Annotated in this window: 51 protein-coding genes and 1 riboswitch; of the genes, 22 read left to right on the plus strand and 29 right to left on the minus strand. The window is 43.1% G+C overall.

Annotated elements, in window-relative coordinates:
* Positions 1–86 precede the first annotated feature (86 nt).
* Positions 87–620: an HD domain-containing protein gene (locus EV213_RS01895; RefSeq protein ID WP_133578777.1), complete on the minus strand. Its 534-nt coding sequence runs from the start codon at positions 618–620 to the stop codon at positions 87–89.
* A 114-nt stretch (positions 621–734) separates the two neighbouring features.
* On the minus strand, positions 735–1,199 hold the full coding sequence (locus EV213_RS01900) for a metal-dependent hydrolase (RefSeq protein WP_166639122.1): 465 nt from the start codon (positions 1,197–1,199) through the stop codon (positions 735–737).
* 168 nt (positions 1,200–1,367) lie between these two features.
* Here EV213_RS01900 and EV213_RS01905 point away from each other — a divergent pair, with 168 nt between their 5' ends.
* Positions 1,368–2,171, plus strand: coding sequence for an alpha/beta fold hydrolase (locus EV213_RS01905; protein ID WP_133578779.1), 804 nt, complete (start codon positions 1,368–1,370; stop codon positions 2,169–2,171).
* Positions 2,172–2,895: 724 nt separating this feature from the next.
* Here EV213_RS01905 and EV213_RS01910 read toward each other — a convergent pair.
* The 4 genes from EV213_RS01910 to EV213_RS01925 all read right to left on the minus strand — a co-directional run bounded on the left by EV213_RS01910 (position 2,896) and on the right by EV213_RS01925 (position 5,239).
* Entirely contained in the window at positions 2,896–3,735 is an 840-nt protein-coding gene (locus EV213_RS01910; RefSeq protein WP_243739948.1) for an apurinic/apyrimidinic endonuclease family protein, read from the minus strand.
* On the minus strand, positions 3,719–4,516 hold the full coding sequence (locus EV213_RS01915) for a phytanoyl-CoA dioxygenase family protein (protein WP_133578780.1): 798 nt from the start codon (positions 4,514–4,516) through the stop codon (positions 3,719–3,721). Before EV213_RS01915 ends, EV213_RS01910 begins: the two co-directional genes overlap by 17 nt.
* A 134-nt stretch (positions 4,517–4,650) precedes the next feature.
* Positions 4,651–4,860 (minus strand): hypothetical protein, encoded by a 210-nt coding sequence (locus tag EV213_RS01920; RefSeq protein ID WP_133578781.1) that lies wholly within the window; start codon positions 4,858–4,860, stop codon positions 4,651–4,653.
* A 19-nt stretch (positions 4,861–4,879) separates the two neighbouring features.
* Complete coding sequence (locus EV213_RS01925) at positions 4,880–5,239, minus strand: glyoxalase superfamily protein (protein ID WP_133578782.1); 360 nt, start codon at positions 5,237–5,239, stop codon at positions 4,880–4,882.
* Between the two features lie 318 nt (positions 5,240–5,557).
* Positions 5,558–5,689, plus strand: a riboswitch (FMN riboswitch).
* Between the two features lie 126 nt (positions 5,690–5,815).
* Here EV213_RS01925 and EV213_RS01930 point away from each other — a divergent pair.
* The gene (locus EV213_RS01930) at positions 5,816–6,772 is read left to right on the plus strand and encodes a DMT family transporter (protein WP_133578783.1); all 957 of its coding nucleotides are present in this window, start codon (positions 5,816–5,818) and stop codon (positions 6,770–6,772) included.
* Between the two features lie 111 nt (positions 6,773–6,883).
* Here the strand turns inward: EV213_RS01930 and EV213_RS01935 are convergent, their stop codons facing one another.
* The 9 genes from EV213_RS01935 to EV213_RS01975 all read right to left on the minus strand — a co-directional run bounded on the left by EV213_RS01935 (position 6,884) and on the right by EV213_RS01975 (position 19,884).
* Complete coding sequence (locus EV213_RS01935) at positions 6,884–9,097, minus strand: helix-turn-helix domain-containing protein (RefSeq protein WP_133578784.1); 2,214 nt, start codon at positions 9,095–9,097, stop codon at positions 6,884–6,886.
* A 248-nt stretch (positions 9,098–9,345) separates the two neighbouring features.
* Positions 9,346–11,112, minus strand: a complete 1,767-nt coding sequence (locus EV213_RS01940) for an ABC transporter ATP-binding protein (RefSeq protein ID WP_133578785.1) — start codon at positions 11,110–11,112, stop codon at positions 9,346–9,348.
* On the minus strand, positions 11,109–12,848 hold the full coding sequence (locus EV213_RS01945; protein WP_133578786.1) for an ABC transporter ATP-binding protein: 1,740 nt from the start codon (positions 12,846–12,848) through the stop codon (positions 11,109–11,111). The genes EV213_RS01940 and EV213_RS01945 overlap by 4 nt, the downstream gene beginning before the upstream one ends.
* 548 nt (positions 12,849–13,396) lie before the next feature.
* Positions 13,397–15,016 (minus strand): type 2 periplasmic-binding domain-containing protein, encoded by a 1,620-nt coding sequence (locus tag EV213_RS01950; RefSeq protein WP_133578787.1) that lies wholly within the window; start codon positions 15,014–15,016, stop codon positions 13,397–13,399.
* 12 nt (positions 15,017–15,028) lie between these two features.
* Positions 15,029–15,928 (minus strand): carbohydrate ABC transporter permease, encoded by a 900-nt coding sequence (locus EV213_RS01955; protein ID WP_133578788.1) that lies wholly within the window; start codon positions 15,926–15,928, stop codon positions 15,029–15,031.
* Positions 15,929–15,940: 12 nt separating this feature from the next.
* Positions 15,941–16,858 (minus strand): ABC transporter permease, encoded by a 918-nt coding sequence (locus EV213_RS01960; RefSeq protein ID WP_133578873.1) that lies wholly within the window; start codon positions 16,856–16,858, stop codon positions 15,941–15,943.
* Between the two features lie 462 nt (positions 16,859–17,320).
* On the minus strand, positions 17,321–18,292 hold the full coding sequence (locus tag EV213_RS01965; RefSeq protein ID WP_243739949.1) for a sialidase family protein: 972 nt from the start codon (positions 18,290–18,292) through the stop codon (positions 17,321–17,323).
* A gap of 131 nt (positions 18,293–18,423) precedes the next feature.
* On the minus strand, positions 18,424–19,287 hold the full coding sequence (locus EV213_RS01970) for an alpha/beta fold hydrolase (RefSeq protein WP_243739950.1): 864 nt from the start codon (positions 19,285–19,287) through the stop codon (positions 18,424–18,426).
* A 39-nt stretch (positions 19,288–19,326) separates the two neighbouring features.
* Positions 19,327–19,884 carry a hypothetical protein gene (locus EV213_RS01975; RefSeq protein ID WP_133578789.1) on the minus strand — a complete coding sequence of 186 codons (558 nt, stop codon included), beginning with the start codon at positions 19,882–19,884 and terminating at the stop codon, positions 19,327–19,329.
* Positions 19,885–20,639: 755 nt separating this feature from the next.
* Between EV213_RS01975 and EV213_RS21015 the strand changes: the two genes are divergently transcribed.
* Both EV213_RS21015 and EV213_RS21020 read left to right on the plus strand, forming a co-directional pair.
* Positions 20,640–20,816 carry a nucleoside/nucleotide kinase family protein gene (locus tag EV213_RS21015; RefSeq protein ID WP_243739951.1) on the plus strand — a complete coding sequence of 59 codons (177 nt, stop codon included), beginning with the start codon at positions 20,640–20,642 and terminating at the stop codon, positions 20,814–20,816.
* 9 nt (positions 20,817–20,825) lie between these two features.
* Entirely contained in the window at positions 20,826–21,167 is a 342-nt protein-coding gene (locus EV213_RS21020; protein WP_243739952.1) for a hypothetical protein, read from the plus strand.
* 67 nt (positions 21,168–21,234) lie between these two features.
* Here the strand turns inward: EV213_RS21020 and EV213_RS01985 are convergent, their stop codons facing one another.
* The 9 genes from EV213_RS01985 to EV213_RS02025 form a co-directional block, all read right to left on the minus strand.
* The gene (locus EV213_RS01985) at positions 21,235–21,549 is read right to left on the minus strand and encodes a hypothetical protein (protein WP_133578790.1); all 315 of its coding nucleotides are present in this window, start codon (positions 21,547–21,549) and stop codon (positions 21,235–21,237) included.
* 187 nt (positions 21,550–21,736) lie between these two features.
* The gene (locus EV213_RS01990) at positions 21,737–23,065 is read right to left on the minus strand and encodes a (Fe-S)-binding protein (protein WP_133578791.1); all 1,329 of its coding nucleotides are present in this window, start codon (positions 23,063–23,065) and stop codon (positions 21,737–21,739) included.
* Positions 23,066–24,466, minus strand: a complete 1,401-nt coding sequence (gene glcD, locus EV213_RS01995) for a glycolate oxidase subunit GlcD (RefSeq protein ID WP_133578792.1) — start codon at positions 24,464–24,466, stop codon at positions 23,066–23,068.
* Between the two features lie 17 nt (positions 24,467–24,483).
* On the minus strand, positions 24,484–25,557 hold the full coding sequence (locus tag EV213_RS02000; protein ID WP_133578793.1) for a MupG family TIM beta-alpha barrel fold protein: 1,074 nt from the start codon (positions 25,555–25,557) through the stop codon (positions 24,484–24,486).
* A 57-nt stretch (positions 25,558–25,614) separates the two neighbouring features.
* Complete coding sequence (locus EV213_RS02005; protein ID WP_133578794.1) at positions 25,615–26,979, minus strand: PTS transporter subunit EIIC; 1,365 nt, start codon at positions 26,977–26,979, stop codon at positions 25,615–25,617.
* Positions 26,980–27,006: 27 nt separating this feature from the next.
* A complete protein-coding gene (gene murQ / locus EV213_RS02010) occupies positions 27,007–27,900 on the minus strand; it encodes an N-acetylmuramic acid 6-phosphate etherase (RefSeq protein WP_133578795.1) in 894 nt (297 codons plus the stop codon).
* 539 nt (positions 27,901–28,439) lie between these two features.
* Complete coding sequence (locus EV213_RS02015) at positions 28,440–29,318, minus strand: carbohydrate ABC transporter permease (protein ID WP_133578796.1); 879 nt, start codon at positions 29,316–29,318, stop codon at positions 28,440–28,442.
* Between the two features lie 12 nt (positions 29,319–29,330).
* A complete protein-coding gene (locus EV213_RS02020; protein WP_133578797.1) occupies positions 29,331–30,191 on the minus strand; it encodes a carbohydrate ABC transporter permease in 861 nt (286 codons plus the stop codon).
* A gap of 58 nt (positions 30,192–30,249) precedes the next feature.
* Positions 30,250–31,566 carry an ABC transporter substrate-binding protein gene (locus EV213_RS02025; protein ID WP_133578798.1) on the minus strand — a complete coding sequence of 439 codons (1,317 nt, stop codon included), beginning with the start codon at positions 31,564–31,566 and terminating at the stop codon, positions 30,250–30,252.
* Between the two features lie 354 nt (positions 31,567–31,920).
* Here EV213_RS02025 and EV213_RS02030 point away from each other — a divergent pair, with 354 nt between their 5' ends.
* The 15 genes from EV213_RS02030 (at position 31,921) to codA (ending at position 47,953) form a co-directional block, all read left to right on the plus strand.
* Positions 31,921–33,444, plus strand: coding sequence for a DUF4127 family protein (locus tag EV213_RS02030; RefSeq protein WP_133578799.1), 1,524 nt, complete (start codon positions 31,921–31,923; stop codon positions 33,442–33,444).
* A gap of 375 nt (positions 33,445–33,819) precedes the next feature.
* Positions 33,820–34,845 carry a PstS family phosphate ABC transporter substrate-binding protein gene (locus EV213_RS02035; RefSeq protein ID WP_133578800.1) on the plus strand — a complete coding sequence of 342 codons (1,026 nt, stop codon included), beginning with the start codon at positions 33,820–33,822 and terminating at the stop codon, positions 34,843–34,845.
* 81 nt (positions 34,846–34,926) lie between these two features.
* Positions 34,927–35,874 (plus strand): phosphate ABC transporter permease subunit PstC, encoded by a 948-nt coding sequence (pstC, locus tag EV213_RS02040; protein WP_133578801.1) that lies wholly within the window; start codon positions 34,927–34,929, stop codon positions 35,872–35,874.
* Between the two features lies 1 nt (position 35,875).
* Positions 35,876–36,754 (plus strand): phosphate ABC transporter permease PstA, encoded by an 879-nt coding sequence (gene pstA / locus EV213_RS02045; protein ID WP_133578802.1) that lies wholly within the window; start codon positions 35,876–35,878, stop codon positions 36,752–36,754.
* 12 nt (positions 36,755–36,766) lie between these two features.
* Positions 36,767–37,600, plus strand: a complete 834-nt coding sequence (pstB, locus tag EV213_RS02050) for a phosphate ABC transporter ATP-binding protein PstB (protein ID WP_133578803.1) — start codon at positions 36,767–36,769, stop codon at positions 37,598–37,600.
* Between the two features lie 28 nt (positions 37,601–37,628).
* On the plus strand, positions 37,629–38,294 hold the full coding sequence (phoU, locus tag EV213_RS02055) for a phosphate signaling complex protein PhoU (RefSeq protein ID WP_133578804.1): 666 nt from the start codon (positions 37,629–37,631) through the stop codon (positions 38,292–38,294).
* Between the two features lie 411 nt (positions 38,295–38,705).
* Positions 38,706–39,275, plus strand: coding sequence for an RNA polymerase sigma factor (locus tag EV213_RS02060; protein WP_243739964.1), 570 nt, complete (start codon positions 38,706–38,708; stop codon positions 39,273–39,275).
* Complete coding sequence (locus EV213_RS02065) at positions 39,244–39,984, plus strand: hypothetical protein (RefSeq protein WP_133578806.1); 741 nt, start codon at positions 39,244–39,246, stop codon at positions 39,982–39,984. The genes EV213_RS02060 and EV213_RS02065 overlap by 32 nt, the downstream gene beginning before the upstream one ends.
* Position 39,985: 1 nt before the next feature.
* The gene (locus EV213_RS02070; protein ID WP_133578807.1) at positions 39,986–40,858 is read left to right on the plus strand and encodes an ATP-binding cassette domain-containing protein; all 873 of its coding nucleotides are present in this window, start codon (positions 39,986–39,988) and stop codon (positions 40,856–40,858) included.
* Positions 40,855–42,099: a hypothetical protein gene (locus EV213_RS02075; RefSeq protein ID WP_133578808.1), complete on the plus strand. Its 1,245-nt coding sequence runs from the start codon at positions 40,855–40,857 to the stop codon at positions 42,097–42,099. Before EV213_RS02070 ends, EV213_RS02075 begins: the two co-directional genes overlap by 4 nt.
* 15 nt (positions 42,100–42,114) lie before the next feature.
* Positions 42,115–43,218 (plus strand): hypothetical protein, encoded by a 1,104-nt coding sequence (locus tag EV213_RS02080; RefSeq protein WP_133578809.1) that lies wholly within the window; start codon positions 42,115–42,117, stop codon positions 43,216–43,218.
* A 97-nt stretch (positions 43,219–43,315) separates the two neighbouring features.
* Positions 43,316–43,942 carry a YczE/YyaS/YitT family protein gene (locus tag EV213_RS02085; protein ID WP_133578810.1) on the plus strand — a complete coding sequence of 209 codons (627 nt, stop codon included), beginning with the start codon at positions 43,316–43,318 and terminating at the stop codon, positions 43,940–43,942.
* Between the two features lie 163 nt (positions 43,943–44,105).
* A complete protein-coding gene (locus EV213_RS02090) occupies positions 44,106–45,113 on the plus strand; it encodes an aldo/keto reductase (RefSeq protein WP_133578811.1) in 1,008 nt (335 codons plus the stop codon).
* A 305-nt stretch (positions 45,114–45,418) separates the two neighbouring features.
* Positions 45,419–46,684, plus strand: a complete 1,266-nt coding sequence (gene codB / locus EV213_RS02095) for a cytosine permease (protein ID WP_243739953.1) — start codon at positions 45,419–45,421, stop codon at positions 46,682–46,684.
* Entirely contained in the window at positions 46,685–47,953 is a 1,269-nt protein-coding gene (codA, locus tag EV213_RS02100; protein WP_133578812.1) for a cytosine deaminase, read from the plus strand.
* 678 nt (positions 47,954–48,631) lie between these two features.
* Here the strand turns inward: codA and EV213_RS02105 are convergent.
* Positions 48,632–48,979, minus strand: coding sequence for a winged helix-turn-helix transcriptional regulator (locus EV213_RS02105; RefSeq protein ID WP_133578813.1), 348 nt, complete (start codon positions 48,977–48,979; stop codon positions 48,632–48,634).
* A 189-nt stretch (positions 48,980–49,168) separates the two neighbouring features.
* Between EV213_RS02105 and EV213_RS02110 the strand changes: the two genes are divergently transcribed.
* Positions 49,169–49,771: a nitroreductase family protein gene (locus EV213_RS02110; protein WP_133578814.1), complete on the plus strand. Its 603-nt coding sequence runs from the start codon at positions 49,169–49,171 to the stop codon at positions 49,769–49,771.
* Positions 49,772–49,827: 56 nt separating this feature from the next.
* On the opposite strand, the gene EV213_RS02115 is transcribed toward EV213_RS02110, so the two are convergent.
* From EV213_RS02115 to EV213_RS02125, 3 genes are all read right to left on the minus strand, one after another.
* Positions 49,828–50,919 carry a hypothetical protein gene (locus EV213_RS02115; RefSeq protein WP_133578815.1) on the minus strand — a complete coding sequence of 364 codons (1,092 nt, stop codon included), beginning with the start codon at positions 50,917–50,919 and terminating at the stop codon, positions 49,828–49,830.
* A 63-nt stretch (positions 50,920–50,982) separates the two neighbouring features.
* Complete coding sequence (locus EV213_RS02120) at positions 50,983–52,269, minus strand: UDP-glucose dehydrogenase family protein (RefSeq protein ID WP_166639124.1); 1,287 nt, start codon at positions 52,267–52,269, stop codon at positions 50,983–50,985.
* Positions 52,270–52,694: 425 nt separating this feature from the next.
* On the minus strand, positions 52,695–54,755 hold the full coding sequence (locus tag EV213_RS02125; protein WP_133578817.1) for a thioredoxin domain-containing protein: 2,061 nt from the start codon (positions 54,753–54,755) through the stop codon (positions 52,695–52,697).
* A 419-nt stretch (positions 54,756–55,174) separates the two neighbouring features.
* Here EV213_RS02125 and EV213_RS02130 point away from each other — a divergent pair, with 419 nt between their 5' ends.
* The gene (locus tag EV213_RS02130; protein ID WP_133578818.1) at positions 55,175–55,774 is read left to right on the plus strand and encodes a hypothetical protein; all 600 of its coding nucleotides are present in this window, start codon (positions 55,175–55,177) and stop codon (positions 55,772–55,774) included.
* A gap of 934 nt (positions 55,775–56,708) precedes the next feature.
* The gene (locus tag EV213_RS02135) at positions 56,709–57,179 is read left to right on the plus strand and encodes a hypothetical protein (protein WP_133578819.1); all 471 of its coding nucleotides are present in this window, start codon (positions 56,709–56,711) and stop codon (positions 57,177–57,179) included.
* Between the two features lie 36 nt (positions 57,180–57,215).
* On the opposite strand, the gene EV213_RS02140 is transcribed toward EV213_RS02135, so the two are convergent.
* Positions 57,216–57,449: a hypothetical protein gene (locus tag EV213_RS02140; RefSeq protein ID WP_133578820.1), complete on the minus strand. Its 234-nt coding sequence runs from the start codon at positions 57,447–57,449 to the stop codon at positions 57,216–57,218.
* Positions 57,450–57,671 lie beyond the last annotated feature (222 nt).

The following is a 57,671-nucleotide window of genomic DNA, read 5'->3' on the forward strand; positions in this document are numbered from 1 at the left end:
ATTCAACATCATTGAAAATTGACTTCTTTTGTAATCTATAGAATACCTTAGCGTATCCCTATACGTCAAGGTGTAACACCTTTGAATCAACTCGTTTGCTGAGCATTTAATCTGTCATTGGCTTCTACTTTATGATCAAGTGCGATAATGCGTGCTAGCGCAGTGGAAGGGGTCATTTTACGATAATGATGCGCGCCATTTGGCTCCTCATCTGCTTCATCTGCCTCATGAACGATCCGCTGCAATGGATTTAAAGCCAACTTTCCCTCTGGAAGGTATGAATCGGTATGAAGGAGAATCGCAATGGCGACGGTCTTGGCATTCGCAGGATGCTCTCCAAGCTGAAGAAGTAGCTTATGCGCACGTGTCGCGCCTTTAATGGCATGAATATCGTTTTGACGATAAAGCGCTGTGTCCCATTCACCGTCTCGATACCAAGTATAATGCCCAATATCGTGTAACAGACCCGCTTTTGCGGCGAAATCCATATTCTCCCCTTCTCGTTGCGCGTACGCCGCTGCATGCTCTGCAACCGTTACCGCATGTGCAATGCCTGAACGGGAGAGATATTTTTGGGCAATAGGGTGTAAAAACAGTTGTTCCAAAGTGACCTTACGCATTGTTGCTCCTCCTTTCCCTACAGTTTATTCACACTTCGCGAAAAATGTATTCTTACGAATATATCATTTTTCATTGCGTGCAACAAGTTTTTTTGATTTTAAATACCGCTCAGTTTACGCGGAAAGCCCGACATAACAAATATAACCTATCATCGCCAGCATGATCGCGTATTCCACAACACCGCCCGTTTTTGTGTAAAGCGGTGAACGCACGCGCAATCGAATAGGCCAAAACAGTTGAATGCCTTTCGTTGTTAACGCATCGAGGAGTAAGTGACTTCCTACACCAAACGCATACCCCACTGCGTAGGAAGACTCAGGAAGTAGATTGTAAAGCAAGAGGCTCCCCCCGATAAACAGCACCCAGCTATGTGTGATGGTTCGATGCCCAAACAATCCACTAATCAGCCATGAAAGACCTTTAAAGCGACGCCCAATTTTAGATCCCTTATGACAAAGATCCGGTAAAAGCGAGCTAATTGTACTCATAATGAGAACAACCCCTGGTGAAGCATTTGTGAATTCAATCGCTAGACAACCTGCTGCGATGCCGCCGACAATATGTGTTTTTCCTGTCATCCTTAAATCTCCGTTCATTGCATTTTCTAAGTACATTTGTTCGCTTTCTATTGTAACGTTCTTTTTCCCTACTGAGAAGAGGAGATCTATTTGATGCATCCTTTGTTTTAATTTGTGTGCGTAGGGAAAACTTGCTATAAGGAATCAAGTATAAGGAGATGATTTAGAATGGCACACTCAATACGTGTAGAAAAAGATGTATCCCTATTCGTTGAAGATATCGGTGAAGGGCAGCCGATCGTCTTTATTCATGGCTGGCCAGTTAATCATAAAATGTTTGAGTATCAGATGAACGAACTGCCTAAAAAAGGGTACCGATGTATCGGCATTGACCTTCGTGGCTTTGGCAAATCAGACAAACCAGCATTTGGGTATGATTACGATACGCTTGCTCAGGATGTAAAAAAGGTCATTGATTCGCTACAACTATCAAATGTTTTTGTGGCAGGCTTTTCAATGGGAGGACCGATTGCCATTCGTTACGCAACGAAGTTCGCCGGTGACGAACTCAAGCAATTAATCCTTATGGGTGCAGCAGCGCCTAGCTTTACACAGCGTAGTGGGTATGATGTAGGGATGAAAAAAGAGGATGTGGATGAACTTATTACTTCTATCCAAGCGGATCGGCCACAAGCTATAAAAGATTTTGGCTCTGCATTCTTTTACAGCGATGTTTCTGATTCTTTGGCGAACTGGTTTTTAGGTCTAGGTCTTGAAGCCTCGGCATATGGCACCATTGCAGCGGCAGAATCTTTAAGGGATGAAGACCTTCGCGAAGAAGTCACGAAGGTGTCTGTTCCTACATTGCTCATGCATGGCAAAAAAGATGAGATTTGTGACTTTGCCTTTTCAGAAAAATTGCATGAGGCGATTCCGAATTCAACTTTGATACCGTTTGAAAACAGCGGTCACGGTCTCATCTATGATGAAAAAGAGGCTTGCAACCAAGCCCTGCTTAATTTATTGCGTTAAAAGAGGAGCTGTCCCTAGATGTACATTTGGGACAGCTCCTCTTCTTTATTTAGTTACTCAACTTTCGCAGAGCAAAAAACACATTGAATGTTGACTGTGCATGAGTTGAAGCAAGGTGAGATAGATCTATTGACATCTTGAAAACATGTGTAAATTTAGAGATGCTAATGTTCACAATCCTGGATCTTTAAAAGGTCGTCTTTTGTATCGAAGAACTTCTACACCTTAAATCACGACTGCTTCGTCAAAATACTTCGCTTTCACCTTAAATGGCACAAGGGCAACATCTACTCAAAAAGACTTCGTCATGTTTTCTTTGCAACCTAAAGGGCATAAGTGCAACATCGATTCGAAAGTACCTCATCGTGTTTTCTTTACCGCAGGAGTCTATGTATGTTGACTACGCTGATGTTTTTTTCTGCGTTTTTATTCTTGTCACATAATAACATGAGGGCATTATTAAAAGCAGCCACTAGCGAGACTCCTGCGGGAAAAGCGAGCTAAGCGAGACCCCACAGAGCGCGCAAGCGATCGAGGAGGCTCGCAGTTCGCCCGGCGGCAAAGAAATCACGACGATAGTACTTCTGAGTCGATGATGCACTTGTACCCTTTAGGGTGAAAGCGAGCGTATGGCAGCTTGTATCAAAAGCAACTACAACATGGATAGTAGGTTTACCCAGTGATATCTAAGCGTACCTGCAAAATAAAAGGTGCGAAAGTTGAGTTAGATTGACTTCTCCCATGCTTGACGAGCAAGGCTTGCCATAACCAGAGATTGTTCCCACCGCTGTGCTTTTTCTTCTTCTTCACTTTGACCAATCAAAGCATATGGCGGCGGTCCAAGCTCACAAACAAAGGGAAAATAACTCCCCTCAGTAGCTGTACGTCTCCATTTCCTCATTCCCTCCGTCCACCAACGAAGAAAATCGTCGTTGTTCGGGTGCGAAACGTCCACCTGAATCTGTTCTCCGTTGGATATTCGTCCATGAATGGATGCTGTTCTGTTTAATAAAACCTGTAGCAAAGTCTCTGCCTCAGCAGAAATGGTTTTCATTTCTCCAGCCAACACATAATGAGAAAAGTCAATGGTTAGCTCTAAGTTGTTGTGGCAATTCACGTAGGACACAGTGCGAAGGAGGTCCTGTGTAATTGTACCGCGGTGTGTTTCAATATAAACCGGAACACCAGCCTCATCTGCTGCATCATGCATGGATTGAAGCAGTTCACCTGCTTGGTCACCAACAAGAAATGGCGTCATGACTTGGGCATTGATGAACGACACTTTTCCTTCATACGCATGTACTTTCTCCAAAAATCCCTTGAAATCATCGAGACTTGATGGATATGCGTTTACACTAAAGTGAAGCTGGTGATCCGATAGCGCTTGTTGCCACCACTGTGCCTTTTCTTCTTCAGGCAAAAATCCACAAATCCCAGTAAAACCAGCGTTGTGAATTGCCGCTATTTTACTAGCGTCGTCCCATTCTTTACCGTTTTCACCAAGTCCTTGCATCGTCCACCACGCCATTTGCACATCAAGATGGTGTTTAGTGCGGATAGACATCTTCGTGTTCAACTCCACAAGGACCGCCATCAGGATTTATGTTCAATTCAAGTGATTCTCCATTGCTTTTGTACAGCGGGTTGTAATGCATGCCAATTTCTCTCGCGGATGCGTTGGCATAATGACAAATAAACGCCCGTCGAAAGCGGTCCTTCGTTTTGTTTCTATACGAGCCATGAATTAAATTGCCATTAAAGAAGAGTACATCGCCTTCATCAAGTTTTACAGGAACAGCTTTTTTACCTTTAGGTGGTTTAACGTAACCTTTTGTAAAGGACTCAGTGGCATCGGATTCCTCTGGACAAACGATTTCATCGTTGTTGGTTTGTGGAACAACGAGCAACCCCCCATTGTCTTCGTCCGCGGCATCAATTGCTGTCCAAGCCGCAATACAGTTCCCTGGATCAACTTTTAAAAAAAAGTTATCTTGATGCAGTGCCTGCCCTCTTGCACCTGGTGGCTTATAGTAAAACATACTCTGCGCAGCAAGCACGTCCTCACTATACAAGTCTTCAAGCACATCAAGCACAGGTGAATGAAGCATATAATTTTTTGCGGTTTCATTAAATCGATGTGGGTGCATCACGCGAGGGTAGCGTTGTAACGGGTCCACTGCATCCCCTGACAAATCAGGTTCAAAATAACCAGGAACACTTTCATTTCCAATCCGCTCAAATGTGCTACGAATTACTTCAACGTCCTCTTGTGAAAACAGCCCTTTAACGACGACATATCCTTCATTATCGAATGTGCTTTTTTGTTCCTTCGTTAGCCTTTTCATGTTTGCATCTCCTCCTTGTAATCCTCTTTGTAAAGCGTACTAAAAAGCAAGCGTTTGCAACAGATAGCATCTGGCTAATGAACCATAGGATTTTGCTGTTTTTAAAAAGGAGATACCTTGTTATTGAAAAATTGTTACAGGCACAAAAACAATAAAAAAGAATCATCGCTTCCTCGATGGGAATGATGATTCTGATGTTTGCATTTGTACATGACGCCTTTTTTCGTTTTTGTCTTCCGAGTTGTCAAATCCGCAGCTGCATAAGGGCTTCGATTTAATTCAGGATCTCTTCTCCCCTCTCTAATTCGCTTGCTGCGCACTTTTTTCGCTTTCGATCGGGCCATTCTATTTCTCTCCTTCATGTTAGTTCTTGTTTTCATAAAAAACGAGCCGATTGTACGCGGGATCAGTAACCGTGCATTCCTTCCCTCCGGCTGGTCCATCCTCTAATCCCGGACGCGCGAAAGAGGCTTGCTGCGCCAAAAGTTGTTTCTGAAACGTTTCTATATTACCGACCTCAATGCGCAACGCTGCTCCTGGAGAGGAATCACCATAATGCTCACTTAAATGAAGAATACACTTGTCTTTTGAGACTTGCATATACAACGGAAAATCCTCTTCAAAGCGATGTGTCCAATCAACTGTAAAACCAAGAAAATCACAATAAAAATGTTTCGTTAGCTCTTCATCAAAAAAACGAAGAATTGGTATTGGAGCATTCATTGCATCAACCTCCTTTTCGTCAGTATACCATATGTTGATTCTATCGAATGATGCATCTATCCGCTATACTATAGGTAGAAAAATGTTCATTGGCATAGCTTCATTGGTTTTCTATTTCTTAGGGAGACGAAGGACACTGCTAAATAACGTCATTACAAAAATTGCATTGCTAAAAATAATCGTATGCGCTTTCATTGTCTCTCCGTCTTGAATCTCCATCTTTTCAGCATGTTTAATCCTGAGCAACCCACTAGACAAAATGAAAAAAGGCGCATATAGTAAGCATTAAGCTAACAAATAAACTAAATTTAATTGAATATGGATCTTCGGGGCAGGTGCAACTCCTGACCGGCGGTGAAAGCCCGCGACTCCTTATTGATGACGTCAGTAAGGACTGATCTGGTGAGATTCCAGAGCCGACGGTTAAAGTCCGGATGGGAGAAGATCACAATAAACATGGGCTATAATTTCAAAAAATTATGTGCACACGTTTATTTGATCACCCCTGTTTCCCGTGGAACAGGGGTGATTTGATTTTCGACGAGATCGTATTCAGCCGAAAGGGTTGAAGACATCATGCAACAACGGAATCACACATTTTGGCTCATTGTGATTGGCGCAGCATTTTGGGGCGCAACACCTGTTTTCCGGATGCTATTGCTGGATTCAATGACATCCACACAAATTGTTCTCATTGAACACATCGTGCTCGCACTCGTTACAGCACCTATTTTATACGCACACCGTCACGAGCTTGCTAGCTTAAATTGGCGTGATGTTGGCGCCCTCTTATTTATTTCCTGGGGTGGGTCAGCTGTTGCCTCGTTGCTCTTTACGCAAGGTCTTACCTACGGGGATATGAATGCCGTATTGCTGCTTCAAAAGGTCCAACCGATTGCGGCTATCCTTCTGGCACGTGTGTTGTTAAAGGAAAAGCTTCCTAAGCAATTTTCGTTTTTGTTTCCACTCGCTCTTGTAGGGACCTATTTCTTAACGTTTGGATTTTCTTTCCCTCTCAATGGTTGGGGAGAGGTTATAAATGTCGGAAGCTTATATTCTCTTGGCGCAGCCGTCTTATGGGGCGGTGCGACAGTGATGGGGCGTATTTTACTTAAAAAATTACAGTTTGAAACGGTCACCTCTTTACGCTTTCTTCTCGCTCTGCCCATGCTCGTATTGCTGTACAGCATTTCTCGGGATGCCTGGACGCTCCCTACTGAAGCGACTGCGCTCACAATGATTGCCGTCAATCTGCTTATTTCGGCATTGCTCCCAGGTCTCTTAAGCATGATGCTCTACTACAAAGGACTAGGGACAATGAAAGCATCAACGGCAACGCTGGCAGAACTCAGCTTTCCAATGACAGGCCTTCTCGTCAACTGGCTCGTTTTCCAACAAGAAGTGACCTTTGCTCAGATGATTGGTTTTCTTCTTATATGGATCGCTTTGTTCCTCATCTCTAGGCAAAAGGATGCTGCTTCGCCCGTTCAGAATGGTACAGTATCGTCTATTCCTGCATCACCGACTAGGTAAGAGATTGTCTTATCAAATCAAGTCTACACGTACAGCTTTCGAGTGCATATCGGAAGCAAACTCTTGGAAATGGCCAAAAGCGGATGCCCTCTAAATGCATCCGCTTTTTTATTAAAGCACGGTATGAGGATTCGCTGACAAAGCTTGGCTCGAGCATTGTTTTCGAAAATCGCTAGGGGATTTTCCCATTGCCTTTTTGAATGCACGGTTAAACGAAATATAATTGACATAGCCCACCTTCGAGCTGATGTCCTGAATCGTTTCGTTCGTTGTGAGCATAAGACGTTTTGCTTCATCCATGCGAAGTCTCGTCAGAAAATCAAGGAACTTCTCACCCGTCCCCTCCTTAAAACGCTGGCTGACATATTTGCTATTCATTTGAAAGACATCACTTAACATTGCTAACGAAATGTCTGGATTTGCATAATGGGTTTCAATGTATCGCTTCATGCACAGAACGACATTTAGTTGCTGCTGTTCATTGTTGTCGTTCTTTAGTGCATCATGGAGCTCATGCAAAATCGTTCTTCCTTCAGCTTCCAATTCCTCAATCGTCTCAAACCGATGACTCAACAAACGGAGCGCTTGATACGTTTTCCGCCAAGCTGAAGATCCCTTCCAATGCGTAATATTCTGGTCTGCATATTGGAGCATGTAATCAAAAAGCTGAACAATATCAGAACGCATCAAACCGCACTGTTTCATCTTTTCAAACCATTGCTTCCATGCGGCCTCCCATGCCGTGTTCAGTTCTCCAAAGTCGCGAACCATACGCGACACATCTCTCAACATTGGATACACATCGTTCGATGATGGAGAATGGCATTCGTTATGAACCAACAGCTGGTTACTGCCTTTTACTGCTTTATACTCAAGGGCAGTGATTGCTGATCTTGCCGATGTAACCACATCTTTCCACGCTGTCTTTACATCTCCTAATCCGATGGACACCGTTGTTTCAACGTGTTCCTCGACCCATAACCGATAAGCGGAAATCCACTTTTTTATTGACCTGATCTCTATCTCGTCACCCCAAAGTACAACAAATAGTCGCTTCTCTTCCAACCATTCTACCCATACGGTCGAATTTGCTTCTTGGGCTTGGTAATGAAGAGCATTTTTTAATATGAATTTTTTCAACGACTGATCTTCGCTTTTATTGTTCGCTGTAAATTTGTTATATGCGTCTACTTCGACCACAGCTACAACAAATGCTTCACCGTGCTCGATTCCAACATCCTGAACAGCCTGCTGCCAATCAACCTCTGTTCGTTGTGCACGCCCCTCTAGCAATTCTCGAAACACATGCTTTTGCTGTAAACTACGATGCTGTTGCTGCGCAAGTAAGCCCTTCTTTTCTTCGGCAATCATCTTTTCAATCGTTGTTTGGATAACATTGAACTCATTTCCAGATAAAGCTTGTGAGGTGTCCTGAGAAGACGCTTGTATGATGCCCATGATCTGTCGAATTGGCTTATAATTCCGATAACCCATATAGATCATCCAGCCAATACCGAGTATTGAAATGATGACCGCAAGAATCCCCCATATGCTGTGCAAAAAGAAAGCAAAGCCCACTAGCTTCCCTTCTTTAAGACTCGTTTCAATTGTCCAACCAGTATATCCTGACGTATAGGAAGCAAAAACTGGAGATTCTGATGCCGCTCGCGAATGAGCTTTCTGCATCTCTTTCAGAGGTTGTTGCTTCTGATCCAAAATGCGTACCGTCGTTATATCGGCATCGTACATTCCCCCAAGCGTCCGGTGTAACGCCTCTAAGCTCACATTAACCACGTACATACCTGAACGATCAGACGTTTCACGAACTAACGTGGTGACTGTCTTTTTCGTCTGATCCGCATACGCCTGAAACTCCCTTGCTTGACTCCAACCTTGGAACGCAGAACCTTTGTTAATATAAGCTTTGTCACTAAAGTTTGCTAATGCGACCGCCTTGCCATTTAAAAGCACCGTATTGTCTTCAAAACGTACGAGATACGCTGAATGCACCTGTGGGTAATCCGATTTTAATTGTTCAATTGCCTCGACCGCCTGAATGGTTGTAAAGGCATCTCCCTTTTGATGCAAATAATCCTTCACCGCTTCATTGGTTAACACATCACTCAACACTGAATAGTCTACTGTCCGCAATGCATTGTCAATATATGTGATCACATGTGAGGCTAAAAAATCATTGGCCTTTAACGCTTCTTTTCGAGTCGATTCGTTTAGACTCTGAAAAAATAAGAAAAACAAGACTGTTACAACCATTAAAAACGCCGATGTATAAGACCACGCCCACCGACGCAACCAATGCTTCTTCACCTCTCGTCCCCCTATCTTATAAAGAAGTATTCAGCAACGGAATACGAATAGTATCTCATAAAAATGTCGGAATATAAACAACTTACAAAATTTTATTCTGTAAGTTTGTATGACAATCTGATAAGTAGCTCGCCTCAAACACAAAAACGTCGCTGTCTCAAAAGCCCCTCTAAATATAGAAAATCTCGAGGCTTTTAAAAATTGCCTCGAGGTTTTTGTACCAATATGCTGAATCTGGTAGTCATCTTTCATCCAGTTTGCTCACTATATCCACTTTCTCTTAATTGCGCATAAAGACCATTGAAACTGAGCAAGCTTTCATGGTCCCCATCTTCGACGATTTGTCCTTTGTCCATCACAATAATCCGATCTGCTTTTTGTGCTAAAGATAAATTATGTGTGATAAATAAAACTGTGGTCCCTCTATCCAACAACTGAAGAATGGATTTCGAAACCAGATTCTCGGACTCATTATCTAAGGATGATGTAACCTCATCAAGAATAATAAGAGGAGCTTTGCGTACAAAGGCCCGTGCTAACGCAATTCTTTGACGTTGCCCCCCTGACAATGAAGATCCTCTTTCCCTGATTGAAGTATCATACTGTTGGTCTAATGTATCGATAAAATCATTAGAATTGGCAAGGCTACTTGCTTCTATAACATCATTCATTGTCATGTCTTCAATACTTCCAAGTTCAATATTTTCTTTAATTGTTCCTGAGAACAGATAAGGCGTTTGGGGAACATATGCAATTTTACTTCTCACTTTTTCTTTGTTATCGTTTAAAGAATGACCGAAAATCTCAATGTTTCCACTATCTAGTTCATATAGTCCACCACATAATTTGGCAAGTGTAGATTTACCAGAACCACTAGGCCCAACGATGGCAACCGATTTTCCTGTACCAACTGTCAAATTAAAGTGATTGAATAATTCTTTATCTTTTTGATAAGAAAACGTTCCATCTACAATTTTGATAGCGGCATTGGTGCGATCTGATACACTTTGATCAGATTCAACACTTATATCACTTTCGTCTTTATTTTTAAATAAATTTCCTATCTTATACACTCTATCCCCAGCTCCTAAAGCCATCTGCAACGAACTCCACATTTGAGCAATTCCAAGAAACGGTCCCATTAACCGCATTGTCAGAAACAAGAAAGCTAATACTTGTCCAGGCGTGATTTCATTTCGAATGGCCGCCACAGCTACAAAAAAAGTACAAGTGTAAGCGATTGCATTAAATGAAAGTTCAATACTTTGTTCCCTAAATGAAGTTAATAAGGCTCTTTTCATGAACAGTTTGTTTTGTTTATTTCTTTCTACTTTATATTTGCGATGCATAGTTTTCTCTATACATAAGGACTTAACCACTTTCAATCCTTGCATCATTTCTTGTAATATATTCCTAACATCCGCATCCTTTTTTTGAGCATCAACAGTGACTGATCGAATTTTCATATCGAAAAGCTTTCCAATCAAAAATGACGATGGCCCGCCAATTAAGGCTAACAATGCTAAAAAGAAATCAATACGAGCTAAATATATAAACACAACAACAGACATCAAGATATGGAAAAGTATATTAAATACAAGAAAATCTATAATATGGCTAGCTGCTGGAGCATCTTTGTTAATCCTGTTGACTAAATCACCTGAAGAATATTTATTTGCCTCAAGAAGAGGGATTTTGTTACATTCTTCAAAAAATTTAAGCGTGAAGTCTCTAGAAATATAAGAGATCGTATAGTTTCTTAAAAGAAACTGTATAATCATCATCGCCAAACAACCCAAACCGATAGCTAAACTAATTTGTACAAATGTCATTAATTTCTCAAGCGAACCCTCATCGATAAGATTGATAAAAAACTGTTGAATCCATGTATTTCCTACACTAAATATGATATCTATACTGATGAATAGAATTGCCAATATGAATATGAACAAATAGGGTTTTGAATAGTTCATCATATATCTTGTAAGGGTAAATGCACTCAAGTTTCCTTTCAAATGACTTCCTCCTTTGAATCGTCATAATACATTCTATAAAATTCACCCTTTTTTTGAACTAAATCTTTATGGTTACCTGATTCTATGACATATCCATCTTCCATAAATACAATTTGATCTGCATTTTGAATTGTTGCTAAACGATGAGAAATAATCAGTATGGTCTTTCCCTTAAATATCTCTAGAAGTTGTTCGACAATCAACCTTTCATTCGTGGTATCTAATGATGAGGTAGGTTCGTCTAAAATCACGATGTCTGGATTGGATAAAAATGCTCGTGCAATAGTAATCCTTTGTATTTCCCCTCCCGATAGTTGCAAACCATCCTCACCAATAACACTGTCATATTGCTTACTTGTATTTCTAATAGAATTATGTATTTGTGCCGCCGTCGCTGCAGTGATTACCTCTTCCCATGTTGCCCCTTCTTTTCCTATCGCAATGTTTTCAAATATGGATCCTGTAAACATAACAGGATCTTGTGGAATATAAGCAATGCGGCTCCTCCAGTTTGCAATATCCATATCCTGAAGATCATGAATCCCATAGTAAATTTTTCCGTTGTCCGGTTTGTACAACGCTAACAATAGATTAGCCAATGTACTTTTCCCGCTCCCACTAGGACCAATAAGTGCCGTTGATTTTCCCTTTTGCAGTGTCATCGAGATCCCCTTTAATGACAGTTGACTTTGAGGATATGAAAAATAAACATTATCGATATGGATATCTTCAATCTGAATTGGTCCATTTTTCTTTCCCAGTTTTTGCTCTTTTGATAGATCTAGCAATTCAAATATACGGCGTCCATGCGCTAATGAATTTTGAAACTTGGCCCATACTCCGGCTAAGCCCGCAAGTGGAAATGCCAATCTTTCAAACGAAATAGCAAAAGCCACAACGTCACCAACATTTAATTGATTTATTGAAACCAAATAACCACCATAACCAAATACATATAAAATGCCTAACAACCATATTAATGTATGGCTTCGAAACAGGGCAACTTCATACTTTTGAACTTTAAAGTGATAGTTTAGATACTGATTGTATTTACTCTCTAGTACCTGCTTCATTCTTTCCGTCAGGGAATAACTCCTAACCACTTCTGCTCCTTGGATTACATCTTGAATAAATGATTCTTTTTCTGTTATTGCATTTTGCCTTGATTCATACAGACCTCTCATAGGTTTTGAAACAAAATTAATGAGCATAGGTAGTATTACTGCTAACACTAACGCCCCTATTGTTAGAGGTATATGAATAAACGAGAAGTAAGAGAGTAGAAAAATGATCTGCAATACATTTCCAAGTACTTCCTGAGATTTAATATTTACACCAGATTGTGCCTCTCGAACAGAATCAGTAATTCTATTAATAATATCGCCAGTATGATACTTGTCTAAATCAGCCATTTTTGTATTCAATGTATTCTCTACTACGTTGGATTGCATATAGAGGGTTGAGCGAAGCGTCAGTTGTTCAGATAACGTTTTTTTAAAAATGGCTACGATTAAATTTACACTTAATATACCAATCGCCAAAAACACCGTATTGATAAGTAAGCTCATGTTTTTATCTACTGCCGCATTTGCCAATCTATTAAACATTTCTGCAGTAGCAACGCTTAACAAAGCTAGAATCAATGTTAGAAGGCACAGGGTAATGTACCATATGAGATAACGCTTCCCCATTTTAAGCAATCTTATAAAAACATTTGAAGTTGAAAAAATCTCCATTACACAACTTCCCTTTCTAAAATTTCAAATATAGATTATTGTTTAAAGGTTTATATAATTTTAAATCAATTATACCATTTTTATTCCCATACGATCGTTATTCTTTATTTTTTGTTATGGCATTTCGTATTACAATCCAGCGTATTAAAAAAGCGGGGTTGTCTCAAAAGCCTCTTAAAAGTAGAAAACCTCGAGACATTTGAACAGATGCCTTGAGGTTTTTCATGTTTTATAATTTGAGTGGCGATTGATTTTATGCAGAGTCAGAAGATTAGCGTAGTCAAAATACGTAGACTCCTGCGGGAACAGCACGAGCTGAAGATCCCGCAGGAAAGCGATTTTTTGCTTTCCGAGGAAGCTGAAGCCGTGCCCGGCGGCATAGAAAACACGAGGAGGTCTTCTCGAGTCGATGTTGCACTTGTACCCTTTAGGGTGCAAGCGAAGTATTTTGATGAAGCGGTTTAATTCTATTACCAGAAAAAAATCTTGAAATTATTCTCATAAGGTCATTTTTTGACCTTATGGGACAGCCCCACCTTTTCAATACATTATTCTTTTTCTATTGCACTTTGATAGATATCCAGATACTGATCAAGACCTAGACCTTCAAAACCTTCTACATAGGCGTCCCATTCTTTATCAATGTCTTTGCTGCCAACGATAAATTGGGCAAGGTTGGATTCTACATAATCTTGGATCGCCGTGGTGATTTGTGCAGCCGCTTCGGTATCATCAGGACGGATATAAACCCCTGTTGGGTAATATTCTTCTGGGGCATACGGTGCATACACCTCCGTCGCTTGAGCGAGTCGTGTTCCATACCCTTCAGCTGTGAGCGGGTCTTGCCCTTCTGCAAACAGATCACGGAAATCATTGGACAAATCCTTCGGTCCTACAAGAGACCAGCTTTCATTGACAACGACATTCGGATCTCTTTCAGGGAGATTATAATAGCTATACTTTGCCGGCTCCCCCTTGATGTTTTTTTCCTCAGCTTCGGCCATTTTCCAACCTGAACCTTCGCTTGGACCGTATTCACTATACAAAGAACCTTCCTCACTGAACAAATAATTAGCAATTTCAATTGCTTTGACTTGCTGAGCTTCCGTTGCCTTGTTTGTAATCGCAAATTGGAATTCAGCAATGCCTTTTTCTACTCCAGCAAGCTGTACTCCCTCTGGTCCTTCTAATGGTGGTACAATCGTCCAATGCTTGTGTCGTTCAGCTTCTGGATCGTAGGTATCTACCAAATAACTAATTAACGCTGTTGTGACTGAACCAACCACTTCATCGCCTTCACGATTTCCAAGCTGTCCAATGGCTTGATCGTTTTGCGTAAACGCCGCCTGATCAATCAAGCCTTCTTCATAAAGCTTATTCATATAAGACAAGCCATCTCGCCATGCTGGCTTGTTGGCTGCAAAATCAACTTTGCCATTCTCCAGCAACAAATACTTATCGTTGTCGTTGTAGATAAACGAGTTCATCAAATAGGCGTCAATGTTGCCGTTCCAAACGTACTTATCTGGGGCGCCGGTGAGCGGAATTTCATCAGCCTCACCGTTTCCATTCGGGTCTTCCGTTTTGAACGCCTTTAACACCTCATACAAGTCATCCGTTGTTTTCGGCATCTCCATTCCAACCGCATTCAGCCAGTCTTCGTTCATCCAATATTTTTGTGAATAGGTGCAGTGATAGCACTCGTTAAAGCGTGGCAAGGCGTAAATGTTGCCATCTGGAGCCGTAATTGCCTCGCGAAAAACCTCGCTTTTGTCCATCATCGCTGTAATGTTTGGCGCATGTTCTTCAATGAGATCATTAAGAGGAAGAAACACTCCCTGACTTCCATAAGTAAGCAAATCTGTTGAAGAAAATTTTCCTTCTAGAAAAACCTCTGGATAATCACCACTGGCCAACAATAGCTGACGCCGGTCGGTCAAGGCGTCCGTCGGTGCAACATCCCAATTTAAGCTGACATCAAATTTATCTTCAATAAACAACGTGAATTCATTTTCTTCCATAGGTGCCTTTCCTTGCGGTGCAAAAAACGTCAGTTGTACATTACCTGATTCGTCTGTATCCGAGGTCGCCGAATCGCCTGAACAAGCTGCTAAAAGCAGTACCATAAAAACACTAACGAACACGACATACAGTTGCTTTTTCATCATCCATACTCCCCCTTATCCTTTTAGAGAACCAATCATAACGCCTTTTACAAAGTGTTTCTGAACAAATGGGTACAAAAGCAGCACAGGGATACTAGCGACGACAATCATTGCGTATTTCAAGACTTGTTCAAACCCTTCATCTCTTAGCTGTTGATGGGTATTTGCAATCATTTCAGAATCGGCTGCGTTCAAAATCAGTAAATTCCGGAGCACGTATTGCAATGGAAATAACTCTTCAGACCTTAAATAGATTAATGCATCGAAGTAAGCATTCCAATGACCGACCGCATACATGAGAACCATCACCGCGAGAATCGGCTTGGATAGCGGCAATACAATGCTTAACAAGAAGCGAAAATCACGACAACCGTCCATTTGTGCAGCCTCTGATAGCTCCGGAGGAATCGATGTTTGAAAAAACGTCCGTGCCACGATAACCTGAAACACACTCATCGCACCCGGCAACCACATCGCCCATCGCGTATCAATCATATGAAGCTCTTTAACGAGCAGATACGTTGGAATAAGGCCACCATCAAAAAAGACGGTAAACATCATAAAGATCATGACAAGACTCTTGCCGTAAAGCCTTTTACGTGAGAGGGGATACGCAATCATCACGGTCAGCACGACGTTAATAATCGTACCGAAAATCGTATAAATGAAGGTGTTGTAATAGCCCATCATGAGCTGTGAGCTTTTAAATACCGCCGCATACGCTTTCAGATTAAACTCCACTGGAAACAGCCAAACACTCCCAGATGAAACGGCTCTCGAGGAGCTTAAAGAGGAGCTCACAATATACAGTAATGGATACAGCACAACACAGAGAATGATGAGCAAAAAGATGTAAATAAAAATTAGGAAAATCCGGTCATTAACAGGCTCTTTAATTTTGCTTTTTGTAAACATGCCAACCCCTCCTTACCAAAGACTGTTTTCCGATACCCTTCTGGCGATTGCATTCACCAGAATAAGCAGGATCAGATTAATGACGGAGTTGAATAACCCTACAGCTGCTGAAAAGCTAAAGTTTGCTCCTAGTAAACCAACTTTGTATACATACGTTGAAATGACTTCTGAAGATGAAATATTAAGTGAATTCTGCATGAGAAAGATCTTTTCAAAGCCAACACCCATGACACTGCCGAGACTCAAAATCAACAGAATGACAGAAATCGGGATTAAATGAGGCAGGTCAATGTAGAGAATTTTTTTGATTCTCGAGGCGCCGTCCATTCGAGCTGCCTCATAAAGCTCTGAATCAACACCGGCTAAAGCAGCGATGTAAATAATCGAAGAATACCCCATCCCCTGCCAAACACCTGACCAGACATAGATGGACTTAAAGTATTCCGGAATGCCCATAAAATTAGTCGATGGTATACCAAGCCATGTCGTCAAACGATCAACGACGCCTACATGGGGCGATAGCATCAGAATGATGATGGATACCATAATGACGGTTGAAATAAAATGAGGGGCATACGTAACCATCTGCACGGTCTTTTTGAACATCCCTGTTCTCACTTCGTTCAATGCCAACGCGAGAATAATCGGAATGGGGAACCCTGCTACTAGGGAATAAAAGCTAATGCCTATCGTGTTTTCAATCAGCAGCCAAAAGTTCGGCGATTCAAAAAAGCTGATGAAATGCTTAAACCCTACCCATTCACTCCCCCATATGCCATTAATCACCGAAAAGTCCTTGAATGCAATCTGCACACCAACCATTGGAATGTACTTAAAAATGAGCAAGTACAAAACTGGAGGCAAGAGCAGCAAATACAATTCCCAATGTCTGGACAGGCTTCTTGATGCCAGTTTGTATTCCTTTTTCAACTTCGCCTTGACGCGTCCTGAAACGGTTGGTCTGGCAGAATGAACTGTGCTTGTTTTTAATCCAGACAACAATAATGCCCCCTTTCGCTTTCGTTCATTGAGATGACCATCCTTCAAACATCGCTTTGTCCTGCTCTAAGGGGTTCGACACTAGCAAGCGTGAATAAGATGAGTGTCTACATCAGGAGCATCGAAGAAAACCATTGACTCAGAAGCTAGATGACATTCGCTCAACGTACGTCCACCTTACGATCTTCCGCCATGCTCTATCAATTCTCATTTTTCGTCTCCGTTTACGATCCTCTAGGTGAAGAAAAAGCGGGTTAGCTTACAAAATTCAGCGACTTTACAAATTTCAGCACAGCAAAACAGCGCCAAATCAGCTCTTTTCAGAGAGAATTGACGCTTATAAAGAAATCGTTGCTATAAGGATTTCATCATAGTTTTATTGTTAATAAAGCCTTAATTTGTTGGGCAGAATACCTCCCAATACGCGATTCGCTTTCGATTCCATGTATACGTCACATGCAACAATTGCCTTTGTGCAACGATGGACGGATACGAATATTCGCCTTCCTGTTTCTCTAGTGTGAGCAAGGTCTCCCAGGAACCGCCATCATCCGTTGAGCGACTAACCACTAATGGGGTGCGCTTGCCACTATCACGATCCACAGGGTTATGCACGAGGAACAGCGTCCCATCGTCTAGTTGAGCCAAATCAATGCCACTGTTGTTGTTCAAAAGTTCCGTACGATAGGCTGGTGACCATGATCGTCCTTGGTCGGTGGAATCGCTGCGATAAATGTAATTATCTGTGCTACGAAGCAACATATGTACACCAGCAGCATCCTCCCAGAGTGTCGGCTGAATAATCCCTCTCCCTTTGATCTCGTCGTGATTGATCTTAATGTGAGCACTTTCTTTCCAAGTGTGCCCTTTGTCCTCCGAGCGATCAGTGAAGGCATCCCATTGTGTAGTGGTTTCGACCGAAGCCGGCGCTAACCAAGCCCCATCATTTAGTCGAATCGGGTGGTTACGAACCGGCCCCCTACCGATAAGATCGTTTGCCCCTTCAAGCTTCTCAGGCGAACTCCACGTGCGACCAACATCCTGAGATCGTATCAACCTTGTGTCCCATCCAGGGATCGTTTGCCCCACTTTATAGAAAAGAAAAAGCTCGCCATCCTCTTGAAAAAAGACGGGATTCCAATGAGGCACTCCAGGTTCTCCGGCAACCCTTTCTGGCGGCTCCCACCCCTCTTCCGTTCGCCGACTTATCCAAATCCCAACGTCTCCATGTCCTTCCCTTGTTCCAGCAAACCACGCTGCTAGAATTGTCCCATCTGGAAGAGCCCAGACTGTAGAGGCGTGGCAAGATGCAAATAACGGGGTGTCACTACAGGCCCATTCACGTTGTATATTGATCTTCATCATTCCTTTCACCTCTCCATAAGTTTTTGTAAAGAAATGTAACTACATTGGCTTTGGAAAACTTGAATACAAAGGCTGCTTAAAAGAAATATAGTACGAATCTAAAAATAATTCAAACTTTTATTGCCAACAAATCACTCTGTCGTCATCTGACGTTGAGGCAAATAATTTAAAAAGGCAAAAACCGCTTTTCTTAATTCCTTTTGGTCCTCAGCATATGGATGGTGTGCACAGTTCAATTGACAAATCATCGCGTCTTGAAATTGAAATCTTTGATAATGGGTTGGACCAATAGCATGGTCATGTTTACCAGTAACAACTAACGTCATTACTTTAATTTCTGCGGATACGGTCGTAAAATCCTTAAAAAAATCACTCGATGCAAATATATATTTTTGAAACTCAGGGTCACTGTTAATTCTAGTATCGATTTTGTCCATTTCGTACTTTGTGTTGATATTTTCATATTGAAGTTTGTAGAACACATCCTTCTCTATCGCTTTTCTGATTGTTGTCATGAAAGTATTCATCAATGTTGACGTGTTCTCTATCATAGGAGAGTTCGACGACAAGCCTAGCCATTCATTACATTGATTGATCTGGTGGTTTAACGAATCACTAAAGTGAAGTGTAGCGTTCAATAAAATCAACCCATCCACTTGTTCGGGATACTTCTGAGTATATGTAACGGCTAGAATTCCGCCAAATGAGTGACCCATAATGCACCATGATTTCACGCCTAAAAATTGTCGTAATTCCTCTATATCTTGGATTAAACGATCCAAGGAATAGTGTTTATCTGTCGAATGACCTGATCGACCGCAACCTCTTTGGTCCAAGTAGACCATGTCCAGCTGATCCTCCAGAACATCTTGGCTATAATGTTGAAAAGATTTACTCCAGTACCCTGGACCTCCGTGTAAATAAAGACAAGGTTTCCCTTTTCCACTCCGTTCATAAAAGAGTTCAATTCCATCACTAGTGCGGAATTTCAACATTTACACCCCCTGCAACTTTAATCCATGGAATAAAACAACTCATTTAATTATTTTGTCTCCTATGTGTATCTGGGAAGGGGGCAATACAAAGATTCTTTCGTTCACTGTCTGAGAATCATCCTTCCAAATTACTAAGATTCGAATGTCTTTTAGAACTTCTAGGAAATGATCTTTGTTCAATGGGGTCGATCTTTTCAAAGTAAAATCTCTACTGTTTATCAACCCTCTTTTTTTTCCTGGTCCGTATGTACCTCTCATACCACTATTAACAGCAGGTATGTTAGTTAAATTTAGAAAGTATATTTCTTCCATAAAAAAATCCAATCCTGTTTCTGTAAAGTAGCCAGCCATAACGACGTCTTCCATTATTATTTCAATATCTTCTAACACGATACTGAATTCGACTTGGTTTTGGTCAGGTGTAAGTTTTGCACTTAAATTTAGATTAAACGGTGTACTGTCTTTTAAGTAAAGAGCTGGCGACTTAGATTCTACTTTCTCTCTTTGCTCAGCAACCGATAATTTATAATTGGCTGTTTCTTTTCCGCAAGATATAATGAATGGAACTAATATAAGTATATAAATGACTCTTCGCATGTTAAACATCCTTATTAAAAAGTGATCACTTCTTACATTGCAGCCTTTGGTCACGTTTGCGTCGTTAAAGCAACAATGAGTGTAAGTATCTTAAACAAAATAATACCATTTTTTGCTTTACTCTTAAGACACATTTCTTAATTACTCAACTTTCGCAGAGCAAAAAGCACTTTTCAGGTTGACTGTGTCTGAGTTGAAGCAAGGGAATATAGATCTATTGACATTTTGAAAACATGTGTAAATAGAGAGATGCTAATATTCACAATCCTGCTTCTTTAAAAGATCGTTTATTATAACGAACTGGACTTCTACAGCTTAAGTCACGACCGCTTCGTCAAAATACTTCGCTTTCCGCGGGCACGGCTTCAGCTTCCTCGGAATCTTGCTTTCCTGCGGGATCTTCAGCTCGCGCTGTTCCCGCAGGAGTCTACGTATGTTGACTACGCTAATGTTTGTTTCTGCGTTTTTATTCAAGTCACATCATAACATGAGGCCATCATGAAAAGATGCCACTAGCAAGACTCCTGCGACATAGAAAACACGATGAGGTCCTTTCGAATCGATGTTGCACTTGTACCCGTAGGGTGAAAGCGAGCGAATGGCAGCTTGTATAAAAAGCAACTACAACATTAGATTGTAGCTTTACCCAGTAATATCTAAGGCGTGTCTGCCAAATAAAAGGTGAGAAAGTTGATTTAATTACATGCACTCCTACACATTGTTTCGCAGTTGTAGAGCACGAAAGGAGATTATTCATGAGGACAGTTTATATCGTTTCAGGACCTGCGGGCGTAGGAAAATCAACCACTTCAAGTGCCTTGGTGAAGGCGTTAGAATCTAGTGCTTATATTTCGGGGGATGCCGTTCACGATATGCATGTTAGCGGTCAACAAAAGCCTTGGGAAAGTGAATCTGAAGTCACTCTTATTTAGAATAATATTTTGAGCCTAACAAAAAATTTCATTCTGAATGACATTGATGTCGTCATTGATTATGTCACTTTTCCAGATGAGGCGTATTGGCTCAAAGATAACCTTAAAGTGCTCCCCTGTCACGTCGTTTATGTCGTGTTGTGGACCGATCCTGAAACGCTGTTAAAAAGAGATTCATTGAGATTACCTGAATATCAAATGGGGGAACGATGTTTGATCTTAATCGAAGAATTTAAAGAAGCTGGTGTGAACAATAAACACTTATTAAATACGAGTCAGCAAAAAATTGATGCGATTCACCTCGTTATAACAGAAATTATGGACAACAGACACTACTTGTTGGCTGATTGAGTCATGTATTTTTCGTTTCGTTGAGTCTCCTTACATCAATGAAAAAAACCACCCTTTTCAGAGAGGTCTAATCGACGTAGTGATAGGTTTTCATTGGTTTTTCTTTTACAGCTTCCATGAGTAGCACAAGCGCACTAATCATGTGCATAGCCATGCCTAAAAAAGGAATCCAGGCCAGACATGAAGTCAGAATGCCGAATAAGCTTCCTGCGGTTGGCCCTCCATTTTTTCTTGACACGATCAGTGTAACAATATGCAAAATCAAAGCAATAAACAGGGGGACATACAAAAAGCTAATCACTATTAGGCCGCCTAGAATAGGGATGCCTAACAATGCTTCGTATGCGCCACTGATTAGCTTAAGGATTCGATACTTGGACATCGCCATGTGACTCCTTCCGTTCAATAGATCATGTACCTCTATAGTATATACGAAATGAATGCCGGATCGGTTTCACTTTACAAATTTTTTATAAAAGATGAGCGATCTTATGCGTCCATACTGATATCAAACCCAGGAAATTACTTCAAAAAAAGGAGGTGTCCCAATGACCTACCTCCTGTTTAAACTAATTCATGACGTTCTGTCGCTGTTCTTGACCGACACTCTCCCAGAGGAGATCGGCAAGATGCATGGCTTCTGTCGTAAGAGTATCACTATGCTGATTGCAGCCAGCTTTCATTTGCAGCAAGCACCCTGGGTTCGCCGTGACAATAACATCTGCTTGCGTATCGTTGACCTTATTCATTTTTTCCTTCAATATCTCGCCTGCCATTTCAGGCTGCAGCATATTGTATACCCCCGCTGAACCACAACAACTGTCGGCATTCGCCATCTCAACGTAATGCGTACCTTGGATCGCCTGAAGGAGTGCACGGGGCTCTTTGAACACGTGTTGCCCGTTTCGAAGATGGCAGGAATCCTGAAAGGTGATCGTTTTTTCTTCGAGCTTTAGTGGAATAGATTCGATAAATCCGAGCGTGAAGAGAACGCTTGAGAAGTCTTGGATTTTTTGAGCGAAACGCTTGGCCCGCTCTGGCCAATCCCCTTCTTCTTTCACCAACAACGTATCGTATTCCTGTAAAAAAGCCCCACACCCGCCGGCGTTTAACACAATATGATCTGCCTCAGACGCTTCAAAGGCAGTGATATTGTGTTTTGCCATCTCGATGCCCTTTGCTTTTTCCCCAGCATGCCCGTGAAGTGCTCCACAACAGGCTTGCTCTGCAGGAACGACAACCTCACAACCTGCCAACTGCAATAAACCAATTGTCGCTTTGTTTGTTGGATGAAAAAGGGTGTCCATCAAACAGCCCGTAAAAAAGGCGACGGTCGCTTTCTTCTCGCCAACGGCATGATACACAGCACGATGTACACGCTCTTTTTTCGGTATTACTTCTGGCAATGTCTCCTCAAGCTCTTTCATACCTTTTGGAAATAGCGATAAAAACCCAATCGTTCGCGTCACTTTTTGCAGACCTGATTTTTGATAAAGACGAACTGCACCAATGGCTTGCTTCATTCGCTTTGGCTTAGGAAATAAATCTCCAAACACAAGCTTATGAACAGGGCTCTTCTCTTCATGCTCAGCAAAAATGGCGCGTGACTCCTCAAGTAAGTGACCATATGTCACACCCGCTGGACAAGCTGGCTCACAAGCCCGACAGCCAAGGCAAAGATCGAGCGATGCTTTCATTTCTTCTGTTGGAGCCATCTCACCATCATGAACCGCCTTCATCATTGCAATCCGTCCACGAGGTGAGTGAAGTTCATTTCCCCCGGTGTGAATGTAAGTCGGGCATGCGGGCAAACAAAAGCCACACCGCATACAGTTCATTAATTCACCTTCGTCTAAACGTTCATGAAATGCTTGCTGAATATCCGTGGAGTTTTTCATTTATAACGTCACTCGCTTTCGCTGCTCTTTCGCGAACAGCTTTCCAGGATTCATAATGTTGCGAGGGTCAAAGGCTGCTTTGATTGCCTTCATCACCTCGATACCTGTCTCGCCTACTTTCCAAGCAAGGTATGGGGCCTTCATCTCCCCTACCCCATGCTCACCCGTAATCGTGCCACCCAAGTCGATGGCGGCGGCAAAAATCTCCTCAAAGGCGGCTTCCACACGTTCCATTTCGGCAGTATTCCTCGCATCCGTGACACAAGTTGGATGGAGATTCCCATCACCTGCATGACCAAACGTGCAAATGCGAACGTCATGTTTTCTAGCAATCTGCTCAATAGCATTCACCATATCGGCGACGTTGGCTCTCGGCACAGTCGCATCCTCAAGGATCGTCGTCGGCGCAAGTCTGGCGAGGGCAGATAATGCTGCTCTGCGTGCGCGGCGTAATTCTTCTGCTTCTGTTTCTGAGGCAGCCATTGTCACATTCACTGCTCCTGAGTGTCGGCAAATGCTCTCCACCTTCTTCATGTCTTCTTGCACAACCTCTTGCTTTCCGTCCTGCTCAATGAGTAGCACAGCGGCTGCTTCAAGAGGCAATCCGACATTGACAAAGTCCTCGACCGCAGCAATTGTCCCTTTGTCCATAAATTCAAGTGTTGCCGGAATGATGGCCTGTTCAATAATAAGAGAAACCGTCTTCGCTGCCTCCTCGATGGAACGAAAGCTTGCCAACAATGTGCTCTTTGCCTCTTGGCGTGGGACAAGCTTTAGTGTGGCCTCTGTGACAATTCCCAATGTTCCCTCAGAGCCTACGATGAGCTTCGTTACGTCGTATCCAGCGACATCCTTTGTCAGCTTCCCCCCAGTCGCCAAAACATGACCATTTGGAAGCACAACCTGAAGCCCAAGCACGTAATCCTTCGTTACTCCGTACTTAAGTCCGCGTAATCCACCGGAATTCTCATTAATGTTTCCACCAATCGTTGAAATCGCTTGCGAGGATGGGTCTGGTGGATAAAAAAGACCGTTCACCTCAGCCGCATTGTGAATGTCTTTCGTCACGACACCCGGCTGTACGGTCATTGTTAAATTTTGCGTATCCACCTCAAGAATTTGGTTCATACGTGTAAATAAAACCACTACGCCACCTTGAGTTGGGCATGTGCCTGCGCTTAAATTTGTCCCTGAGCCTCTAGGCACAATCGGAATATAGTGATTATGACAGTACGTCACTATGGCAGAAACGTCCTCCGTCGATCCTGGCACGACAATACAATCTGGCAGTGCTTGATAACCTGGTGTCCCATCATAGGAATACACGAGCCTGTCTGCATGCGACACACGAACATGTGCAGACCCTAAAATCTCTGTAAAATAAGCTATCGCTTGTTCCATCCAATCGCCCTTTCGTTTTATCCTTGAACAGGAAGAAGACGGAATGATTCTCCTGGCCGCATCAATTCCATGATGGGTAAATCCTCTTCCACAATCTCTCCTACAACATTGACACGCTGATCTATAGGCAATGGCCGTTTTACGAGCTGGAGCTCCCCTTGATAGCGGCCATACGTGCTATTGTCAATCGTTATCGTGCCACGTCTTCGTGGTTTTGTGGACAACGGAGCAATCTCTAGCTTTTGTTCCACCGCCACTCGTCTCGCCACTGCCGACCGAACGACGTCTTCCGATGGATCCAGTCTCGTCGTATGCGGTAGCTGAAGTACGTTTTGATGTGCCGCGTCCAATAGGACTTGCCGGTACCGGAGACATATACATTTTTCGTCTTTGGAGATTTGCCACATGTTCTGCATATCCATAGACCAAGCAGGGTCACCAAGGAGAACGTAATCGACCAGTCCCTTTCGCTTCAATTGCAGTGCTGCCGTATACGGAGACATATGGCGTTGCCGTTCAACGGTTGGCAGACCATCATACAACGGCCCTCGTCTTTCAGCATCCCCCGCAACAAACGCAGCCGTTTTTATGCCTAATGATTGAATCCATTGATTGCGGTCGTAAAGCCATTCCATGCCAACACCAGTGTTTGGTCGTGGATAATAATTGTGCCACGCCTCCACTTTCGTGCGTTCAAGCCCATGCTTCTCACATGCAAACAATAGCTCCTGTGTTAACGTGCTTGCATTCAGAAGGATTTGAAAGGTTTGCGAGAGCTGGCTAACGACGACAGGAGAAATTCCATCATCGATGCGTACACCATCAAGTCCTAGCTGCCAAATCTCCTTTGGCGCTGTCAGAAACGGTAGATTTCGTAATGTCACTGCCGAAATATCTGCCACAAGACGTAGCCCTCTCTGCCTTGTTTCTTGTCCAAGCGTTAATAACGCCGCCTTGTGCTGTGTCGCATCTTCTTCTGGAATATGAAGCGACGTAAACACGGTGGTTGCCCCAGCGGCCATCGCTGTATCAAGCCATTCGTTCTGACCTTCAGTAGATGTATGCTGCTGGAACACAGAAATTCCATCCATCTTCTGACTCCTCTCCAATAGCGAAGGCGACCTCGTTATACATAGGTCGCCCCGAAGCTACTCCAGATTTTTCGCCATTTCTTCTTTGAAACCAAACAAATACGTAAAGAGGAAACCTGAAGCATAGGCGATCGCTATCGCGAGTAAATAAAGCAAATACTTCCCGTCAGCAATGAGCGGCGTTAAGGATAAACCCGATACCCCGATGCCGTGAGCTGCTGTGTTAAAAATGGCTTGAAAAGCGCCGCCAACAGCCGCTCCCATACAAGCGGTAATAAATGGACGTCCCAGTGGCAGCGTCACCCCGTAAAGCAATGGCTCTCCGATACCTAGGAAACCAACAGGCAGACCACCTTTAATCGTTAACCGCAATCGCTCACTTTTCGTTTTCATATAAATCGCAATCGCTGCACCAACCTGACCAGCACCACCCATCGCGAGAATCGTTAAGATAGGTGTCACACCTGTACTTTCAATAAATTGAGCATGGATTGGCGTCAGCCCGTGGTGTAGGCCGACAATAACGAGCGGGAGGAAAAACCCACCTAAAACCGCTCCTGCCACTGGACCACCAATATCTAAGACAGCATTGATAAAACTAACGATGCCATTCGACAGGAAAGCCCCTACAGGCTGGATGACAAACAACGTTGCCATCCCGACAACAAGCACAGAAATAAGGGGCGTCATAATAATATCAATAGCGACTGGCACAAATTTTCGGCAACTTCGTTCTACAATGACCATCAGCCAGGCGGCAAGCATGACGGCAATTAAGCCCCCTCGCCCTGCGGTAAGGTCTTCTCCAAACAACGTAATATTTTCAAGTGCAGGATTAATAATAAATATACCGGCAATGGCACCTAGCGCTGGTGTACCGCCAAATTCTTTTGCCGTTGTCCACCCGACAAGAATGCCTAAAAAGCTAAATATACCGCTTCCAAAAAACAACAGAATGGAAATCCATGTTTCTTCCCGATCCACACCTGCGTTTACAGCGAAATTAGCGACTCCATTAATAATTCCTGAAGCAATCAAGGCTGGAATAAGTGGTATAAAGATGTTCCCTACGCGTCGTAAGCCATTTTTTAATGGCGTACTATTTTTCTTCTTAATTCCGGCTTTCGTGTCTTTGGCAAGATTCGAAAAATCGGTCTCTTCTTCCCCAACGCGTAAGCTCGTCAGCTTTCTCATCTCATCGACAACACGGTTGACCGTACCAGGTCCGACGACAATTTGTAATGTTGTATCCTCGACCACACCCATGACCCCAGTCGTTCCTTTTAAAGCTTGAATATCCACGTTTGCATCATCCTTGATGCCAAGTCGAACTCTCGTCATGCAATGGTTAAGGCTCGTGATGTTTTCTTCGCCACCGACAAGCGTAAGAATTTCACGTGCTAGCACTTGTTCCTTTTTCATGACAACCTACCCCCTTCGATCTTCTCTTTATTGAGCTATCGCTTTGCGTACAATTCCATCGCTGCTCTCTAACCTTGTTACCGCTTCATCATATGAGGCATCCGCGAGTATCATCACGATCGCCACCTTCACCTGTCCGTTCGCTTTTTGATGATACACGTCAGCTTCTTCTAATGACAACCCAGTCGCTTGGGCAATAATATGTCGACCGCGAGCTTGTAGCTTTTCATTAGTTGCCATAAAATCGACCATTAAATTCTGAAATACCTTTCCAAGTCCAACCATAATGGTTGTTGAAATCATATTTAAGATGAGCTTTTGTGCCGTGCCAGCTTTCAAGCGAGTCGAACCAGTCAACACCTCAGGCCCCGTATTCATCTCGATAGCGATGTCGGCATGCTGACTCATTGGCGCATCATGATTACAGGAAATACTTGCTGTCAGCGCACCAACTTCACGTGCGTACGCCAATCCTCCAATGACATAAGGCGTTCTGCCACTGGCGGCAATGCCAATTACCGTGTCGTTGGCGGTAAGGTCTATGGCAGCAAGATCCTTCTTCCCATACAGTTTCGAGTCTTCAGCACCTTCGACAGCCTCCGTAAAAGCAGAACCCCCACCTGCAATCAACCCGATCACACGTTCAGGGGGGACACCAAAAGTTGGTGGGCACTCAGCAGCATCAAGGACACCAAGACGACCACTCGTCCCTGCGCCCATATAAATCAGCCGCCCCCCCGTTTTCAGCCGCTTAATCGCTTTCACGACAAGGGCCTCAATTTCAGGAATGGTTTTTTGAACTTCTGTAGCAACGGTTTGATCCTCTTTGTTCATTGCTTCAAGTGCTTCACGTACAGACATCGCGTCAAGTTGCATTGTATCGTTGTTTCGTTGTTCGGTTTGCATGTGTTCTAGTTTCATCGCATTCGCCCCAATTAAGTGTATTTCTTTGCTTTATATCTAGCAAACTATGATGGCAAGGTACTTTTGACTTACTTAATGTCTACGCTAAGTATACGAGATAAAGAAATAAAAAATCAATTGTTTGGGGATGTTTATTAAAATAATATTTTACCAATGTGCAATAAGACGGCTCTTGTCCTGCGTCTCGTAAAACATGAAAGCCCGCGAAGAACTCTATATTGAGCGCTTTCATCTCATGCCATTTTCGTAACTTCTCCTCAGTTCACTTCCGGTCTTTTAGGGCTCGCTTCCTCCCGTTTTGGGCTCACTTTCCCCCAATTCGGGCTCGCTTCACGTCTTTTTCGGCTCGCTTTCCCTACTTTGGATCGCTTCCTCCCGTTTTGGGCTCGCTTCTACCAGTTTAGTCATGCGAAAAAAGGCGTCGCTATCATCGCAGCGACACCCTTTTATGATTGATCCTTATCAATTGTACTACCCAACAATGAACGCCTTGCGTATGTTTGAAGTGGAGATTCTCTCACCTGTTTTCGTATAATCTATCCTTTTATCGAGCTGGAAAAAGCGGCGTCTATAAAGCTTCTTTGTAAAGCGATAAATACAGCAATCACCGGAATTAGAGCAATCATCGCACCAGCTGCAATCAGCCTCGTATTTGTGACAAAGGTTCCTTGAAGCTTATAAAGGCCTACAGTCAAAGGATGCATACTTTCATCCTGTAATATCAGAAGTGGCCACAAAAAGCTGTTCCATTCACTTATAAAAAACAGAATACAAAGCGTTCCTAACATTGGCTTTACCATCGGCAGTAATATCCGCCAAAAGATTTGCCAGACGTTTGCTCCATCAATGATGGCTGATTCCTCAATTTCCTTCGGGATGTTCAAAAAGGCTTGCCGTAAGAGGAAGATGCCGAAAGGAGAAAGCGCTCCAGGGACGATGACTCCTGCAAATGTGCCCATTAAATTCAATTCATTAATTACAAGGTACATTGGGATCATCGTCACTTCTGACGGAATCATCATTGTTGAGATAATAAGAATAAACAAAAACTGCCGTCCTTTAAATTTCATTCTCGCCAATGGAAATGCCGCAAGCGCAGATGTAATTAACGGCAACGACACCCCGAAAATGGTAAGCAGGACACTATTTCGCAAATACGTGGGGATCGGTACCGTATTCCACACTTCAATAAAATTATTGAGCGTCCAGTGTTCAGGGATGAATTGAGGCGGCATTGAAAAGATCGGATCTCCATCACCTTTTAGAGAGATCGAAATGGTCCATAAAAAAGGAATGATCGTAAACGACGCCAACAGCAATAAAAAGAAATAGATCACACCAAGACGGGTGATTTTACGTTTGCTCCATTTTTCTTTTTTTAGATATGGCTTTACTTCCGTGGATGGCTGACCCATTGGATGTCCTCCTTAATCCCCACTTGGGTTTCGATCAATAAATTTTTCGTTAATCAGCGTGAGAACCAATATAAATAGAAACAATAGGAATGATACTGCACTGGCATACCCCATATTTAGGCCTTGGAAAGCTTCCTTAAATACGAGCAGAACAACTGTCGTTGATGCGTCCAATGGACCACCATTCGTCATCGTCAGCATTAAGGTGAATTCCTTAAACGCTCCCATTGTTGAAATGACTGAAACGAAGAAGATGACCGGCCGTAACATCGGAATTGTGATGTAAAGATGTTTCTTAAAAAAGCCAGCACCATCAAGCTCTGCAGCTTCATACAAATCCTTCGGAACAGTTTGCAAACCCGCCAAGTAAAACAATGTATAATAGCCGAAACCAGACCAGATCGTCACAAGCGCCATACTTGGAATGACCATCTCAGGGCTTGTCAACCATTCAACGGCCGGCAAGTTGAAGACACTTAAAAAATAGTTCAAAATGCCATCAAGATTAAACATCCAGCGCCATAAAATTGCTGTAACAACTACAGATACGAGCACCGGAAAATAAAAGATCAAACGAAACACACGAATGCCTCGTACTTTCTGATTTGCCAACACAGCTACAAAAATCGGCATAATGACAAGCGTCGGTGTCGCAAGTACCCAAAAAAGGACTGTGTTCCCTAACGCATTCCAAAAATCACTGTCCTGTAAGGCTTCCTTATAATTATCAAACCAGACCCATTCAATCGGATCAAAAATGTTGTAGCTTGTAAAGCTAAGAAAAAAGGCACTAATGGCCGGCAGGAGAATAAAAACCATAAATAACAGCACGGGAACGATTAAAAAAAATACAGCATGCCTTGTTTTGTACACTCCATCTCCTCCTAAAAAGCCACCGACCTTGGAAAAGGCCGGTGAACTGGCGGCTGCGTTACTCTTGTAACAGACTATTAATCTGCGTCTCTAAATCGGCGAGCGCCTGTTTAGGGTCTCCATCGTTAATCAATACACCTTGGAATGTTTTATTCACAACCTCGGCAATTTCTCCAGCATTTTCATGAGGGATCGTAAAGTCTTGTGCGAGCTCAAGCTGTTGTGCGGCAAAGAAATTCCCTTTTACAGCAGGGTCGTCGGAGTCCTCACCTTGCGTGAAATGTTCAGCTTCTGCGGCTTCTTTAACAGAAGGTAAAATGTTAGCCTCTTCTGAAAAGGCCAATTGATGTTCACTGTTTGTAATAAACGCAGCAAAGTCTACCGCCAAGTCAACATGCTCACTTTGCTTAGGAACAGCTAAGTTCATAATCGATGCATTTTGTACTTCTGCTTCACCGACAAGCGCTGGAGCAGAATTCGAATTTTCATAAACCTCTGGCGCTAAATCATTCACTTGACGGAACAGCTGTGGACCTGTCGTCCAGAAGGCAACTTTTTCTTGTGCATAAAGCTCTGGCACTTTTGCTTGATCGAGTAAGATTCCTTTATGCACTAGCCCTTGATCGTATTTTTCTTTCAGTGTCGTCCAAAGCTCAACGGCTTCTGGTGTATTGATCGTCGCTTCTGTTCCATCTTCTGAGACAATTGGAATGCCGTGTAATGGCATTTGTGTATGCAAGTTAGGAGCTATCACCATACCGTACGCGCCCGTTTTTTCATAAATGACCTCTGAATACTCCCAAGCTTCTTCGAAAGTGGATGGCGGTGTATCAAAGCCAGCTTCCTGTAAAAGCTTTTCATTATAAAGCAGTCCGCTGGTCGAAACATACCAAGGGATGGCGAAGTTTCCGTCACCAATGTCACCCGATTGCCAAATGCCTTCAAAGTAATCATCCTTGACGTCTGCTGCGGCTTCATCCATGTTAACTAAAGCTCCCAGCCCCGCGAGCTTTTTCAGAAACAATGTGTTCAAGTTAATGACATCAGGCAAGTCACCACTCGAAGCACTTGTCATAACGAGCTGTTCAATCTGATCGTAAGGTGCATCTTTCCACTCTACTGTCACACCTTCATTTTCGGCTTCAAATGCATCGATGACACCATTAATGTATTCGTCGAACGTTGGACTTAAAGAAATTGTCATGAACTCAATTGTTCTCTCTTCTTGTGTTTCCCCCTGTGCTGCATCCTCCGTAGGTTCACCAGCAGCTCCATCACTAGTTCCTGAGCCCCCCGATGAACATCCTGTTAGGAACATAATGAACATAAGCAATGCGAACCCCATAATGTTTTGAACATTAGACTTACGTGTCACCTTTATGACCTCCCCTTTTTAATGAAAAGATTCGATATGAACCGACAAAGACATAACCTAGCGCTTCATTCGTTTGAAGAAAAAGAATTTTCTCATTAAAACTTAGGTATACAGTATCATTTTACTTTCGATATGTAAATATTTATTCCTTAGCAAAAAAATAAAAAGGAGAAAAAATCCACACTATAGAGAAAATGCCCTTTTATTAAATATATCGAGGAGATAATATCCTTTTCAAGGATAACATAGAGAAAAACTTACCATCAATTAGATTATTTCAAATTGTTATATACTTAAATTTCTTCTATACTATGTGTCTAGTAGTGAATTTATATTAAGAAATGGGGAACTCATTTGACAACCATTGCTTATCTCCCGCTTGATGAACGACCATGCAACTACAAATTCCCACAAATGCTAGCGGGTATGACAGATTTTACGTTACTCCTCCCTGAAAAACAGCTGCTTGGAAAGAAAAAACAACCTGCCTCGTTTCCCGAACTGAAAAACTGGTTATTTACTGCCGCTGCACAGGCAGATCATTTAATTGTTTCAATTGATATGCTCGTTTATGGAGGAATTGTTCCCTCACGTCTCCATTTGCTCACGGTAGAGGAGTGTGAATCTCGTCTTCATGTCTTAAAGGAGTTAAAGGAAAAGCACCCCTCCCTTCAAATCTATGCGTTTAATCTCATTATGAGGACACCTTCATATAACAGCGATGATGAAGAGCCTACCTATTATGCCTCCTCCGGAAGTGACATTTTCACCTACGGCTGGCTCACTGATAAACAAACCTCAGATGAGCTTACTGCCGACGAGCAGCAAACATTGTCAGCGGTTGAGAAGCGTCTTCCCGCTAGCGTTCTAACTGACTTTACGAACCGACGTCATATGAACGCCACCGTGAACAAAAAAACGGTCGATTACGCTGCGGATCAAGTCATTAATTTTCTCATCATTCCTCTTGATGACAATGCACAATACGGGTTTTCGCCAAAGGAACAGCGCAAACTTGTCACACATATAGAGAAGAAAAACCTTATGGACATTGTTGCCGTTTATCCTGGCGCCGATGAAGCCGGCTGCACGTTGTTCGCTCATGTCTTCTGTAAGGAAAAACAATATGAACCAGAGATCTACATAAAATATTCATCTACAAAAGGCCCATCTATCATTCCTGCCTTGGAAGATCGCTCATTAAATGAAAGCGTGAAAGCACAAATCGCTGCTGCAAATGGCTATTTAACTGACTCTGAAGCAAGTGCAGATGCCATATTAATGATTCATTCACCGGGTGCTGGGCAAACTCATATGGCTGGACCAGAAGATTTTACCGAAAGGCACCCCTCGTATGTGTCCGAAATAAACAAGCGAGAATTCGTTCGTACAATGAAACGCTTTATCGATAAAGGCAAAACGGTCGGTCTCGCAGATGTAGCCATCTTAAATGGAAGTGATCATCTGCTTATGCAACTCTTAAGTAAAAACAACCTACTGCACGAGCTTGCCTCATATGCGGGGTGGAACACATCAGGAAATACATTAGGAACAGCCATCGCCCAGCTCATTATCCAATCGTATTACGGGCCATCTCTTCAGTCTCGCTACAATTTACTGTATCGCTTAGTAGAAGATTGGGGGTATCAAGCAACCGTTCGTCAGCAGGTCACACAAGAACTACTGCCTACCCTCGATGCGACCTATTTCGACATTAGCGCAGAGCAACATTCAGTTGAAGCACAGATTACAGAACGTATAAAAGAGTTTGTGACGAGAGAATTCCCCCCAGAATTGCTCGAAGGTTTAACTATTTCCCGATGTACCATGCCGTGGACAAGAATGTTTGAAGTCGAGCTTGAAATACAACTAACCTAAATGCACTTAAAAATGAGCCCCCGCAGGCATGTGGTGGCTCGTCGTATGTCTAGGTGTTGCGCTGCATATACAGCCTCAGTGATACAAGATCTTCACGTACTAAAAAAATCTTCCCGTGTTTACATTCATAATTTATTCTCCATTCAACCCCATTTTTACTACCTTCATGTCAAAACACTCAGTCTTTTTACCCAGAGAAATACAGCGCTTTCTTTTGAATAATCCATAAGCACTGTGTAAAGGCTAATTGCAACCTTCTTTTTTCGTCTTTTTTCGACCTTTACAAAACCTTAACATTTCCTTCGTAAAGGATTAATAAATCGTTGTTATATTGAGTAAGGAATTAAAAACGTACAAATTGGGGGATACAAAGTAATGAAAAAAATGTCTTTTTTGCTCGCAGCTTTTCTCCTTATGATTCTTGCGGCATGTGGTAACGGTGACGGTAGTGGCGGAACACCAAACGCTGACGGAGCAAACACTGAAGATGCGACAGACGATGGCGGTTCAGAAGGTGAAGATTCAGCTGCAGGAGATGACGCTGAAGGAACTGTATCAGGAAGTGTTGGCATCGACGGATCTTCAACAGTATTCCCTATTATGGAAGCTGTATCTGAAGAATTTCAAAAGGAATTCCCTGAAGTACAAGCTCCGATTGGAGTATCCGGTACTGGTGGCGGATTTGAGAAGTTCATCGCTGGAGAAACTGACATTTCAAATGCTTCACGTCCTATTAGTGAAGAAGAAGTTGCAGCGCTTGAAGAAGCAGGCATTGAATATACGGAGTTCGAAATTGCTTATGACGGGATTTCCGTTGTTGTCAATAGTGAAAACGATTGGGTCGACCAATTGACAGTTGAAGAATTGCAAAGCATGTGGCTTGAAGAAGGTGGCGCTACTACATGGGCTGACGTTCGTGAAGGCTGGCCAGCTGAACCAATCCAATTTTATAGCCCTGGAACAGATTCAGGAACATTTGACTACTGGAATGAAGTTATTCTAGAAGAACAACAAATCCGTAAGGATGTTGTTCTCTCTGAAAATGACAACACACTTGTCCAAGGTGTTGTTGGAAACAAAAATGCAGTTTCATACTTTGGATATGCGTACTACCTTGAAAATCAGGACACGCTGAATATCGTTCCTATTGTGAACGAAGCTGGTGAAGCAGTTGAGCCAAATGAAGACACGATTGCTTCTGGTGACTACAACCCACTTTCACGTCCTATGTTCATCTATGTAAATAACGCTTCATTGGCAGAAAAGCCACAGGTTTATGAGTACGTTATGTTCGCACTTGAGAATGCCGGTACATTGTCTGAAGAAGTTGGATATGTAGGTTCACCTCAAGAAGTATATGACGAAGCTATCTCTACTGCGAACGAAATCGCTGGACAATAAAAGTGAACATTTAATAACCCGCAACAAATGGTGAAGTGTACTTCGCCATTTGTTGTAATTCTATGTAAGGGGCACTTTTACATGAATCGTACAAATCAGAATGAATCAATTGCAGAAATTATTGAACGTAAAAAAAGCAAGTCCAACTGGTTAGGGAACTTTATTGAAAAAGCCATCCCGGTTGTTCTCTGGCTGGCTGCTGTTATATCCATTCTTACAACGGTTGGTATTATATTTACACTCCTAAAAGAAACATCAAGCTTCTTTTCAGAAGTAAGCATCTTGCAATTTATAACTGATTTAAACTGGTATCCTTTCTTTGAAGCAGATCCTGAATTTGGTATCCTTCCTTTATTAAGTGGGACACTGTTGGTTGCGGTTATCGCAATGTTTGTTGCCATTCCATTTGGCTTAGCTACGGCGATTTATTTAAGTGAATATGCGAGTGAATCTGTACGTCGTAGTATAAAGCCTATATTGGAAGTTCTTGCGGGAATCCCTACGATTGTGTACGGATATTTTGCGTTAACTTTTGTTACGCCCTTATTACAAACTATTATTCCTGATTTGCCATTCTTCAACGCGTTAAGCCCGGGTATTGTTGTTGGAATCATGATTATTCCAATGGTTGCCTCCTTGTCAGAGGATGCAATGAGCGCTGTCCCTAACGCTATGAGAGAAGGCGCTCTTGCTTTAGGTTCGACACGGCTTGAGGTGGCTTTAAAGGTTGTTCTTCCTGCTGCTTTATCCGGTGTCATTGCTTCATTTGTATTGGCTATTTCGAGAGCCATTGGAGAAACAATGATCGTAACTATCGCAGGTGGTTCATCACCAACACTAACATTCGATCCGACAGATTCCATCCAAACGATGACTGCCTTTATTGTGCAAGCAAGCCTAGGCGATGCGTCGTATGGATCCATTATTTATTTCAGTATTTATGCGGTTGGTATTACACTATTCATATTTACACTCATCATCAACATGATTGCGCAATACATTTCAAAACGATTCAGGGAGAGCTATTGATATGTCACTCATTAATAAAACCGACGTCGAACAGCGCATGCATGGCAGGCAACGAAAAAACAATGTCTCTAAATATTTGTTTCTTGCCGCAACAATGTTTGGATTAGTTGTTTTAGCGGTATTGTTTTATAGAGTCATTTCTCAAGGGGCTCCACACATTTCATGGAACTTCTTTACTGAATTTGCATCACGTAATCCCGAAGACGCAGGCATGAAGGCTCCACTATACGGAACCTTTTGGCTCATGTTAATTACAGCACCTGTTTCCGTCATTTTAGGCGTATCCACTGCGCTTTACCTTGAAATGTACGCCAAAAAGAATCGTTTTACATCTTTTATCCAAACGAACATTTCAAACCTAGCTGGGGTACCCTCGATCGTGTTTGGTCTTTTAGGCCTAACCATCTTTGTCCGGCTAATGGAAATGAATCAAAGCATCATGGCTGGTGGACTCACACTGGCACTTCTTATCCTGCCTGTCATCATCGTCGCCTCACAGGAATCCATTCGGGCGGTGCCAAGCGATGTCCAGGAAGCGTCTTACGGCTTAGGAGCAACGAAATGGCAGACAATACGACGTGTTGTCCTCCCGGCAGCAATTCCTGGGATTTTAACAGGAAGCATTCTTGCCCTTTCAAGAGCCATTGGTGAAACAGCTCCATTGATCATGATTGGTGCCTTCACATTTATTGCCTTTGTCCCAGAAAATGTTTGGTCCGGCTTCACCGCAATGCCAATTCAGATTTACAACTGGACGGCTCGTCCACAAGAGGAATTCCAGCAAATCGCTGCTGGCGGTATTATTATTCTCCTCGCTATGCTTCTTATCATGAACTCGATTGCTGTATTGATTAGAAATAAATTCTCAAAACGATACTAAGGGGTGTTTGCAATGAGCATCGATCTTAAACCGAAAACAACAAACACAAATACGAACGTTGAGCAGGTTGAAAACAACCAATCAGCATCCAAGCGTAATGTGTATGAAGTAGAAAACTTTAATCTTTGGTATGGCAGCGACCAAGCCTTGAAAAATGTTGACTTTAACATCGTTGAAAATGAAGTTACTGCCATCATTGGACCTTCTGGTTGCGGAAAATCGACTTTTATTAAATCACTTAATCGTATGATTGAATTGATCCCGATTGTCCGCGTCTCCGGTTCAATCAAATACCGTGGAGAAAATACGTTAGACAAAAAATACGAAGTTGAGCGTCTGCGTACGAAGGTCGGCATGGTTTTCCAAAAACCGAACCCATTTCCAAAATCTATTTATGAAAATGTGGCTTACGGTCCACGCATTCACGGCATTAAAAACAAAAAAATGCTAGATGAGATTGTTGAAAAAAGTTTACGTGGTGCTGCGATCTGGGATGAAGTAAAAGACCGTTTAAAGGAAAATGCTTTTGGTCTTTCTGGTGGTCAGCAACAGCGAATCTGTATTGCTCGTTGTCTTGCGATCGAACCAGATGTCATTCTTATGGATGAGCCGACTTCTGCACTTGATCCAATTTCAACACTTAAGGTGGAGGAACTTGTACAAGAGTTGAAGAAATCTTATAGTATTGTTATTGTGACGCACAACATGCAACAAGCGGCACGGATTTCAGACAAAACGGCGTTTTTCTTAAACGGTGAGTTGATTGAATTAGACAATACGAACCAACTGTTTTCAAATCCGGCAGATAAACGTACAGAGGATTACATTACAGGTCGATTCGGATAAACATGCAAATTGAGTAAGGAGGGGTACTATGCCCGCAAGCGCGAGACCATCGTTTGAAGAAGAGCTTCATCAACTGCATGATTTAATCTTGAAGATGGGCGAAAAAGCACGTGAGTCAGTCACACGTTCAATAGCTGCTCTGCAAACGCAGGATGTTGAAGGTGCTATTCAGGTCATTGATTATGATATTAAAATCAACCGACTTGAAGACCAAATAAATGAAAAAGCCATTTGGCTCATTGCAAAAGAACAGCCTATGGCAACTGATTTGCGTAAATTGATGACGGCGATAAAAATCTCCTCTGATATCGAACGCATCGGTGATTTGGCGGTAAATGTTGCTAAATCAACAGTCATTATTGGACGCGAAACACTTTTTAAGCCTTTAAATGACATTCCTGAAATGGCTAATAAGGTTGTCACGATGTTCGATCAAAGTCTGAAAGCCTTCCATGAGGAAGACGTTGTGCTCGCCCGCGAAGTGGCCGAGCTAGATGACGAGGTTGACGACCTTTATGGACGACTCGTCAAAGAACTAATGCATACCATGTCCGAGCGTCCTGAGATGATTCAGCAAATCACACAGCTTGCATTTATTGCTCGTTACCTTGAACGCGTTGGCGATCATACAACCAACATCGCCGAAAACGTTGTTTATCTCGTCAAAGGGAAAATGTACGACTTGAATGCATAAAGATACGGCAGCCGGAGCGACAACGTTCCGGCTGTTTTTTTTGTTCATTTTCATCTTAACGAAGCTAGTGATGCTCCCCTCTCACTACTCGGCTTAACCGAGCAGTTTGACACCATAGCCGCGCGGTTTATTGCGTTAGCCGAGCACTTATGTCGCTTAACCAAGCACTTCAAAGCTGTGAGCGCGCAGTTTCGGCTTAACCGAGCAGTTTGACACCATAGCCGCACAGTTTATTGCGTTAGCCGAGCACTTATGTCGCTTAACCAAGCACTTCAAAGCTGTGAGCGCGCACTTTTGGCCAAGGTGCACACTAAAACTATTTCTCATTCCACTAAAACTATTCCCCCCTCCCCTTCGCCTACCTTAATGAGCCTAGATGAAAAATGATGGAAGTGATGTGCATTGAACAGCATGGAGCGTAAATGGATCAAAGCGATTAAGAAGCAGCAAAGTCAGGAAGCGGCTGATCTGCTTGTTCGCCACTATTACAATGAAATCTACTCTTTTGTTTACAAGGAAATGATGGATCAGGAGCTTGCTTTGGACATTACGCAAGAAATTTTTATTTCTATGCTCAAGGGCATCCACAATTTTTCCTACCGCTCCTCCTTTCGTACGTGGCTTTACAAAGTCGCTAAATCCAGACTGATCGACTATTACCGCTCAAAATTTCACAAGCAATCGAGACGAACAGACGAGCTACATCCCGAATGGGAGCCTGACGCAGCGTCTCACGATGTTTCCATTGATACAGAGGAACAGGCAGAGCTTGCGATGGAGGTATTCCTTTCAATTGAGGAAACAAGCCAGCGTATCGTAAGCCAAAAGGTGTTTAGAGGCGATACGTTTTTAGAAATTGCTGCCACTCTAGAGCTAAATGAATCCACCGTAAAATCAAAATATTACGCTGCGTTACGTAAGATCAAAAAAGAGATGGGGGCAATGACGCATGAACGACAAGCTGGATGCTCAAACGATTGATGATCAGATTAATCAAATCGTGCAAAGGGGACTGCCGAAGCGTACTTCATTCCGTGAGACACTGTCGATCCTTTATCATCATATTGGCTTACGTCACCTCTTTCGCGACGGGGCTGAAATTATTTATTCCATCGTCGTCACCCTACTTATGTTGACCGTTTTTGGTGCCTTCACCATTGGTAGCGCAATGTTCCCGGCATCACTTCTGTATGGCTGGATATGTGCATTGGCTCCTCTAACCTACATCGTGCTTGTGACCTTGTTTTATGTTTACAAGACGAAAACACCAGGCTTCGATATTGAACGCGTGTGTAGGTTTACCGTGATTCAATTGGCGATCTGTCGCATGCTTCTTTTTAGCCTGTTTGCGCTTTTAGTGAACAGCGCATTCGTGATTGTTGTCAGCCAAGCGAGTGATGTCCATGAAGGCAAAGCGCTGCTCTTGTCAGTCGCGTCGTTGTTCTTTTTTGCAAGTTTGACACTTTTACTCCCTGGTATGCTTACATCGGTTTTCCGTGTCGTGCTATTAAGCTTTGGTTGGATGGGTGGTTCAATTTGGCTCTCCCAGAAGGCGCCAACCTTTTTTCTCACAGTGTTGGGCTCGTTACCTGCCTATGTGTTAAGCCTAGCCAGTGTAGCTGCCTTGCTCTTGTTTCTTTTTTCCCTGAAAGGCTTTCTAATCACCAAACAAACAAAGGAGGCTGTCTAATATGCTTTCAGTGAAGCAAGTCACAAAAACTTATGGGACGTTGACAGCTCTCGAAAACATTTCCATTGAGTTTACACATGGTGTTTACGGTTTACTGGCACCAAATGGAGCTGGCAAAACGACACTGTTAAAAATGCTCACGACGTTGTTGTTTCCAACACGTGGGCAGATTGAATACAACGGTTCCCCTATTACAACGCTGGACGAGCAGTATCGTGATCTCTTAGGCTATTTGCCTCAGGAGTTTGGCTACTACAAAAACGATACGCCAGACAAATATTTAACCTATCTCGCTGCTCTTAAGGGGATGTCTAGAAAAGACGCACAGCAGCGCATCCCCGAAGTGCTTCAAGCGGTTGGTTTACGTGACGTCCAGTCAAGAAAAATGAAAACCTTCTCTGGAGGAATGATCCAACGCGTTGGAATTGCTCAGGCATTGTTAAACGATCCGAAAATCCTCATCTTAGACGAACCAACAGCCGGCCTTGATCCTAAAGAAAGAGCCCGCTTTCGAAAGCTGCTCACATCGCTGGCAACCGATCGCATCATTATCGTTTCAACTCATATCGTCTCTGATGTTGCGTTTATAGCGAATGAAATTATTATGCTAAAATCGGGCCAGCTGCTCTATAAAGCCAGCAACGAAGCGATCTGTGCAACACTCGAGGGCCATCTGTTTGAAGCAGACATAAACACGAAGGAAGCCGACGTCTTTCGACAAAAGCATTCTGTTCTCTCTGAACGTGTTTCACAAGACTTCTACAGCTTCCGCTTTGTATCAAAGCAAGCTGCCCTCCCAGCATGGCGACCAGTTGATCCACAGCTTGAAGACGTGTTTCTCTTTGAATATGAAGAAGATGGGACTCCGCTATGAGGCTTTGGTACGAGGCACGAAAGGTGAGCTCCTCTATTGTTCTGTGGGGGTTGCTTGTCTTTTTCATGATCGTCAACGGTCTTTATATTTGGTCGTATGTTGATCGGCATTCAGAGGGATTTTCCGACATGGCGTCCATTATGGAGACCTATGGGACAACAATTGATAACGAGATGATGAAGGCGATGGAACTTGATCAGACGACTGAGCTCGCATGGATGAATTCTCTCGTTGAAAATCCGAAGCATTTTGATCATCCCACTGATTTTATAAAAGCCCATGTCATGGAGCTCACTTCTGAAGAAACTGAACGAGTGCATCAGCTCCAATTCCTTACCCTGTATCTTGAAATCGCCCGAAGCATAGATCCCATCTACGAAAACTTTTCCGTAGCGGAATCTATGGCGGGAGCCGTCGCCCAATTTGGCTTAACAGACTCTGCACAAAAGCTCGCCTTACAACAAAGCGAATCGATTCAAAAACGTGTGGATGAGCTCGTTGCTAATAAGGAACACAAGCATTTATTTTATTGGGGGCCAATATACAAGCCGCATAGCTTTTTATTTAAAGAAGTTGGCCAGCTCCTTATTTTTGAACTGATGATCCTGACTGTTTTGATTACAAGCCGATTGATCAACTATGAATTTGAAGAAAAAACTGCCCAAGTCGTGTACAGTACGAAAACAGGGCGGAAGCTACTACGGCGAAAGGTTGGCATAGCCGCTCTGTTTGTAAGCGTGTTTAGTATGATTGTGCCTGTCATTACTTGGATGATGGTCTTCATCGGTATTGATTATTCTGCTTTGGTAAATGTACCGATCAGCAGTTATTTCAATCGCTCATCGTCGATGATGCCCTATATTTCCTGGTGGCCATTATCGTTTTCGCAGTATTTGCTGCTTTTTTATGCGTGCCTTGTCGCATGTCAGTTCATTTTCTTTGGGTTGGCTGCGCTGCTCGCCGTGTTTATTCGCAACACCTACTATGTTTTTTTCGTCTTTTCTTTGATTTTCGGCATTGGCGTTGTCACTCCTTTGCTGAGTTCAACATCGTCTGCGCTGCTGTTTTATACAGGCTACACCCCATTTTGGCTCGTGATGAACCCTCACATTTGGTGGATGGCCAACGGTGTATTCACGGCTAGCCAATATTACGAGCTCACCACGTTGTTTGGATGGAGCTTGTGTCTAGGCGTCGCTCTATGGTTATCGATGCGTCGGTTTCAACGCCAACATCTGTGAAAGGAGGGGAATCCTATGGCTGTCTTTTGGCATGAACTCAAAAAACAATTTGCCTGGAAGCTCGTCGCCATTGTCGTTGCCTTCAGCGCGTTATGGTATGTGCTGTATGTTGATTTTTATTTTGAATATTTTTTGAATGGACCGAATGACATAGCAACGCATTTAGTTGTTACAGAAGCCTACGAGAAATATGGTAAAGAATTGAATGAAGAAGAATTTCATGAGTTAAAAAACGATTATCAACGTACTATTGATGAAATGGATGCTTTATTATTATCGAATGAAGCATTTAGAAAGACAGGATTTGACGGGTATATTGACTACCGAGATAGAGAAGCCGAAAGTCCTTCTCAGATTCAACTTGGTATTGATTATAAATCCATTTATGAACAAGCGTTAGGTGAAAACGGAGAACTACTATCATGGAAAATACAGTCCTATCAACACATGATTGAATTTTACGAACTGGAAATTCTGGAAAGAAAGCTTGATCACACGAGCATTTTTCCTTATTTTATTTATACTAATTACAATACGGTCATCGGTTACGTTGTGATTATGGTGTTGCTTTCTGTGTTTATCTTAGCGGCACCCGTGTACTTCCGTGATAAAAAGGAGCGCCTTCTTCCTCTGCAATTCACTAGTGAGACGGGAAGACGAATTCAAGCCGCAAAGGCATGGGCTGTTACATGTATGGCTTTGGTTGTCACCACACTGCAATTAGGTCTATTTTTCTTCTTTTATTTTCAAGAAGATGTTGATCCTTATTTGCATGTCAACTTGAACTCCTTTATCCAAAGCCATTTGTTTCTGTTCGACCTTACGTTCATTCAGTACATTGTCATTACAATCATAGGCACTTATTTGCTTTCGCTTAGTGCTGCATGGCTGGCGGCCATTGTTTCCCGATTTGTCGCCAGCTATCTGGGCTTACTCGGAGTGCTGGTCCCAGTAGCAACAGTGATGATTGTGCTTGCCAATGCGATGTTAATGGAGTATTTATTTACGGAATACCAGCCGACGCTACTGACCGTTAGTCTTTACGCCGTTCTCCTTCTCGGCAGTGGCATCGCTTTGATAACGATCACCCGACGTGACAGATCCTTGGATGTGCGCTAGACGATTGCGCTATTTTTCCTAAGTGCCTGTACATTGGGACGGAGAAGCGCTTATACTATTATCTGGTTTGTATTTTAATGAGCAAATGAGGAATAGTATGAAGCGCTTCGTTATTTTCATTATTGGCTTGTTGTTTTTGACCTGTGGCATTGTTTTAACGATTCGTTCCAGCTTAGGCACATCTCCGTTTGATGCCTTGCTTGTCGGACTGTCCAAAACGGTCGGCTTAACTCCCGGAAGCTGGGAGGTCATTATTGCCCTCTTGCTCATCGGACTTAATGCGTTCCTGAGCAAGCAAAGACCTGAATTTTTAGCGCTTGTGACCGCATTGATCACTGGTGTTTTCATAGATCTCTGGCTGTTGATGTTATCTCCGATTGAGTGGCCATCTGCAGGACTAAGCACCTTCATTCTTTTTGGCATGGGGCTTATTATCATGGGTTTTGGAACAGCTCTCTATTTGCACACGAACATTGCCCCGATACCGATTGATCGCTTAATGCTTCTTATTAAAAAAATCACCGGCATGCGTTTGTTGTATTGTAAAAATCTACTCAGTCTTGTGTTTTTATTGCTTGCCTTGTTTTTTCACGGACCAATTGGGATAGGAACCATTCTGATCGTCCTACTTGGCGGACCGTTGCTTAGCGGTTTTACACCATTGGCCAAACAACTGGATATCAAGTTATCAATAAAAAATCAAAAAACCGTTCCTCTGGATTGATGAATAAACCATAGGACGGTTTTTTTGGTATCGTAACTCTTCGCATACTCCACATTGTCCACGCCACAGAAACCATAGTTGCAGCTCTTGTTTTTGTTATTTAACGCCACAGGTGCTATAGTAAATAAATGAAGATTCTTTCAATTCGAAAAGGAGGAAGAAGATGAGTTCGTTTCCACTAAAAACCGTTCATGGCGTTAATGCAAGTCAGATCGTGCTTGGGTGTATGAGAATGGGTGGTGCCTGGGATGACAGCCCGATCACGTCAGAACAGATAAAAGATGGTCACGCAGCAATTGAAGCTGCGCTAGACATCGGCATTAATATGTTTGATCATGCGGATATCTATTCAAGCGGAAAGGCTGAAATTATTTTTGGTGATGTCCTTAGGGAGAATCCAAGTTTGCGAGACAACATCATTCTACAATCCAAGTGCGGCATTCGCTTTGAAGATGAAGAAGGACCGCATCGCTATGATTTTAGTAAATCTCATATTTTACAAAGTGTTGATGGCATACTTAAACGGCTAGGCACAGACTACATTGATATCCTTCTCTTGCATCGCCCTGATCCCCTTGTGGACCCTGAAGAGGTGGCGTCTGCATTTCGAACGCTTAAAGAGGCGGGGAAAGTTCGCCATTTCGGTGTGTCCAACATGAACCACGGGCAGATCAAATTGCTACAGTCGTATTGGGACGAGCCTCTAGTGGCCAACCAACTCGAATTAAGTTTGCTTAAAACAGGTTTCCTTCATACCGGCATCTATGTGAACCAACAGCAGGCGAAGGACAACACGTTTCCGGATGGTACGATGGAATTCCATCGCTTAGAAAACATTCAGCTTCAATCTTGGGGACCACTCTCACAAGGGCTGTCTTCTGGTGCTTCGCTCGCTGATCAGCCTGAAGCCGTCGTGAATACGGCAAAACTTGTGAAGCAAATGGCCGCAGACAAAAACACGACGCCGGAATCAATCGTACTCTCGTGGCTGATGACGCACCCTGCCAACATTCAGCCGGTCATTGGAACCATTAATGCAGATCGTATCCGTGCATGTGAGGATGCGAAAACATTGCGACTGACTCGGGGCGAGTGGAACTGGTTATACCATGCGTCCAGAGGCAGAGAAATTCCCGAGAAGCGGCTGTCGACGAGCTTTGCCACCAGTTAAATCTTACGGCGACACCAATCGTTCCCATTCACAAGATAGCGAGAATATTGTATGATAAACAACGGTGTGTTTTAGCAACACATTCCTTGGTAGATTGTCTGCCAGAACCGTTTGTTGATCTTTGAATATATGCTATCTTTATACATCGCTTATACATGCCTTTCAGGGTTCCGTGCTTTTATGCAGACTGGTCCGGGAAGGCGGCATTAGACAATGCTCCGACTGGAAGGAAAAGTCCGGTGAAGAATCTTATGATTCTTCCCGGGCTTTTTTTACGGAGCTTACTACAGAATGGAGTGGACAGGGTGTCGCAGAAAAAACTACAGGATCAGGATTTTGAACTTCAAGCAGTGCCTTCGTCGGCGGGCCGAGGGTTTTGGAAAATGTTTATGCTCATGGTCGGTTTTACATTTTTCTCAGCGAGTATGCTCGCAGGGGGGACATTAGGGCAAGGATTGTCCTTCTCTCATTTTATTGTCACCGTATTAATCGGGAATCTTATTCTCGGTACATACACAGGACTATTGGCAAATATCGCCGCAAAATCAGGTCTTTCCACGCACCTTCTCACAAGGTACTCATTTGGTGAAAAAGGATCGTACCTCCCATCCTTCCTCCTTTCTATTACACAAATTGGCTGGTTTGGTGTCGGGGTGATGATGTTTTCTGTTCCTGTCCAAACGGTCACTGGGTGGAACATTTGGATCATTATTATCGTCTCTGGGGCATTGATGACGGCTACTGCGTATTTAGGCATTAAAGCCTTAACCGCGCTCAGCTTTGTCGCTGTACCTGCCATTGCCATCCTTGGAACGATCTCTGTCGGCAGCGCGGTCAACACGATGGGCGGAGTGAATGAACTGTTCGCCTATCAGCCAACAGAAACATTGACGTATGCAGCTGCCATTGCCATTTGTCTAGGCTCCTTTATTAGTGGAGGAACGCTGACACCTGACTTTGCCCGCTTTGCCAAGACGAAGAAAATCGCCGTATCTACGACGCTGATTGCCTTCTTTCTCGGCAACTCGCTCATGTTCCTCTTCGGTGCTGTCGGTACCATTGCCACTGGTAAATCGGATATTTCCGAGGTGATGTTTACTCAAGGATTGATTTTGCCTGCCATCATTATTCTTGGGCTGAACATCTGGACGACCAATGACAACTCGTTGTATGCCTCTGGGCTTGGTTTTTCAAACATCACCAAAATCGCGAAGAAAAAGCTCGTCATTGTGAATGGGTTATTTGGCACATTGATGGCCATGTGGCTGTACAACAATTTTATTAGCTGGCTCGGCTTTCTTAATATGACTCTCCCACCTATTGGTGCCATTATTATCGCGGATTATTATTTTTGTCGCGCAAAGCGCTATGCGGCCCTAGAACACCACTCTTTTCAAGTCGTGCGCTGGCAAGCCATTCTCGCTTGGGCCATCGGTGTCCTTTGTGCGCTATTCATCCCTGGCATTGCGCCGCTCTATTCTATGCTTGGCGCGGCTGTAAGTTATGTTGTCTTAGCCAAAGTATTCGACAAGCCGTCAGCACAACGATCATCAATGAAAGAGGTTAGATAAATGATTATTAAACGAGCGAAACTCCGTCACAAGGATGGTCTGTGGGATATTGAAGTGTCTAACGGGATCTTCCAACGAATTGCAGCGACGATTGAACCGAAGGAAGGCGACGACGTGTTGGATGTGGAAGGCAAGCTTGTCCTCCCTCCTTTTATTGAGCCCCATATTCATCTCGATACGACGATGACGGCTGGCGACCCAGCATGGAACCTGTCTGGAACGCTTTTTGAAGGCATCCAACGTTGGTCTGAGCGAAAAGCGACCGTCACACATGAGGATGTGAAGGAAAGAGCTACGAAAGCATTAAAATGGCAAATTGCGCAAGGTATCCAGCATGTGCGAACACACGTTGATACGACTGATGAGTCCTTGACCGCGATGAAAGCATTGATTGAGGTTAAAGAAGACATGAAGCCCTACATTGATGTACAGCTCGTGGCTTTCCCTCAGGAAGGCATCCTTTCCTATCCGAACGGACGAGAATTGCTTGAAGAAGCTATTCGCTTAGGGGCTGATGTAGTTGGTGGTATCCCTCACTTTGAAATGACGCGCGAGATGGGCGTTCAATCTATCGAGATCGCGTTTGAGCTCGCAGAAAAATACGACAAACTGCTTGATTTTCATTGTGACGAAACGGATGATGAACAATCTCGTTTTGTTGAGGTAGTTGCGGCACAAGCGTATCAAACTGGGATGAAGGAGCGTGTGACTGCGTCCCATACGACAGCCATGCATTCCTACAACAACGCCTATGTCGCTAAGCTTATGCGCGTGTTTGGCATGGCCGATTTGAATTTTGTAGCCAATCCACTTGTGAACACTCACTTGCAGGGACGTTTTGATACGTATCCAAAACGCCGTGGCATTACACGCGTAAAGGAACTGAATGAAGCCGGATTAAATGTCTGCTTTGGTCATGATGATATTTTTGACCCGTGGTATCCTTTAGGGACAGGAAACATGCTGCAGGTGCTCCACCTTGGTTTGCATGCCTGCCATTTGATGGGGTATGAACAAATCAAGCAATCGATTGATTTTATTACGACCAACAGTGCAAAAACATTGCACATCACCGACCAGTACGGCATTGAACAAGGCAAACCTGCCAACTTTATCGTTGTTGATGCCGACGATGAATTCACGCTCATCCGCAAGCAAGCACCAGTTCTCTACTCGGTCCGTCATGGGCGTGTAATTGCAGAGACGAAGCCAGCCGAAACGTCCATTTCATTAGGTGAAAAATCGGAGGCCATTCATTATACACTTTGACCTGTGAGCTTTATTCTTCCCGGTTAGATAGAATCAGTTTGCCAGAAATGTCTGGACTGTTGTCATTCTTAGTGTTGGTAATGACCTTTGATTAAGTTGTTTCGTCTTATATAAAGGGGCTGTTCCTATACTTATAGGAGCTAGTGCCCTTTCCACTCCCTTCGTTGGTTATGGTCGAACTTGAACCAACAAGGTATACTTCATTTCATTCGTTCTTTACAATAACCAAAAGCAACGATTAGTGAGACTCCAGCAGCAATGAAAATACGCCGAGTTCTTTATGCGCTAGGGTGCACGGGAATGACGACCGCTCCGTCAACATACTTCGCTTGCACCCTAAAGGGTATAAGGTCAACATCGATTCGAGAGTACCTCATCGTGTTTTCTTTACTGTGGGGCACGGCTTCAGCTTCCTCGGAAAGCAGGCTTTCCGAGGGGATCTTCAGCTCGCGCTGATCCCACTAGAGTCTACGTATGTTGACTACGCTGATGTTTGTTTTTGCGTACATTGTTTTATTGTGGCTCGGTCTCGTATAGAGGGTAAAAAGCCTAAGATCTACGTTACCTGATGGGGCACTAACCTCTCATCATTTATTTGTCCATCTCTTTGGATGAAAATAGCTTTTTTAGCAAATGAAAAAAACGCCCCCTTGATTCCTCTAGGTGGGCGTTTCATATTTATGATTGGACAGCTTTTGCTTCATCTGCCTCTTTTTCATTCATTCGATCAATATGAGTTTCGCTCCATGAATGCATGGCGTGAAGAATCGGGTCCAAGGTTCTGCCGTACGTAGTGACGCTATACTCCACCTTTGGCGGTATTTGCGAATACACTTTTCGTTGAACTATGTCGTGGGATTCAAGCTCGCGTAGTTGAGAGGTCAGCATTTTCTGAGTAATTCCTGGGATGGCTCGTTTCAACTCATTAAAACGCATCACCTCATGCTTTGAAAGTTCAAACAAAATTTTATGCTTCCACTTCCCTACCAGAATATCTAATGCCGTATCTGCTTTGCACGTCTCCACACCAACGCCTCCTCTTTACAGTTTCTTTACAACCACTATACCACCCACCTTATGTACATTCAAAACGAATTGATTCTGAAGGGTAGTTTCCTTCACGATACTAAACCACATAAAAGTGCGTACTTTTAATCTTTTGAGTCCGTGGGTAAACTGTAATTGTAGAGATTTTATAAAAGGAGAGGTTTATACATGAGTAAAGACTTTTTTGGTGCATTAGAAAATCGTCGTTCTTATTATGGCTTAAATAAAGATCATGTCGTTTCAGATGAGCGAATTGAGGAAGTCGTAAAGCATGCTGTGAAACATGTACCTTCTGCATTTAATTCTCAAACGGCACGTGTTGTCATCCTTCTTGGCGGCGATCACGACAAGCTTTGGGACATTACAACAGACGTGTTAAAAGTGGTCGTTGGTGATGGCGATTTCTCAGGTACACAGCAAAGAATGGACGGTTTTAAAGCAGCCTATGGAACTGTACTGTTCTTTGAAGAGCAAGACGTCGTTCGTGACTTCCAAGAGCAATTCGCCCTATTTGCCGACAACTTTCCTATTTGGTCTGATCAATCCTCTGGCATGCATCAGCTTGCCGTATGGACAGGACTTGAGCTCGAAGGGTTTGGGGCATCACTTCAGCATTACAACCCACTGATTGACGAGCAGGTGGCTCAGGAATGGGACATCCCAAACACATGGAAGCTACGTGCGCAAATGCCGTTTGGTAAACCTACAGCAGCGCCTGGAGAAAAAAATTTCCAACCAATCGACGCTCGCGTAAAGATTCATAAATCGTAACTCTTACCAGATTACACAGAAAAAACCTCAGGGCATCTATTCTGCCCTTGAGGTTTTTAACTATGTGGTTGCATTTGCGAGAGATGCAAGCGTTCCTGGATCCAGTGGAGTAGCTCAGGCAACTGATTATCACATTCAGAAATCCTTCTCGGAGGCGCCGTAAAAGGCTCTTCCGCAAATTGGTTCCAAGACGTAATAAGATGACCTTTGCCTAAATGCTCTGCTTCAATCAACTGACAAAGCTGACGATCCTCAGCCACCTGCTCTCTGCCGATAAGTCGAGAAGGCACACCAGCCAAAACAGCATCTGCAACTAGATTCCACCGTGGCTCACAGATCATCCAGTCACTCGCCGCTATATAATCCTCAGGAAATCGTTCGAATTTTGGGACAGGGACAACATTGGCGTCTCCTGTTAAACGACCTGAAGAAACAACAAACACAGCGTTTTCCATCTTTGCCCATTGTGTGGGGAGCTTCACATGGCCAACTTCATCGCCAAGACCGATGAAAACGATTTGCTTTTTATCCGTTTTTGACAACCAGCGTTTTCGTAAACGCCTCACTCGTTTATCGTTTATGCATTTGCCAAACCACACTATTTGCTGCGACGATTCTCTTCCCCAGTCCTTCTCATTATTGCCTGCCAACCCTATCCAATGCGTCATTGATTCATAGGCATTTTGCATAAAGTCGAGCTGTTCAAACCCCATATCCCTAAACGTCGAAAACCACGTATGATGGGAAATGCCAATGGATGGAACCTTTGCTATGGACGCCGCCTGTAATGCAACTGGATCAATGTCACTGATGACAAGCGCTGGTCGACACTCTTTCAAGTAAGCAGCTTCCGTTTGCCATAAAGCGGGCCAAACCTCTTGGTACTCTGCTAGCCGCTCCTTCATTTTCCAGAGATCATAGTCAAACCCATTGTCCGCTGTCACATACCCAATCGTCATAGGGATTGTGCGAAAGACAATACGCTCTTTGAACATATACAACCTTCTACGAATGTACCGATCAGATTCACTCACGACAATCGTCACACACAGCTGAAGATCTGCTTCAAGGAGGGCGTTAATAAGAACAACGCTTCGCCTCGCATGGACGCCTCCTTGATCAGATACATAATAAACAATGTGTTTCATAACCCTTTCGGCCTCCCTTCTTCTCGCTTACACATCAAACCAATCCTCTTGCTTCCTTTACGATTAAGGAACAAAACTATCTGACACCTCGTTCCTCCCAATAGATATGTAGTGAATTCCAGCTCCTTCAGCTTCCACTGGACAGTGAACATTCCGACCATCCAATAGGACTGGCGTTTTCATAAAGTGCTTGTAGTCATTAAGCGGGAACGCTTCAATTTCTAGCCCATCTGTTAAAATCATCGCCAAATCACATTGGTTCACCGTTTCCGCAATCGTACGTCCGAAGAGGACGCCGTTCGGCATCATTTTTTTCGCACTCTCTATGGCTACCGGATCGTAACCAATGACTTCGGCGCCTTCTGACAATAAAGTATTGGCGACCGTCAGAGCCGGCGTCTCACTCAAGTCGTCTGTATTGGCTTTATAAGTAAGGCCAAGCAAAGCAACTCGCTTTCCCTTCAATGCACCACAATCCTTCGCCTTTTCGACAAAGGCTTGCACTTGATTCTCGTTGACTTCAAGGACAGCTTTAAGCACAGGCATATCAATCTCATTCATGTGAGCAAGCATGGCGAGTGCGCTCGTGTCTTTCGCAAGACCTGAGCCAGAATAGCCAATACCCGCCTGTAAGTAAGCGCCTCCAATACGCCCGTCCAAGGAGAGGCCTTCAGTGACTGCTTCAATATCTGCTCCAATTCCTTCACAAAGCTGCGCGATTTCATTAATGAAGCTCACCTTTGTTGCTAAAAAAGCACTTGTTGCATATTTAATCATTTCAGCATTTCGTAGAGTTGTTTCATATAACGGAATGTCAAAAGCCGCATGGAGCCTTTGCATTTGTTCAGCCACTCGGTGAGAGGACATGCCGAGAAGAATGCGATCTGCTTTAAACGTATCGCGCACGGCCGAGCCTTTTCTCATGAAATGCGGACTGTAGACGACTTCCGTACGGTGCCCTTGGGCCAACAGTTTTTCTTGCAGCGCTTCACACGTGCCAGGGAGAACAGTGCTTTTGATCATTAAAACAGCGCAATTTGGCAATGCTTCACATACTTGTTCAGCGAGGGCAACCAGCTCCGCTTCATGTGGCATATCCAAAGCGAGGCAAAGAACCTCTGCTTCAATCTCAAACAGGTGATCTGTCATCCGAAACCGGTCAGCTGTCATGTTTTTCATAAGCAGCAGCTCCAGATCAGGTTCATAAAAAGGGACGGTTCCTTCCCGAAGGCGTTTCATGTCGTTATGATTTGCTTCAATATTAATGTAAGTTGTATCGTGTCCGACATCTGCAAAAGCCACTCCTGTTGTTAAACCGATATGGCCTGTACCAATCACCGCTATATTCAATGAATGTGACACTCCTTTTAAAAGTTAGGTACAAATTCATCCTAATTTAATAAATTAAATGACGATGATGACCGTTCTCTAAAAAAAACAGTTACGTACGAACTATCACCTTACTAATTCTACATACCCTTATTGTAATATTTTTCAATCAATAGTCACATCAAGAATCGTTCAAGTTTTTTTTGGGAAAATTGTCGTTTTATCACACCTGGATATCGTTCTTTTTAACGAACTTTTGAACTAACACTGGTATTATTGACTCTATCGTTTAAGAAATTTGTCAAACAGTTTAAGAAAGACTTTAACAGGAGAAAACAAAAGGTATGGTAGAGGGGGTAGGAAGAATTTTAGAATTTTATTATAGAAAAAAGAAAGGACTGCCCTAGAAGTCATCTTGATGACTTCTGAGACAGTCCTTTGTCAACCTATCGCGATGTTAAGACGTCCATTGCCTCTTTTCCTGTGAGTGGCATCTGACAGGAGAAATTTTCACAAACATACAATGTAGGCTCGTCGTTCATCATATTATGTTCAGCGGTAAACGGAGCGACCTTACTCAGATCAGCCTTTTTCATATCTTTAAACAAAAGGACATCGCCTGGGCGTTGCGTCGTCTGTGCCAATTGCAGCAAAGCCTCTAATTTTTCTTCTCCACGAACACCAACGATAACAATTTCTCTTGAACGCTCTGTCGCATAATATAGTGATCGCAGCATCGAGGTAAACCCGTGAGGTGCCTGCTTAACCTCCTGACCAAAGGCTTGAGAAAGCGTTTGGGCATAGCCTTGCAGCTCGATATTGCCTGTAAGCTTGGAGAGTCTTAGAATATTGGCCGCCGCCATGCCGTTCCCTGAAGGCATGGCGCCATCAAAGCCTGGCTTTGGTCGCTGAAGCAGCTGTTCCCCGTCCTCGCCGTAAAAATAAAAGCCTCCATTGTTCTCATCCCAAAACAATCGCAGCAAGTCCTGAGTCAGCTCAAGCGCACGAATAAGGTAATCGTGGTCAAAAGTGGCTTCATATAGCTCAATGAGTCCCCATGAGTAGGCGACATAATCATCAAGGTACGCGAGATGCGCCACATCGCCATCCCGATAGCGTGCCATTAAACGACCGTCTTCCCGTCGCAGCTGAGTCCATAGAAAGTCATCTGCTCGCTTGGCAGCCTGAATATAATCCTCTGACTGCAGCACCTTCCCTGCCTTTGCATACGCAGCAATCATCAAGCCGTTCCACGAGGTAAGCACTTTGTCATCCTTCAGTGGCGGTACACGGGCTGATCGCGCTGCAAGCAATAGATCGCGCCACTCCTTTACGTGCTCTTTTAGACCTTGCTCAGATAATTCGCGGTCCTTTGCTTCTTCTTCCCAGTCGACATTGAGCAGATTCGGAATGCTTTTTCCTTCAAAGTTCCCATCTTCGGAAATGCCGTACAAGCGACAAAAAGTTTCTCCTTCTCTTTGTCCAAGAACACGAGTGACCTCACTCGGTGTCCACACATAATAACGTCCTTCCTCTCCTTCAGAGTCGGCATCCTCCGCTGAAAAAAAGGCGCCTTGCTCACTTGTCATTTCACGCTTCACGTAGGCGAAAATGGCGTGTGCAATGTCAGCATATTGCTGATCTTCAGTAGCTTGGTACGTTTCAATCGCAGCAATGCTTAGCAATGCATTGTCATACAGCATTTTCTCAAAATGCGGCACGAGCCATTTCTCATCTACTGAATATCGTGAAAAGCCACCACCAATATGATCGAACAAACCACCGTTGTACATGCCTTTTAATGTCGTTTCCACCATTTGCACAGCGCGGTCTTCACCCGTGTTCTTGCCATAGGCGATGAGAAACGACAGCTGGTGGGGGGACGGAAATTTAGGCGCATCGCCAAAGCCTCCATAGGTCTCATCGAATGTACAGGTCAAGACGTCAAAAGCTTTTTGAAAAACACCTTGATTAAAGGCTACAGGAGCTAGTTCTGTTGACGATTGTTCGTCCAACATCTCCTGAGCAAACTGTTCAATCGTCTCCTGCTCTTCCTTCCAACCCTGTGCCATTCTTGAAAGCAAAGAAAGCAGTCCCGTTCGTCCAGACATCTCGTACTTTGGAAAATATGTCCCAGCGAAGAATGGCTTCTGCGTCGGGGTTGCCAAAATTGTTAACGGCCAGCCACCATGCCCTGTCATTCGTTGGCAGAAATTCATGTAGAGCTGATCAATGTCGGGACGTTCCTCTCGATCTACTTTAATGGCGATGAAATGCTCATTCAACAGCGCTGCCACCTCTTCGTCCTCAAACGATTCTCTTTCCATAACGTGGCACCAATGGCAAGTGGCATAACCGATAGAAAGGAAAACGGGCTTCCCTTCCGCTTTTGCCTTCTTAAAAGCCTCCTCTCCCCATGGAAACCACTGGACAGGGTTATATGCATGCTGGAGTAAGTATGGGGATTTTTCATTCAGTAGTTTATTGGCTTTTTTTTGAGCTGTCATTGGCAACATCTCCTTTATCTAAAGTCAATGTGTGCGATATCTCTGCCGGTTTTCATTACTTAAAGGATGGAATCCTATTGTATCAAATAATTCTTTAAAAACTCAGAGGCTATAACGACATAATAAACTAAACCAAAATTGACTTATATTAAATAGCCTTTTGAAGATAGTCACACTATATATGAAAATGATGGAAGAAGAAATGAAATTGAATTGAATACAGCATTGAAGCGATTTTTCTAGAATGTTTGAGATGAAATGGTGAGGAGAGATTTAGATGCATGCTTGTTTGACCGCCATTATTTGATCACCTGTTGAAATGATGTAAATATTATGCAGACATATAGATGCCAATACATTCACTTCTCTGATTTCGACATGGCGGTGGTTAATAAATATAGAGAGGGAGGCGCTTTCTAATGAAGAGAATAGGATTGTTCCTGTTATTTTCTGGACTCATGGTTGGCTGCGGACAAGCAAACCATGAGTCTCAAAGGGCAACATCATCCGAGGTGAATGAACAGCCCGCTGGAATAGAGGCTGATCTAATACCTTTTAAATTTCAAAAAGCAATTTCAGATGCTGATTTAATCGCTGAAGTTATTATCAAAGAAAAAAAGGAAGAAGTTGATGTAAAGCCTCTTCCGTACACAGTATTTAGTGCCGAAGTGAACAATATATACAAAAACCCGTCGACAAATCAAAATGTAAGTACGATCACTCTTAAGCAACAAGGGAATAGTGAATGGACTGTAAATCATTTAGAACTCTTTAAGCCTGGCGAAACATATATTCTGTTCTTGAAAGAAACGAAAGGTTCAAAATCAGATTATTGGATCATTGGAGAAGCAACTGGCATGTTCAAAGTCATTGATGACGATACGATTGTGAAAATGCTAGGACCCTCAGAAGAATTCAACACTATTGAAGTAGAAACAAAAAATAAAAATCCTTATATTAATCATGGTTCTCAAGTTCTAGATAAAAATGAATTCATTCGAAAAATTAACGAAAGCTGATATAGGTTATGTAAAATAAGCCACTAGCGCAGCACACACTTCTCTTTTCAATATCAAGATATTTTTACTACCTATTCATGATAAACTCAACTTTCGCACCTTTTATTTGGCAGGCACGCCTTAGATATCAATGGGTAAAGCTACAATCCAATGTTGTAGTTGCTTTTTAAAATATCGGGGGTCACTTCATACGCGCTCTGTGGGGTCTCGCTTAGCCCGCTTATACACCCTACGGGTACAAAGTGCAACATCGATTCGAAAGGACCTCATCGTGTTTTCTTTGCCGCTGGAGTCTCGCTAGTGTCATCTTTTATAATGGACTGATTTTATGACATGACATGAATAAAAACGCAGAAGCACACATCAGCGTAGTCAACATACGTAGACTCCTGCGGGAACAGCGCGAGCTGAAGATCCCGCAGGAAAGCTTGCTTTCCGAGGAAGCTGAAGCCGTGCCCGCGGAAAGCGAAGTATTTTGACGCAGCAGTCGTGATTTAAGGTGTAGAAGTCTAGTTCGTTATAAAAGACGATCTTTTAAAGAAGCAGGTGTGTTAGGCAATGTAGAAATGCATAACATTGCAATTGCACCTACACAGTAATGCAACTTGACATGGAGCCTCTATGGGCGTGCACTTTACGCCAAGAAGCCAAGCGCCATAAGGCATTGGCTTAGCCGAATAGGCTAGCACGCCCAACTCTCCATGTAAAGTTGCAACGAAATATTGGCTTGCAAAGTTATGCACTTTTGTTTTGCACTACACAGCAGGATTGTGAACATTAGCCTCTCTCTATTTACACATGTTTTTAAATTGTCAATAGATCTATATTACACTGCTTCAACTCAGGCACAGTCAACATGAAAAGTGTTTTTTGCTCTGCGAAAGGTGAGTTATAAACTAAACCAACTACAAACGAGTATAGGAGTGCAGACTAAATGCATTTATATCATGAATTTATTAACATGATGAAAACTCTTAATAAAGAGTTAGATATTGTTCCATTGTTATATGGGTCGCTTGGACTTGAAAGGGTAACGGGCATTGACTTTTCTCCAAAAGACATTGACCTCCTTGTTCCTCAGGTCTTTTTAGAGGAGAAGTGGAATGATCTAAAAGATGTAATAGAACAGCAAGGATACCAAATGGTTGATTTACGAGAACATGAGTTTAAGAAAGAGACTATAAAAATAGGGATCGCGTATATAGAAGACTTAAAACCTTTTGCAGATGTTGACTATCATAATTTAGAGGTGTTTGAGGATTCAGGTGCTAGATACTATTTACTAACTCTTCCCGATTACCTTAAGGTTTATAATAAGTCGGTATTAGATGGGTACAGGAGAACGAAGAATAATAACAAAGATCAAAGTAAACTGAGGATGTTGAATCGTCTAATGAACGATTAGTCCATATTTTGCCACCAACGGGCAATGATATCTAACTCAAATACCGCAATGATAAAGATAATGGGTTTTATCTGCTAGTTTTTCAGAAAACGAGACGAGTTTATCAAATAGCTGTACGATCTCATCGCGACAACATGTAATTGTGTCGAAATGCCCATCACCATTATCATCATTCCAGTATTCACCTGTTCGTTCCACATGCTCTGGTGCGTTTTGGAAAAGGTTTCTAAAGATACGTTTTGCAATACTTGCAGATTCGTGGTCAAACAAGGTGACACCTGTATAATTTATGCCTTGACTGGGAGAACTACTAGAAAATTCGGGGTTTTTACTCGGAATCCAATTTTTATAACTAACTCATCATGAAGGACAACAGAGTCAATGACGGCAGGGTTGTCATTTATTCCTTTCGAAAAAGACCTCATATCCTCCTAATTTAAAATGAGATAAAACTCGTGAACCATCGGCACTTGTAGACCCTTTTCGCAAGCT

Source organism: Aureibacillus halotolerans (assembly GCF_004363045.1).
Lineage (GTDB): Bacteria > Bacillota > Bacilli > Bacillales > DSM-28697 > Aureibacillus > Aureibacillus halotolerans.

Excerpts from the sequence above, each read along its gene's own strand:
- EV213_RS02130 (WP_133578818.1), top strand. The coding sequence starts at position 55,175 with ATGAAGAGAATAGGATTGTTCCTGTTATTTTCTGGACTCATGGTTGGC.
- EV213_RS01965 (WP_243739949.1), bottom strand. The coding sequence starts at position 18,292 with ATGATGAAGATCAATATACAACGTGAATGGGCCTGTAGTGACACCCCG.
- pstB (WP_133578803.1), top strand. The coding sequence starts at position 36,767 with ATGAGCATCGATCTTAAACCGAAAACAACAAACACAAATACGAACGTT.
- EV213_RS02060 (WP_243739964.1), top strand. The coding sequence starts at position 38,706 with ATGGAGCGTAAATGGATCAAAGCGATTAAGAAGCAGCAAAGTCAGGAA.
- EV213_RS02090 (WP_133578811.1), top strand. The coding sequence starts at position 44,106 with ATGAGTTCGTTTCCACTAAAAACCGTTCATGGCGTTAATGCAAGTCAG.
- glcD (WP_133578792.1), bottom strand. The coding sequence starts at position 24,466 with ATGGAACAAGCGATAGCTTATTTTACAGAGATTTTAGGGTCTGCACAT.
- EV213_RS01945 (WP_133578786.1), bottom strand. The coding sequence starts at position 12,848 with ATGGAGATTTTTTCAACTTCAAATGTTTTTATAAGATTGCTTAAAATG.
- phoU (WP_133578804.1), top strand. The coding sequence starts at position 37,629 with ATGCCCGCAAGCGCGAGACCATCGTTTGAAGAAGAGCTTCATCAACTG.
- EV213_RS21015 (WP_243739951.1), top strand. The coding sequence starts at position 20,640 with ATGAGGACAGTTTATATCGTTTCAGGACCTGCGGGCGTAGGAAAATCA.
- EV213_RS01955 (WP_133578788.1), bottom strand. The coding sequence starts at position 15,928 with ATGTTTACAAAAAGCAAAATTAAAGAGCCTGTTAATGACCGGATTTTC.
- EV213_RS02135 (WP_133578819.1), top strand. The coding sequence starts at position 56,709 with ATGCATTTATATCATGAATTTATTAACATGATGAAAACTCTTAATAAA.
- EV213_RS02005 (WP_133578794.1), bottom strand. The coding sequence starts at position 26,979 with ATGAAAAAGGAACAAGTGCTAGCACGTGAAATTCTTACGCTTGTCGGT.
- EV213_RS01975 (WP_133578789.1), bottom strand. The coding sequence starts at position 19,884 with ATGCGAAGAGTCATTTATATACTTATATTAGTTCCATTCATTATATCT.
- EV213_RS01985 (WP_133578790.1), bottom strand. The coding sequence starts at position 21,549 with ATGTCCAAGTATCGAATCCTTAAGCTAATCAGTGGCGCATACGAAGCA.
- EV213_RS01910 (WP_243739948.1), bottom strand. The coding sequence starts at position 3,735 with ATGTCTATCCGCACTAAACACCATCTTGATGTGCAAATGGCGTGGTGG.
- EV213_RS02125 (WP_133578817.1), bottom strand. The coding sequence starts at position 54,755 with ATGACAGCTCAAAAAAAAGCCAATAAACTACTGAATGAAAAATCCCCA.
- EV213_RS01970 (WP_243739950.1), bottom strand. The coding sequence starts at position 19,287 with ATGTTGAAATTCCGCACTAGTGATGGAATTGAACTCTTTTATGAACGG.
- EV213_RS02115 (WP_133578815.1), bottom strand. The coding sequence starts at position 50,919 with ATGAAACACATTGTTTATTATGTATCTGATCAAGGAGGCGTCCATGCG.
- EV213_RS02075 (WP_133578808.1), top strand. The coding sequence starts at position 40,855 with ATGAGGCTTTGGTACGAGGCACGAAAGGTGAGCTCCTCTATTGTTCTG.
- EV213_RS02000 (WP_133578793.1), bottom strand. The coding sequence starts at position 25,557 with ATGGATGGAATTTCTGTGTTCCAGCAGCATACATCTACTGAAGGTCAG.
- EV213_RS01900 (WP_166639122.1), bottom strand. The coding sequence starts at position 1,199 with ATGACAGGAAAAACACATATTGTCGGCGGCATCGCAGCAGGTTGTCTA.
- EV213_RS01895 (WP_133578777.1), bottom strand. The coding sequence starts at position 620 with ATGCGTAAGGTCACTTTGGAACAACTGTTTTTACACCCTATTGCCCAA.
- EV213_RS01990 (WP_133578791.1), bottom strand. The coding sequence starts at position 23,065 with ATGAAAAACTCCACGGATATTCAGCAAGCATTTCATGAACGTTTAGAC.
- murQ (WP_133578795.1), bottom strand. The coding sequence starts at position 27,900 with ATGAAACTAGAACACATGCAAACCGAACAACGAAACAACGATACAATG.
- EV213_RS02065 (WP_133578806.1), top strand. The coding sequence starts at position 39,244 with ATGAACGACAAGCTGGATGCTCAAACGATTGATGATCAGATTAATCAA.
- EV213_RS01930 (WP_133578783.1), top strand. The coding sequence starts at position 5,816 with ATGCAACAACGGAATCACACATTTTGGCTCATTGTGATTGGCGCAGCA.
- EV213_RS01915 (WP_133578780.1), bottom strand. The coding sequence starts at position 4,516 with ATGAAAAGGCTAACGAAGGAACAAAAAAGCACATTCGATAATGAAGGA.
- pstC (WP_133578801.1), top strand. The coding sequence starts at position 34,927 with ATGAATCGTACAAATCAGAATGAATCAATTGCAGAAATTATTGAACGT.
- EV213_RS02015 (WP_133578796.1), bottom strand. The coding sequence starts at position 29,318 with ATGGGTCAGCCATCCACGGAAGTAAAGCCATATCTAAAAAAAGAAAAA.
- EV213_RS02070 (WP_133578807.1), top strand. The coding sequence starts at position 39,986 with ATGCTTTCAGTGAAGCAAGTCACAAAAACTTATGGGACGTTGACAGCT.
- EV213_RS01950 (WP_133578787.1), bottom strand. The coding sequence starts at position 15,016 with ATGATGAAAAAGCAACTGTATGTCGTGTTCGTTAGTGTTTTTATGGTA.
- codA (WP_133578812.1), top strand. The coding sequence starts at position 46,685 with ATGATTATTAAACGAGCGAAACTCCGTCACAAGGATGGTCTGTGGGAT.
- EV213_RS02035 (WP_133578800.1), top strand. The coding sequence starts at position 33,820 with ATGAAAAAAATGTCTTTTTTGCTCGCAGCTTTTCTCCTTATGATTCTT.
- EV213_RS02085 (WP_133578810.1), top strand. The coding sequence starts at position 43,316 with ATGAAGCGCTTCGTTATTTTCATTATTGGCTTGTTGTTTTTGACCTGT.
- pstA (WP_133578802.1), top strand. The coding sequence starts at position 35,876 with ATGTCACTCATTAATAAAACCGACGTCGAACAGCGCATGCATGGCAGG.
- EV213_RS01905 (WP_133578779.1), top strand. The coding sequence starts at position 1,368 with ATGGCACACTCAATACGTGTAGAAAAAGATGTATCCCTATTCGTTGAA.
- EV213_RS02080 (WP_133578809.1), top strand. The coding sequence starts at position 42,115 with ATGGCTGTCTTTTGGCATGAACTCAAAAAACAATTTGCCTGGAAGCTC.
- EV213_RS01925 (WP_133578782.1), bottom strand. The coding sequence starts at position 5,239 with ATGAATGCTCCAATACCAATTCTTCGTTTTTTTGATGAAGAGCTAACG.
- EV213_RS01920 (WP_133578781.1), bottom strand. The coding sequence starts at position 4,860 with ATGGCCCGATCGAAAGCGAAAAAAGTGCGCAGCAAGCGAATTAGAGAG.
- EV213_RS02110 (WP_133578814.1), top strand. The coding sequence starts at position 49,169 with ATGAGTAAAGACTTTTTTGGTGCATTAGAAAATCGTCGTTCTTATTAT.